Origin of the sequence: Caballeronia sp. PC1 (assembly GCF_021353155.1) — a bacterium.
Lineage (GTDB): Bacteria > Pseudomonadota > Gammaproteobacteria > Burkholderiales > Burkholderiaceae > Caballeronia > Caballeronia cordobensis.
This window is the reverse complement of the sequence record NZ_JAJUBH010000003.1, coordinates 1,316,123-1,373,793: the sequence shown is the minus strand read 5'-3', so window position 1 is coordinate 1,373,793 and position 57,671 is coordinate 1,316,123. Positions and strand designations below refer to the sequence as shown.

51 protein-coding genes (2 of these 51 running past the window's edge) are annotated in these 57,671 nt (G+C 64.5%); 24 read left to right on the top strand and 27 right to left on the bottom strand.

What is annotated here, in order from left to right:
- The 4 genes from LY284_RS30795 to LY284_RS30780 form a co-directional block, all read left to right on the top strand.
- Positions 1–382 carry the 3' portion of an SDR family NAD(P)-dependent oxidoreductase gene (locus tag LY284_RS30795; RefSeq protein WP_233389974.1) on the top strand. 368 nt of this gene lie to the left of the window's left edge, so 382 of the gene's 750 nt are visible here — the last part of the coding sequence; its start codon lies off the left edge, out of view; the stop codon is at positions 380–382.
- Between the two features lie 68 nt (positions 383–450).
- Positions 451–1,779, top strand: a complete 1,329-nt coding sequence (locus LY284_RS30790) for an MFS transporter (RefSeq protein WP_014252519.1) — start codon at positions 451–453, stop codon at positions 1,777–1,779.
- Between the two features lie 29 nt (positions 1,780–1,808).
- Complete coding sequence (locus tag LY284_RS30785; RefSeq protein ID WP_233389972.1) at positions 1,809–2,645, top strand: transketolase; 837 nt, start codon at positions 1,809–1,811, stop codon at positions 2,643–2,645.
- 2 nt (positions 2,646–2,647) lie between these two features.
- Positions 2,648–3,631, top strand: coding sequence for a transketolase family protein (locus LY284_RS30780; RefSeq protein ID WP_233389970.1), 984 nt, complete (start codon positions 2,648–2,650; stop codon positions 3,629–3,631).
- 52 nt (positions 3,632–3,683) lie between these two features.
- On the opposite strand, the gene LY284_RS30775 is transcribed toward LY284_RS30780, so the two are convergent.
- From LY284_RS30775 to LY284_RS30720, 12 genes are all read right to left on the bottom strand, one after another.
- The gene (locus LY284_RS30775) at positions 3,684–4,259 is read right to left on the bottom strand and encodes a DUF2894 domain-containing protein (RefSeq protein WP_233389968.1); all 576 of its coding nucleotides are present in this window, start codon (positions 4,257–4,259) and stop codon (positions 3,684–3,686) included.
- Positions 4,252–4,899 (bottom strand): OmpA family protein, encoded by a 648-nt coding sequence (locus LY284_RS30770; protein WP_077161016.1) that lies wholly within the window; start codon positions 4,897–4,899, stop codon positions 4,252–4,254. The genes LY284_RS30775 and LY284_RS30770 overlap by 8 nt, the downstream gene beginning before the upstream one ends.
- On the bottom strand, positions 4,896–7,109 hold the full coding sequence (locus LY284_RS30765) for a DUF802 domain-containing protein (RefSeq protein WP_233389966.1): 2,214 nt from the start codon (positions 7,107–7,109) through the stop codon (positions 4,896–4,898). The genes LY284_RS30770 and LY284_RS30765 overlap by 4 nt, the downstream gene beginning before the upstream one ends.
- A gap of 10 nt (positions 7,110–7,119) precedes the next feature.
- Positions 7,120–7,815 carry a DUF3348 domain-containing protein gene (locus LY284_RS30760; protein WP_233389964.1) on the bottom strand — a complete coding sequence of 232 codons (696 nt, stop codon included), beginning with the start codon at positions 7,813–7,815 and terminating at the stop codon, positions 7,120–7,122.
- A gap of 76 nt (positions 7,816–7,891) precedes the next feature.
- Positions 7,892–8,977: a linear amide C-N hydrolase gene (locus LY284_RS30755; protein WP_041733432.1), complete on the bottom strand. Its 1,086-nt coding sequence runs from the start codon at positions 8,975–8,977 to the stop codon at positions 7,892–7,894.
- 165 nt (positions 8,978–9,142) lie between these two features.
- A complete protein-coding gene (locus tag LY284_RS30750; RefSeq protein ID WP_233389963.1) occupies positions 9,143–10,606 on the bottom strand; it encodes an alkaline phosphatase family protein in 1,464 nt (487 codons plus the stop codon).
- 152 nt (positions 10,607–10,758) lie between these two features.
- Complete coding sequence (locus LY284_RS30745) at positions 10,759–11,130, bottom strand: GFA family protein (protein WP_014252528.1); 372 nt, start codon at positions 11,128–11,130, stop codon at positions 10,759–10,761.
- A 28-nt stretch (positions 11,131–11,158) separates the two neighbouring features.
- On the bottom strand, positions 11,159–11,551 hold the full coding sequence (locus LY284_RS30740; RefSeq protein ID WP_233389961.1) for a tautomerase family protein: 393 nt from the start codon (positions 11,549–11,551) through the stop codon (positions 11,159–11,161).
- Positions 11,552–11,664: 113 nt separating this feature from the next.
- Positions 11,665–12,831 (bottom strand): ABC transporter permease, encoded by a 1,167-nt coding sequence (locus LY284_RS30735; protein ID WP_233389959.1) that lies wholly within the window; start codon positions 12,829–12,831, stop codon positions 11,665–11,667.
- A 9-nt stretch (positions 12,832–12,840) separates the two neighbouring features.
- Positions 12,841–13,995, bottom strand: coding sequence for an FtsX-like permease family protein (locus LY284_RS30730; protein ID WP_233389957.1), 1,155 nt, complete (start codon positions 13,993–13,995; stop codon positions 12,841–12,843).
- Positions 13,996–14,001: 6 nt separating this feature from the next.
- Complete coding sequence (locus LY284_RS30725; protein ID WP_233389954.1) at positions 14,002–14,694, bottom strand: ABC transporter ATP-binding protein; 693 nt, start codon at positions 14,692–14,694, stop codon at positions 14,002–14,004.
- A 1-nt stretch (position 14,695) separates the two neighbouring features.
- A complete protein-coding gene (locus LY284_RS30720) occupies positions 14,696–15,904 on the bottom strand; it encodes an efflux RND transporter periplasmic adaptor subunit (RefSeq protein ID WP_375294318.1) in 1,209 nt (402 codons plus the stop codon).
- Between the two features lie 244 nt (positions 15,905–16,148).
- Here LY284_RS30720 and LY284_RS30715 point away from each other — a divergent pair, with 244 nt between their 5' ends.
- The 12 genes from LY284_RS30715 to LY284_RS30660 all read left to right on the top strand — a co-directional run bounded on the left by LY284_RS30715 (position 16,149) and on the right by LY284_RS30660 (position 29,619).
- Positions 16,149–17,234 carry a tartrate dehydrogenase gene (locus LY284_RS30715; RefSeq protein WP_077161024.1) on the top strand — a complete coding sequence of 362 codons (1,086 nt, stop codon included), beginning with the start codon at positions 16,149–16,151 and terminating at the stop codon, positions 17,232–17,234.
- 128 nt (positions 17,235–17,362) lie between these two features.
- Positions 17,363–18,682, top strand: coding sequence for an MFS transporter (locus tag LY284_RS30710; RefSeq protein WP_255724896.1), 1,320 nt, complete (start codon positions 17,363–17,365; stop codon positions 18,680–18,682).
- Between the two features lie 108 nt (positions 18,683–18,790).
- Positions 18,791–19,612 carry a hypothetical protein gene (locus LY284_RS30705; protein WP_233389951.1) on the top strand — a complete coding sequence of 274 codons (822 nt, stop codon included), beginning with the start codon at positions 18,791–18,793 and terminating at the stop codon, positions 19,610–19,612.
- Positions 19,613–19,753: 141 nt separating this feature from the next.
- Positions 19,754–21,334 carry a sensor domain-containing diguanylate cyclase gene (locus LY284_RS30700; protein ID WP_233389949.1) on the top strand — a complete coding sequence of 527 codons (1,581 nt, stop codon included), beginning with the start codon at positions 19,754–19,756 and terminating at the stop codon, positions 21,332–21,334.
- Positions 21,335–21,412: 78 nt separating this feature from the next.
- Positions 21,413–22,057 carry a LysE family translocator gene (locus LY284_RS30695; RefSeq protein ID WP_233389946.1) on the top strand — a complete coding sequence of 215 codons (645 nt, stop codon included), beginning with the start codon at positions 21,413–21,415 and terminating at the stop codon, positions 22,055–22,057.
- A 174-nt stretch (positions 22,058–22,231) separates the two neighbouring features.
- Positions 22,232–24,175, top strand: coding sequence for a sigma-54-dependent Fis family transcriptional regulator (locus LY284_RS30690; protein WP_233389944.1), 1,944 nt, complete (start codon positions 22,232–22,234; stop codon positions 24,173–24,175).
- A gap of 205 nt (positions 24,176–24,380) precedes the next feature.
- A complete protein-coding gene (gene pqqA / locus LY284_RS30685) occupies positions 24,381–24,455 on the top strand; it encodes a pyrroloquinoline quinone precursor peptide PqqA (protein ID WP_008347847.1) in 75 nt (24 codons plus the stop codon).
- Positions 24,456–24,524: 69 nt separating this feature from the next.
- Positions 24,525–24,806 (top strand): pyrroloquinoline quinone biosynthesis peptide chaperone PqqD, encoded by a 282-nt coding sequence (pqqD, locus tag LY284_RS30680; protein WP_233389942.1) that lies wholly within the window; start codon positions 24,525–24,527, stop codon positions 24,804–24,806.
- A 240-nt stretch (positions 24,807–25,046) separates the two neighbouring features.
- Positions 25,047–26,786, top strand: a complete 1,740-nt coding sequence (locus LY284_RS30675) for a methanol/ethanol family PQQ-dependent dehydrogenase (RefSeq protein ID WP_233389939.1) — start codon at positions 25,047–25,049, stop codon at positions 26,784–26,786.
- A 73-nt stretch (positions 26,787–26,859) separates the two neighbouring features.
- The gene (locus LY284_RS30670) at positions 26,860–28,089 is read left to right on the top strand and encodes a c-type cytochrome (protein WP_233389937.1); all 1,230 of its coding nucleotides are present in this window, start codon (positions 26,860–26,862) and stop codon (positions 28,087–28,089) included.
- Positions 28,090–28,217: 128 nt separating this feature from the next.
- The gene (locus LY284_RS30665; protein ID WP_077161029.1) at positions 28,218–28,403 is read left to right on the top strand and encodes a hypothetical protein; all 186 of its coding nucleotides are present in this window, start codon (positions 28,218–28,220) and stop codon (positions 28,401–28,403) included.
- A 166-nt stretch (positions 28,404–28,569) separates the two neighbouring features.
- The gene (locus LY284_RS30660; protein ID WP_233389935.1) at positions 28,570–29,619 is read left to right on the top strand and encodes an aromatic acid exporter family protein; all 1,050 of its coding nucleotides are present in this window, start codon (positions 28,570–28,572) and stop codon (positions 29,617–29,619) included.
- On the opposite strand, the gene LY284_RS30655 is transcribed toward LY284_RS30660, so the two are convergent.
- The 7 genes from LY284_RS30655 to LY284_RS30625 all read right to left on the bottom strand — a co-directional run bounded on the left by LY284_RS30655 (position 29,616) and on the right by LY284_RS30625 (position 39,572).
- Positions 29,616–30,764 (bottom strand): DSD1 family PLP-dependent enzyme, encoded by a 1,149-nt coding sequence (locus tag LY284_RS30655; protein WP_233389933.1) that lies wholly within the window; start codon positions 30,762–30,764, stop codon positions 29,616–29,618. The genes LY284_RS30660 and LY284_RS30655 overlap by 4 nt on opposite strands.
- Positions 30,765–30,864: 100 nt before the next feature.
- Entirely contained in the window at positions 30,865–32,097 is a 1,233-nt protein-coding gene (locus LY284_RS30650) for a CaiB/BaiF CoA-transferase family protein (protein WP_233389932.1), read from the bottom strand.
- 1 nt (position 32,098) lies between these two features.
- The gene (locus tag LY284_RS30645) at positions 32,099–32,908 is read right to left on the bottom strand and encodes an enoyl-CoA hydratase-related protein (RefSeq protein WP_255724897.1); all 810 of its coding nucleotides are present in this window, start codon (positions 32,906–32,908) and stop codon (positions 32,099–32,101) included.
- Between the two features lie 58 nt (positions 32,909–32,966).
- Complete coding sequence (locus tag LY284_RS30640; RefSeq protein ID WP_045462329.1) at positions 32,967–34,268, bottom strand: MFS transporter; 1,302 nt, start codon at positions 34,266–34,268, stop codon at positions 32,967–32,969.
- A gap of 256 nt (positions 34,269–34,524) precedes the next feature.
- Positions 34,525–37,563 carry an FAD-binding and (Fe-S)-binding domain-containing protein gene (locus LY284_RS30635; protein WP_233389928.1) on the bottom strand — a complete coding sequence of 1,013 codons (3,039 nt, stop codon included), beginning with the start codon at positions 37,561–37,563 and terminating at the stop codon, positions 34,525–34,527.
- Positions 37,564–37,590: 27 nt separating this feature from the next.
- Positions 37,591–38,355 carry a 2-keto-4-pentenoate hydratase gene (locus LY284_RS30630; protein WP_233389926.1) on the bottom strand — a complete coding sequence of 255 codons (765 nt, stop codon included), beginning with the start codon at positions 38,353–38,355 and terminating at the stop codon, positions 37,591–37,593.
- A complete protein-coding gene (locus LY284_RS30625) occupies positions 38,352–39,572 on the bottom strand; it encodes an alanine--glyoxylate aminotransferase family protein (protein WP_233389924.1) in 1,221 nt (406 codons plus the stop codon). The genes LY284_RS30630 and LY284_RS30625 overlap by 4 nt, the downstream gene beginning before the upstream one ends.
- A gap of 163 nt (positions 39,573–39,735) precedes the next feature.
- Between LY284_RS30625 and LY284_RS30620 the strand changes: the two genes are divergently transcribed.
- Both LY284_RS30620 and LY284_RS30615 read left to right on the top strand, forming a co-directional pair.
- Positions 39,736–40,497: a GntR family transcriptional regulator gene (locus tag LY284_RS30620; protein WP_233389922.1), complete on the top strand. Its 762-nt coding sequence runs from the start codon at positions 39,736–39,738 to the stop codon at positions 40,495–40,497.
- Positions 40,498–40,555: 58 nt separating this feature from the next.
- Positions 40,556–40,918, top strand: coding sequence for a hypothetical protein (locus tag LY284_RS30615; RefSeq protein WP_014252554.1), 363 nt, complete (start codon positions 40,556–40,558; stop codon positions 40,916–40,918).
- A gap of 14 nt (positions 40,919–40,932) precedes the next feature.
- Here LY284_RS30615 and LY284_RS30610 read toward each other — a convergent pair whose 3' ends face one another.
- Positions 40,933–41,100 (bottom strand): hypothetical protein, encoded by a 168-nt coding sequence (locus tag LY284_RS30610; protein WP_233389920.1) that lies wholly within the window; start codon positions 41,098–41,100, stop codon positions 40,933–40,935.
- A 147-nt stretch (positions 41,101–41,247) separates the two neighbouring features.
- Here LY284_RS30610 and LY284_RS30605 point away from each other — a divergent pair, with 147 nt between their 5' ends.
- On the top strand, positions 41,248–42,171 hold the full coding sequence (locus tag LY284_RS30605) for a DNA-3-methyladenine glycosylase (RefSeq protein ID WP_233389918.1): 924 nt from the start codon (positions 41,248–41,250) through the stop codon (positions 42,169–42,171).
- A gap of 68 nt (positions 42,172–42,239) precedes the next feature.
- Here LY284_RS30605 and LY284_RS30600 read toward each other — a convergent pair whose 3' ends face one another.
- Positions 42,240–43,388, bottom strand: a complete 1,149-nt coding sequence (locus LY284_RS30600; protein WP_233389916.1) for a peptidyl-alpha-hydroxyglycine alpha-amidating lyase family protein — start codon at positions 43,386–43,388, stop codon at positions 42,240–42,242.
- A 139-nt stretch (positions 43,389–43,527) separates the two neighbouring features.
- Between LY284_RS30600 and LY284_RS30595 the strand changes: the two genes are divergently transcribed.
- Entirely contained in the window at positions 43,528–43,944 is a 417-nt protein-coding gene (locus LY284_RS30595; protein ID WP_233389915.1) for a hypothetical protein, read from the top strand.
- 58 nt (positions 43,945–44,002) lie between these two features.
- Complete coding sequence (locus LY284_RS30590) at positions 44,003–44,542, top strand: TetR/AcrR family transcriptional regulator (RefSeq protein ID WP_233389913.1); 540 nt, start codon at positions 44,003–44,005, stop codon at positions 44,540–44,542.
- A 6-nt stretch (positions 44,543–44,548) separates the two neighbouring features.
- On the opposite strand, the gene LY284_RS30585 is transcribed toward LY284_RS30590, so the two are convergent.
- Positions 44,549–45,502, bottom strand: a complete 954-nt coding sequence (locus LY284_RS30585) for a D-2-hydroxyacid dehydrogenase family protein (RefSeq protein ID WP_233389911.1) — start codon at positions 45,500–45,502, stop codon at positions 44,549–44,551.
- Between the two features lie 248 nt (positions 45,503–45,750).
- Between LY284_RS30585 and LY284_RS30580 the strand changes: the two genes are divergently transcribed.
- The 3 genes from LY284_RS30580 (at position 45,751) to LY284_RS30570 (ending at position 49,959) form a co-directional block, all read left to right on the top strand.
- On the top strand, positions 45,751–46,860 hold the full coding sequence (locus LY284_RS30580; protein WP_375294306.1) for a hypothetical protein: 1,110 nt from the start codon (positions 45,751–45,753) through the stop codon (positions 46,858–46,860).
- A gap of 177 nt (positions 46,861–47,037) precedes the next feature.
- Complete coding sequence (locus tag LY284_RS30575) at positions 47,038–48,378, top strand: TAXI family TRAP transporter solute-binding subunit (RefSeq protein ID WP_374730236.1); 1,341 nt, start codon at positions 47,038–47,040, stop codon at positions 48,376–48,378.
- 27 nt (positions 48,379–48,405) lie between these two features.
- Positions 48,406–49,959, top strand: a complete 1,554-nt coding sequence (locus LY284_RS30570; RefSeq protein ID WP_233389909.1) for a phospholipase D family protein — start codon at positions 48,406–48,408, stop codon at positions 49,957–49,959.
- A 30-nt stretch (positions 49,960–49,989) separates the two neighbouring features.
- On the opposite strand, the gene LY284_RS30565 is transcribed toward LY284_RS30570, so the two are convergent.
- From LY284_RS30565 to LY284_RS30545, 5 genes are all read right to left on the bottom strand, one after another.
- A complete protein-coding gene (locus LY284_RS30565) occupies positions 49,990–50,967 on the bottom strand; it encodes an aldo/keto reductase (protein ID WP_014252563.1) in 978 nt (325 codons plus the stop codon).
- A 114-nt stretch (positions 50,968–51,081) separates the two neighbouring features.
- The gene (locus tag LY284_RS30560; RefSeq protein ID WP_077161043.1) at positions 51,082–51,990 is read right to left on the bottom strand and encodes a hypothetical protein; all 909 of its coding nucleotides are present in this window, start codon (positions 51,988–51,990) and stop codon (positions 51,082–51,084) included.
- Between the two features lie 93 nt (positions 51,991–52,083).
- Positions 52,084–52,980, bottom strand: a complete 897-nt coding sequence (locus tag LY284_RS30555; RefSeq protein WP_014252565.1) for a transglutaminase family protein — start codon at positions 52,978–52,980, stop codon at positions 52,084–52,086.
- Between the two features lie 10 nt (positions 52,981–52,990).
- Positions 52,991–55,615: a circularly permuted type 2 ATP-grasp protein gene (locus LY284_RS30550; RefSeq protein ID WP_233389906.1), complete on the bottom strand. Its 2,625-nt coding sequence runs from the start codon at positions 55,613–55,615 to the stop codon at positions 52,991–52,993.
- Between the two features lie 37 nt (positions 55,616–55,652).
- Positions 55,653–57,671, bottom strand: the 3' portion of a protein-coding gene (locus LY284_RS30545) for a DUF2126 domain-containing protein (protein WP_233389904.1). Its footprint extends 1,392 nt past the window's final position; only the last 2,019 of its 3,411 coding nucleotides appear in the window; the start codon falls outside the window, past its right edge; its stop codon occupies positions 55,653–55,655.

Sequence of the window (57,671 nt, the reverse complement as noted above, 5' to 3'; positions counted from 1 at the left end):
CATTCCGCAGATGAAAAAGCAGAAGCGCGGCAGCATCGTGTGCATGTCGTCGGTGTCGGCGCAGCGCGGCGGCGGGATTTTCGGCGGGCCGCATTACAGCGCGGCCAAGGCCGGCGTGCTCGGTCTCGCCAAAGCCATGGCGCGTGAATTCGGCGGCGACGGCATCCGCGTCAATTCCATCACGCCGGGCCTGATTCAAACCGATATCACCGGCGACAAGCTCACGCCCGAGATGCGCGCGGACATCATCAAGGGCATTCCGCTCGCCCGGCTCGGCGATGCCGCGGATATCGCCAATGCATGCCTCTTCCTTTCGAGCGAGCTGTCGTCGTATCTCACCGGCGTCACGCTCGACGTCAACGGCGGCATGTTGATTCACTGATCGCAGCACAGAGGCGCACTCGGAAAACCGGGGCGCCGCACCATCGACATGGCAGGAGACAAGCAACCATGAAATCCAAGTTGGCCGCATCGACGGCAACGGCCGAGTTCGCCTCGTCCGCGGAAGCTACGAGCTTCGAATCGAAGACCTATGCCAAGGTCGGACGCCGGCTCATTCCCTTTCTGATGCTGTGCTATCTCGGCGCGTATCTCGACCGCGTGAATGTCGGCTTCGCCAAGTTGCAGATGCTCAACGATCTGCGCTTCTCCGAAACCGTCTACGGCATCGGCGCGGGCATCTTCTTTCTCGGCTACTTCCTGTTCGAAGTGCCCAGCAACGTGATCCTGCATAAAGTGGGCGCGCGCAACTGGCTCGCGCGCATCATGCTCACGTGGGCCGTGATCTCGGCGAGCTTCGTGTTCGTCAAGTCGCCCACGATGTTCTATGTGCTGCGCTTTCTGCTCGGCGTCGCCGAAGCGGGCTTCGCGCCCGGCGTGATTCTCTATCTCACGTACTGGTTTCCCGCCGCGCGCCGCGCCAAAGCGCTTTCGCTCTTCTTCATGGCGATTCCGCTCGCGGGCATCGTCGGCGGGCCGCTTTCCGGCTACATCATGCATGCGTTCCAGAACGTGCACGGGCTCGCCGGATGGAAGTGGCTCTTCATGCTCGAAGCCTTGCCCTCGCTCTTTCTCGGCGTCGCGATCCTGTTCTATCTCGACAATGGCATCGCGGGTGCGAAGTGGCTCACCGATGCGGAAAAGGCGCTGCTCGCTCGCAACGTCGAGAAGGACAACGCGCAGACAGTCGAACACGTATCGATCCGTTCATTCATCGGCGATCGTCGTCTGTGGCTGATGGCCGCGATCTACTTCTGCGTCGTGCTGGGTCAATATGGCCTGACCTTCTGGCTGCCGACGATCATCCGCCGCACCGGCGTAGCGGACCCGCTGTGGGTCGGCATCCTCACGGCGATTCCGTATCTCTGCGCCATCGTGGCGCTGCCGCTGATCGGCGCAAGCGCGGACAAGCGCCGCGAACGCCGCCTGCATCTCGCGATTCCGATGCTCATCTCCGCAGCCGGCTTCGCCACCTTGCCGATGCTCGGCAGCGTGGGCGCCTCGATTGTCTGCGTGAGCGTCGCGGCGGCCGGCATTCTCGCGTCGTCGTCGCAATTCTGGTCGTTGCCTACCGCGGTGCTCGGCGGGATGTCGGCGGCGGCGGGCATCGCGGCGGTGAACTGCTTCGCCAATCTCGCGGGCTTCTTCTCGCCGGCGATCGTCGGCTGGCTCAATGACTTCACGGGCAAATCGACTGCGGGTCTGATCTTCATCTCGCTGGCCGTCGTGCTGGGTGCGGCCCTCGTGTTCTTCGTACCGGCCAAGACGGTCAATCGCTGAATCCAATCCCCTACTCAAGGAGACAACACATGAGTACTCCCGTCATCGAGGAGGTGACGCTCGCCGAGCGCGCCTACCGCATCCGCCGCAACGCGCTTCTGATGGGCGAAGTGCAAGGCCAGGGTTATATCGGCCAGGCGCTCGATATCGCCGACGTGCTGGCCGTCGCGTACTTCGGCGCGATGAACTACCGCCCCGACGATCCCGAATGGGAAGAACGCGACCGCTTCCTGCTCTCGAACGGTCACTACGCCATTGCGCTGTACGCCGCGCTCTTCGAAGCCGGCATCCTGCCGCAGGAAGAACTCGAAACCTACGGCAGCGACGACAGCCGCCTGCCGATGTCCGGCATGGCGAGCTACACGCCCGGCATGGAAATGTCCGGCGGCTCGCTGGGGCAAGGTCTCACGATCGCGGTCGGGCGCTGCCTCGGCCTCAAGCGCAAGGGTTCGAAGTCCTTCGTCTACACGCTCTTCTCCGATGGCGAGCTCGACGAAGGCGCGATCTGGGAAGGCCTCATGTCGGCGGCGCACTGGAAGCTCGATAACCTCGTCGCGATGATCGACGTGAACAATCAGCAAGCCGACGGCCCTTCCACGCAGATCATGGCGTTCGAGCCGCTCGTCGAGAAACTCGAAGCGTTCGGCTGGTACACGCAGCGCGTGAACGGCAACGATATCGACGCCGTGAAGCAGGCCTTCGACAACGCGCGCAATCTGAAGGAAGCGAAGCCGCGCATCATCGTGTGCGATACGAAGATGGGCTGCGGCGTGCCCTTCCTCGAACAACGCGAGAAAAACCATTTCATCCGCGTCGATGCCCACGAATGGCAACTGGCGCTCGAAGCACTCGAAGCAGGGAGATAAGCATGAGCACGCGCCTCAAGACATCGGCGATGATCGCATCGATCGCAAGCGAAGGACAGGTCACGCGTTCCGCGCCGTTCGGCCATGCGCTGGTCGAGCTTGCGCGCACGAAGCACAACGTCATCGGCATGACGGCCGATCTCGGCAAGTACACGGACCTGCATATCTTCGCGAAGGAATTTCCCGAGCGTTACTATCAGATGGGCATGGCCGAGCAATTGCTGATGGGCGCGGCCGCGGGCTTCGCGCATGAAGGCGCGCAACCGTTCGTCACGACCTATGCGGTGTTCGCGACGCGACGCGCGTATGACTTCATCCATCAGACGATCGCCGAAGACAATCTCGATGTGAAGATCGTCGCGGCGTTGCCGGGTCTCACGACGGGTTATGGCCCGAGCCATCAGGCTGCGGAAGACCTCGCGTTGATGCGCGCGATGCCGAACATGACGGTGATCGATCCGTGTGATGCGCTCGATATCGAGCAGATGGTGCCCGCGATTGCCGCGCATAAGGGCCCGGTGTATGCGCGTCTGTTGCGCGGCAACGTGCCCGCCGTGCTCGATGAATACGACTACCAGTTCGAACTCGGCCGGGCAAAGCTGCTGCGCGACGGCCGCGACGTGCTCATCATTTCATCCGGAATCCTGACGATGCGCGCGCTCGAAACCGCCAAGGCGCTGCAGGCCGACAACGTCGATGTCGCCGTGCTGCACGCACCGACGATCAAGCCGCTCGATACCGAGACGATTATTCGCGAGGCGAAGCGTTCGGGCCGTCTCGTCGTGGTGGCGGAAAATCATACGACGATCGGCGGGCTGGGCGAAGCCGTCGCGACCGCGCTGCTGACGGCGGGCGTCACGCCAACGTATCGTCAGATTGCATTGCCGGATGCGTTCCTCGATGCGGGCGCCCTGCCCACCTTGCACGATCGCTATGGCATTTCGACGAACGTGATGGCGAGCACGATCAAAGGCTGGCTGGCGTAATAACGCCACTGCGCCGTTGCGCCGCGCGATGGCACGCATCGCGCGGCGCGTTTTATTTCTTTCTGCGTCCGCCCTTCTTCGCGTTCGACGCCTCTTTCGATACGGTCGTGACGAGACCGTTCATCGCTTCCATCCATGAAAGCGCATCGATGTACGAGAGGAATTGCTGAAGATACGCCGGCGATAGCTCGCGCATGAGCGAGAGCGAACGATGCACGAGACTGCTCGAATTGAGCGGACCCGCATTCTTCGGCACCTGCGCGAACGAATCGCGCCACTGCTTCTCCGCGCTGACCTTCGACCACACCGCGCGAAAGTAATCGAGCAATTCCGCATGCGCTGCCGGGTTCATCGCCGATTGCTTCGCGATGTCGTCGACGAGTGCGGCAAGCGGACTGCGCGGCACATCGTCGGTCGCTATCGGCGCGTTCATCGCATCGACATCGCGCCGGTACGCATCGAGCAATTGCGCGATCCGTTCGTCGATCATGCGACGCGCTTCGCCTTCATGCGCCGCCGCGCGCCGGTCCAAGGCATCGATGAGATGAAAGCGCACGGGATTCGCGCGATCGTCGCCGTTCGCGCGCCACGCGTCGAGCATCGCGCGCGCGGATGCCGCGTTATTCATGAGCCTTCGCGACGCCGTTCGTCGGCCGCGGCACCGCCGAAATCTCGACGCGCCGGTTCTTCGCGCGCCCGTCTTCGTCCGCGTTGGAACTCACGGGCTGCTCGGAGCCGAAGGCCGCCGCGAACACCGAAGGCGACGGCACGCCCGCATCGATCAGCGCGCGCGTCACCGTCAACGCGCGTTTCGCGGAGAGTTCCCAGTTGTCCGCGAAGCGGCGATTGTTTTCGTGGACCTGCTGATCGTCCGCGAAGCCGCTCACCATGAGAATCTCTTCATGCGCGCGAAGATACGTGGACAGCGGCCCGGCCAGGCTCTTCAGCACGTCGCGGCCCTGCGGCTGCAACTGATCGGAATTGAGCGCGAAGAGCACGTTGCCGCTGATGCCGATGCGCCCGTTCACGAGCGTCACGCGTCCCGATGCAAGCGGTCCCGCAAGCGCCTGTTCGAGCGTCTGGCGGCGCTGCGTTTCTTCCTGCCGATGCTTCACTTCTTCGTCGAGCTTGGTCTCGAGCTGCAACTGCACGCCGATGACACCGACGAGGATCAGCACGAACGCGCCCAGCAGCACCGACATCAGATCGGCGAATGCGGCCCAGATCGGTGCGGCGTATTCGGTGCCGCCGTCGATGTCCTCGTTCATGCCGCCCGCGCTCCGGCCACGCGCTGACCCGCGAGATGCTGCAAGTCCTCGACGATCTGCTTCTGCGACAGCATGCTCAGATCGATGACTTCCTTCGCCTGCGCGACGTAATACGCGAGTTGCTCATCGCTGCGTGCGAGCGATTTGCCGAGCGCGCTTTCGATGCGCTCCAGATGCGCGACAAGCTTGTCGTTCGATTCGCCGAAGGCCTGCACCGCCGCGCCAAACGCATCCGACAGGCTCGCCGTTTCGACCGCGCTCGCCGTCACTTGCGCGGCCATCGCGTTGAGCTTGCCGGCTTCGGATTCAACCGTGCCAGTGAACTGCGTGCCGACACGTTCCAGCACGGTCGAGGAAGATTCGACCAGTGCGTCGATGGCGGCGCGCTGCTCGTTCGATGCGTGATTCACGGCATCGAGCAGGGTTTCGACCGTCGCCAGCAGACGACTGCGTTCTTCGAGCATCGCGGTATCGCGCACCATCGAATCGGAGAGCTTCTGACGCATTTCGGCGACGACTTCGGCCGCCGCTTTCGGCGCCTCCGACGCAGCCTGCACGAGACGCCCGATCTCCGCCATGGTCGCGCTCGCGTGCGCCTGCGATTGCGCGGACATGTCGCGCGCGGTTTGCGCGAGCGCGTCGCAGATCTCTTTCTGACGATCCGCCGTCGCCGCGCTCGCTGCCTGCCACTGCTCGCGCAGCGACGCGGCCATCGTGTCGAGCGTGCCGCTCCATGCATCGAGACGCGCTTCGCTGCGCTGATCGACCGATTGCACGAGCGATGCCCCGTGTTCTTCGAAGCTCGCCACCGCCGCCGTCAGTGCGCCTTGATTCTGCGCGGCCGCCTGCTCGCTTGCGCGCACGTGCTGGGCGAGCGCGTCGGTCCAGGCGTGCGACATGCTGCCCGTCGCCGCTTCGAGACGGGTCGACACGCCATCGATCAGGCCGGAAGAACGCGCATCGAACGTCTGCGCGAAGCGATCCAGCGACGCCTCCATGCGCACGACGAGCGCATCGTTCGATTGGCCGTGTTTCGCAACCGACGACTCCAGCCCGCTCGACACGCGTTCCATCTGCGCGGACACGCCATCGACGAGACTCGCCGCACGCTGATCGAAGGCCTGCGCGAAGCGATCGAGCGATGCGCCCATCTCGCCGGCAAGCGCCGCGTTCGACTGCGCATGCTGTGCGACCGATGCGTTCCAGATCTCCGCGACCTTCGCCGACGACGCCTCGAATCCGCTCGACAGCCCTTCGAGTTGTTGCGTGACCGCCTGTTCGACGTTGCCGTGCAATGCGCTGACTTCGCGCGCGATGCCGTCCATCGTCGTCTGCATGATGGGCTGGAGCGCGGCGCTGGCGGCGCGTGCGCTGTCCGCCACGCTCTGCTTCAGGGACAACTCGACCGAGGTCGCGAGCCGCCGGTAAGCCGTCTCCGTCTTCGCGTGGAACGCATCCTGATTCGCGAGTTGCCGCTCGTTCGCGGCAAGGCTTTGCTGCTCGATTGCGAGCGTCATCGACTGAAGGCGATCGACGAGCTTGGGCATCAGTTCCGTCTGGAGCCGAAGCATTTTGAACGTCTCTTCGCGCTGATGCGCCTGCGTGAAGACCCGCAGCGTGCCCGCGATTTTCGCGTCGAGTTGCTGCGTCGCATACAGACGGTCGCGCCGGCACAAGGTGGACAAGAGGCCGAGCATCGCGGAGCCCGCAACGCCCGCGATCGACGTGCCGAACGCGAAGCCGAGACCCGTGACCGGCGCGGCGAGCGATGCGCGGATCGCCGTGAGGTCCGATGCGCTCTGCAACGCGGTGCCCGTGCCGCGCAAGGTCGCGACCATGCCGAGCAGCGTGCCGAGCATGCCCAGCAACACCAGCAGGCCGACGAGATACGGCGCGAGCGCCGGACCGGGCAAGGCCGCGCGTTCGCCTTCGATTCGCAGGCGCACCGCATTGCGCAGGCTCGGATGCAGCGTATCGAGCCACACGGCGAGGCTGCGCGGCGCGCTCGCGAGTTGCGCGATGGCCTGCTCCAGCGTGCCGGTGATCTGCTGAAAGCGGCGCAGTTCGGCCGCGCCCGCGAGATAGCATGCGGCGATCACGACGCTGACGGCGAACGCGAGCGCATTCGAGCCGATATAAGCGATACCGATGCCGCAGATCGCGGCGAGACCAATCGAGAAGACGGCGATGTTCAATAGATTCCGGGGCATAGCGAGCCAGTTAGCGGGTGCGAAGAGCCGCGAGCAAGCCTTCGATCGGTTGAAAACGAACATCCAGTTCGGCGAGCACGACGCTTTGCAGATCCTTGCGGAACACGGCGAGCCACGCGCCGGGCGCGGATGTCTCCGCTGAAGCGTGCGCGTGCTTCAGGCGCTCGAAATGCTTGCCGAGCAGCGCGGGCACGTTCGCGAGCAGAGCACGCTCGCGCGCGCTCAGTGCCTGTTCCATCACGGCATCGACGACCGCGAGGCGCGCCATGTCCGGCGAACTCGACGCGAGCATCGATCTGAGACGCGTGCGCAGCGCACCGATATCGGTGTCCATGGCTTGCTGCAGGGACACATAGCGCTGACGGAAGTCCGCGAAATCGGCTTCAGGCTGATCCGCTGCCGGCTGCACGGCGGCGCGATGCCTGCGGCGCGCCGCCGCATCCTCGCGCGCGAGCGCGCCGGCGAGCGATGTCCGCACGCGCGCGCACTCGTCTTCCACGTTGCGCGCGGCGGATCGCGCGCCGGAGACGGCGGGCGGATCGGTTGCGAGCGCGGTCGAGAGCGCGATCGCATCGGTCCAGCCGAGCCATTGGCTCAGACGGTCCGACAGCGATTGAGCGGGTTCTTGTACGTCGAGATCGGCAAAATGTGCCAGCAGGCGAACGAGCGCCGGGCCGCTGAATGCCGTGCGCTTCGAGCCTTGCACAGGTTCCCCGGGGGCAAAAGCTCGCTATTTTACCTGCGCGGGCGAGGTCGATGCCCCGTTTCGTTTCGATAGCCCTTCAAGGCGCCTTCGCGGGCATGAACGCGAACGCGGGCGTGGCGACGAAATTGCCCGCTGTTTCGCCGGAAAAAACCTGCCCCGCGTCGATCGTGAGCTTCATCACCGGCGCGCCCGGATTCAGGTTGAGCTTCTTGAGCGACACCCAGAACGTATCGGGCCGCGTCGCCGAATCGAAGTAATAGATCATGTTCTGCTGATCCGAGACGGTGCGCCATATCGTCGATGAAAGATTCGGCTGCTCCGGCGTGCTGATGCCGAGCGGCACGCTCACCGACCGCATCACGCTCATCACGCTCGCCACGGCCTGAAACGAATACGAGCCCTGCGGCACGCCCGCCATGTAGTTCGGATCGGCCTGCTTCGGAATCGCGTCGAGCAGAAAGGACGCGCGCACGAAGCGGTCCGCCGCGCGATTCGTGCCCGGCAGAAAGCCCAGGCCGCCGACGCTTTTCCAGTACGTATCGATTGCGAGTTGCTCGTCGTAGATGGGCGAGTTCGTCATGACCTTGTACTTCTTGCCCTGATGGATGATCAGCTTGCCGTTGATGTATTCGAAGATCGCGGAATCGCCGCGCGCATCCGACAAGGAAAGATGAATGGTCAGCGGCTTGCCGTTGGGCAGCGGCGGCGCGATGATCTGGAACGGCTCGCGCGACATCACGTAGACCGCTTGCCCGACGGTCGCGAAGTTATCGAGCGCGTATTGCGCCCACAGGCTGATCGACATCGGATCGCGCTTGGGATCGGGCTTGCCGTAGTCGGTCTCCGCGAGATAAAGCGCATTGGCGACGAGCCCGCGTTCGTTCATGCCGTCTACCGTGCCGATCTCATAGCCCGATACCACGACACTGCCGTATTTCGATTTCCACTTGATCGAGCGCGGGCCCGCGTTGCCGTCGCGATCGATCCCCGCGGGCATCACCCAGAGATTCGAGCGCATGTCTTCGGACCAGTCCATCGTGCGGCCCGTGATCACGAGACCCTTGTCGCCGACGTACAGCGCGCGCGTGCAGGCGAGCGCGAGCGACGTCGAGAGCAGTGCGAGGGCGACGATGCATGCGAGCTTTCGAGCCAGGCGGGTCATGTCATGGTTCCTCATCGTGTGTCGCGACGCCTTCGTGTTTTCGTGTCTCCGGACACGAAGGCCCCCTCATCAATAGGGCAATGCCGCGGCTTTGTAAAGGCGCGCGGCGCGTCTAATGCAGGGCTTTATTTCCAATCGCCGATGTGAGAGGGAGCGCGCGCCGTGTCAGGAAGGAAAGCCCAGCACGGTCGCCTTGGCGCGCAGATCGGTGAAGCGCCCGCCCGGCGTCGGCGTTTGCGACGCGCCTTCGGCAGCCTTCGCGGTCCGCGATTTGTCGATGGCGTCGAGGCCCGTTCCGACCGACGGCGTGTTCGAGCATTCGAGACCGAACGGCCCCGGCGGCACCGTGAGCGCGGGCGCATCGGCGCGCGGCGCATCGCTCAGATCGAGCGCATAGGCCATGTTGAACGTGGTCGGATCGCTTGCCCGCACGCCCAGCGGATCGAGCCCGAAGCGCCATGCGAGCAGTTGATGGATCGAGCTCGGATCGAACGGATAGCGCGCCACGTTGTTCGCCCGCACGCGCGGGCCGAGCAGCATGCAGGGCACACGAAAGCCGAGACGCCCGTCGTTGCCGAGCTTCTGTTCCGCCGCCAAAAGCGACTTGACCGGCGGCGCGACGTGCTCGAAGAAGCCGCCCCATTCGTCGTAGACCACGATCAAGAGCGTCGTGCTCCAGTTCGGACTCGTGCGCAGCGCTTCGTAGATCTGCCCGAGCAGCGCCTGGCCGTTGCGCACGTCGGCATGCGGATGATCGTCGTTGGACGTGCCGTTCGCTTCGCCGCCAAAACTCGGATCGACCATGCAGAAGGACGGCAGATTGCCGCCGGCCGCATCGGAAAGAAAATCGGAAAAGAGCTTCGAGCGGCCCACATAACGCGTGCCGTAAAGCGCGGTGAACGGCACGTCGTGAAAGTAGTACTTCGACGAGATGTTCTTCGCATCGAGCCGGTCCCAGATCGTCGAGAGCGACGAGGTATCGATCGTGTCGCTCAGGCGGTCCGTCTCGCCGCTATGCAGATAGATGCGGTTCGGAAACGTGTCCGCGAGAATCCCGCTCATGTAGTAGTCGCAGACGGTGTATTGCGCGACCGCCTGCCGATAGAACTCGAGATCGCTGCCCGTGAAATAGCCGATAGGCAAGAGGTCGCCGCGCGTCTTGTTCGTGTCGGGTGTCAGCAGAAAGCCGTTCATCGCGCCATTCGCGAGATGCGCGCGGCCCGCGTCGTATTGATGATCGGGGTCCGCGAACTGACAGCCCTGAAAGCCGTAGGCGGCGTTGGCCGAAAGCGCGAAGGTCGGATGCGTCTCGCCGAAGGCATCGGTGTACTGCCGGCCCGTCTGTCCGCCTTCCGCGCCCCGCACCCAGCCGAGCATGTGATCGAACGAGCGGTTTTCCATCGTCACGAGCACGATGTGGTCGATGCCCGAGGTCGCCGGCGCGGGCAACGCGGGGCGCGGCAGGTTCGCGCGATCGGGCGGAATATTGCCGATGGGGCTCGTCGGCGTGACGGTGCCGGAGTCGTCGTCGCTGCCGCCGCCGCACGCGGACAGCATGGCCGTGCTGGCGAGCGCGGCGAGAAGACGCCGGCGCACCGCATCGGGTTCGTTCGAGGAATGTCGGGCCATGCCGGCGCTCCGTGTGAGTGTTGTTGTCGAACGCCGTTCGTCGGCCAACGGTTGCGCTTCGGAACGCGAAGGCGAACGGCTTGGGGGTGCCGGGACGTAGCACATCGCGTTCCCGGCCCCGCATTCCGTTTGTTTCTCACACAGCGGCGGCGCTATTCATCCGTCACGACCGAACTGCTGGCGCCATCGGCGACGGACGACGCGAGCGCATAAGCGTTCACGCCTTCGATACAGCCGAGGTTCACGCGCCACTCCTGCGGATTCGAGCGCGTCTGGTGGAACGTGTAAATTCCACAGTGCTTGCAGAAGAAATGTTTCGCCACGCGGGTGTTGAACTGATAGAGCACGAGCGCGTCCTCGCCCGACAGAATGCGCAGCCTGTCTCGCGTGAACGGCGGCGACATCACCGCGCCGCGCCGCCGGCACAAGCTGCAATTGCAGCGCTTCGCGGGTTCGGCCGGCGTATCGGCTTCGAACGTGACTGTGCCGCAATGGCACGCGCCTTTCAGGGTCGTCGGGTTCATCGTGGCTTTGTCTCCCTCCTGATTGTGTTCAGCCCGCGTCCTCCACGTACTGCGCGACGCCGCGGCCGAACGACCCGTCTTCTCGTCGATTCGGCGCCAGTGCGATCATCACGTCGTCGGGTCGCAGGCCGGGCGATGTCTCGAGCTTCGCGACCAGCGTCTTGTAGAACGCCTTCTTGGTCGCGAGGTCGCGCCAGTCGCTCGCGGTGATGTGGATGAACACGAGATCGTCGCTTCGTTCCACGCCGAGATAGGTTGGATCGTAGATGAAATCGTCGCGCTCGCGCTGTTCGATCAACTGGAAACGATCGTCGGCGGGGACTTTGAACGCTTCGACGAGCGCCTCGTGAACGCTGTTGGAAATGGCGCGGATATGATCGCGCGGCTTGCCTTTGATGAGCGAGATTCTGACGAGCGGCATGATGCGTTCCTTCCAGAATGAAGTTCAGGTCAGGCCACTTTACGCCGCGCCGCCCCTTCCGAATATTTGAAAGTTCGGCACGAACGATTCCAGAAAATCGAACCGTTGCGGCGTCAACGCGCGCGCAAGGCGTCGACGATATTCATCCGCGAAGCCCGCAGCGCCGGCAGAAAGCCGCCGACCAGGCCCATGACGAGCGAAAAGGCGAGCGTCCGTGCGATCACCGAAGGCGTCAGAATAAATCGGAACGAGAGATCCGCGAAGGTCTGAAAATTGGTCGTGGAAAACGACGCGAACTGCATGAGCGCGGCGCACCCAAGCCCCGCGACGCCGCCGACGAGGCCGAGCAGCAACGCTTCGAGCAGAAACGCCCCGAGCACGTCGAAGCGCTTGAAGCCGAGCGCCCGCAAGGTCCCGATCTCCGCGACGCGATTCGCCACCGACGCGTACATCGTGATCATCGCGCCGATCATCGCCGCGATCGAGAAGATGGTCGAGAGCGTGATGCCGAGAATATTGATGAACGAGGACAGCGCCTTCGACTGATCGCCGTAAAAGACCTGTTCGCGCTTCGCCTCGTCGACGAGACGCGGGTCCACGTCGATATCGGCGCGAAAGCGCTCGAACGCGTCGCTGCGCGCAAGGCGCACGACCATCGACGAATAACTGGTGCGCCGGAACGATTGCATCAACTGATCGACATCGCCCCAGATCTCCGAATCGAAACCGCTGCCGCCCGCGTCGAAGTGGCCCACCACGGTCCAGTCGCGCTGCGCGAAACGCAGGTGATCGCCGATGCGCGTGCCGCCGAACCCTTTCGCGATACTGCTGCCGACGATGATCTCCGACGATCCGCTCCTGAACATGCGACCCGCCGTGAGTTGCACTTGCGGACGCAATTGCACGCCCATGGGCGAGACGCCGCGTATCACCACGTTCGCGGGCGTGTTCGTGCCGAGCTTGGTGAGCGAGATCAGCACGACGGTTTCCTTCGAGGCGAGCGGCGCGCCGTCGCCGTTCATCGCGACCGATGGATGCATCTCCATCACATTGGCCTGATTGCGGTCGATGGCGCTTTGAATCTCGGTTTCCGCGCCCTTGCGGATCACGACGACGTTATCGCGCTCGCCCGTCGAAACGAGCGTTTTCTTCAGACCCGCATCGAGCATCAGCACGGTCGCGAACACGAACACGACGAGCGCGAGCCCGCCCGCCGTGAGCATCGTCGTGAGGCGGCGCGCCCAGAGGTTGCGTGCGACGTAGGAAACGGGAATCGCCATCGCGCGTCCTCAGCCGATCGCCCGCAGGCCTTCGACGATGCGCACGCGGCTCGCCTGCACCGCCGGCACGATCGCCGCCGCGAGCGCCACCACGAACGCGCATGCGGCCTGCAGCAGCATCGTCTCGTGCGACACCATGAAGACCGGGAACACGCCGCCCGTCGCGCGCTTGAAAACCTCGGCCATCGGCGGGGTGGCGAGAATGCCGATGCCGCCGCCGATCGCGCAGATCGCGAGCGATTCGCCGAACACGAGCGCGCACAGAAACGCCGGGCCGAAGCCGAGCGCCTTCAGCGTGGCGTATTCGGTGATGCGCTCGCGCGCGCTCATCGCCATCGCGTTCGCCATCACCGCCATGATGATCAGGATAACGACATAAGAGACGACGCGTATCGCCGCGATAATCTGATTCGACATCGCGACGAAGCCGAGCTGAAACGCCTGCTCCGTCTCGGTCAGCGTTTCGGCAAGCGAGTTCTTGAAGACGCCGTCGATATTGCGCGAGACCGTGGCCGCTTCGTCCGGGTCCTTGATGCCGACCACATACACGCCGACCTGATCGACATTGCGTTTCGTTGATTTGCGAATGGTCTCGTTCAGGTAATCGTAGTGAAAAATCAGTTGCCGCGTGATGGTCGATTCATCGCGACCTTCCATGATGCCGCGCACGACGAAGTCCCACGTGCCTGGGTAGATCGTGCCTTTGAGCGGAATGACGTCGCCGACCTTGAAGCCGTACTGATCCGCGAGTTGCCGCCCGATCAGGCAGCCTTTCCGGTCGCGCTGATAATCGGAACGCGCCTTTTCCGAAACGATGAACTCGGGATACAGATCGAGATAGTTGTCCGACACGGCGAACTGCGCGAAGAAGTTTTTCGGATCGCGATAGACGCCGCCGAACCAGTTCGAGCGTGCGACGAGCGTCACGCCCTCGACGCCGCGTATGCGGTTTTCGTAGGCGAGCGGCAAGGGAAACACGAGCGAGATCGCATTGCGCGTGACGAGCCGCGCGTTCGACGCCGCCGCCGCGCCCGCGTACCACGCATCCACGACCGTATGCAGCAGGCCGTAGGCGAGCACGGCGACGGTGAGACCGAACACCGTCAGGGTGGTGCGCAGCTTGTGACGCAGCGCGTTGCGCAGGATCAGCTTGAGCACGGTCATAGTGGCTTAGCGCGGCGTTCCATCGATCAGTTCGCCCTTCTCCAGATGCACGAGCGCCTTCGCCGCGCCCGCCGCGTGCGCGTCGTGCGTAACCATGATGATGGTCTTGCCGAGCTTGTCGTTCAGGCGCTGCAGCATCGCGAGGACATCGGCGGCGGAGTTGCGGTCGAGGTCGCCCGTGGGTTCGTCGGCGACGATCAGCGTCGGGTCCGTGATGAGCGCCCGCGCGATCGCGACGCGTTGCTGCTGCCCGCCCGACAGCTCCGACGGAAAGTGGCTCATACGATCGGCCATGTTGACCATGTCGAGCACCATCGCGACACGTTCCTTGCGCTCGTGGCGCGTGAGGCGCGTGAGCATCAGCGGCAGCTCGACGTTCTCGAACGCGGACAGCACCGGCATCAGGTTATAGAACTGGAAGATGAAGCCGACGTGCGCCGCGCGCCAGTCCGCGAGCGCCGCTTCGGGCAGGCGCGTGATATCCAGCCCGCCGACGCGCAACTCGCCGCTGTCGGGCCGGTCGATGCCCGCGATCAGGTTCAGCAGCGTGCTCTTGCCGGAACCGGACGGGCCCATCAGCGCGACAAAATCGCCTTGCGCGATGGACAACGTGATGTCGGTCAGCACCGGCACCGTCTGCACCCCGCGCCGATACGACTTCGCCACGTGGCTGATCTGAACGAGAGGCGGCGTGCTCACGCTATTTCTTCGCCACGGTGACGCTGGCGCCGTCCTTGATCTTGTCGCCGGGCGACAGCACCAGAATGTCGCCGGGTTTCACGCCCTGCACCGCGAGCAGATCGCCGATGCGCTCGCCCGTCGTCACGGGCGTTTCGCGCGCGGTGTCGTGATCGATGACATAGACCACTTTCCTGCCGCCGCGCGTGACGACCGCCGAAGGCTGCACGGCCACGACCGCCTTTTTCTCCTCGGGCGGCACGGGCTTCGAGAGGAAGGCGACTTTCGCGGACATGTCGGGCAGCACGCGCGCGTCGCGATCGACGAAGCGCACTTTCACGAGCACGGTGGCTTTCGAGCGATCGACCGTCGGCACGATGCGCGACACGCGGCCCGCGAAGCGCGCGTCGGGCAGCGCGTCGAGCTGAATCTCGCACGGCTGGTCCACGGCGATGCGCGAGATGTTCGACTCGGCGACATCGGCTTCGACTTCGAGCGTTTTCATGTCGGCGATCGTGACGACCGCGCCCTTGCTGTCCGATGCCGACGAGAACGGCGTGATGTTGTCGCCCACGTTCGCGTGCTTCACGAGCACGACGCCGTCGAAAGGCGCGCGGATCACGGTCTGATCGACGGCCACTTGCGCGGCCTGCGCGTTGGCTTGCGCGGAGGCGATCGCGGCTTCGTCGCTGTTGATGGAAGCCTTGGCCTTGTCGAAGCGGGCGAGCGCCGCGTCGAACTGCGTCGCCGGGATCGCGCCCTGCGGAGCCAGGATTCTGAACCGCTTGAGATCGACTTCCGCGTTCTTCAGCTCGGCGCGCTGCAGTTCGAGATTCGCCCGCGCGACCTTCACCTGCGCTCGCGCCTGCGCGAGCGAGGCGGCGACGTCGTCGCTCTCGAGCCGCGCGATGATCTGCCCTTCCTTCACCACCGAGCCTTCCAGCACGCCGAGCCATTCGACCCGCCCCTGTCCTTTCGACGCCACCGCCGCCTTGCGCTGCGGCACGACGTAGCCGGTCGCGTTCAGGAGCGTATAGCTTTGCGACGGATAGACGGACGTGACGGTCGCCGTTTCCACCGCCTGCGGGCCGGTCATGCGCAACGCCACGGCGAGGAGCGCGAGCAGGATCGCCACGATGACGGCGTAGCGAAGCCAGTTTCGCCGGCGCCTCGGCATGGCGGCGGACGGTCCCCGGTCGATTTTGAGTTTGTCCAGATCGTGTTCAGCCAATTTTTGGGCTTGCGCCGCGGGACGTTCCGCGATTCGGGTAGGGGTGAAAGGATCGTCAGTATAGCGCCGGAGTTTGAACGGAATCATGTGTCCGAATGCAGCGGCCGATGACCCGGCGTGAAGCGCTCACTTTTGAATCAAAGTTAAAGATGCTTTGAGTTCAGCGCCGGTCACAGCGCCGCCAGTTGGGTACAGTGGGATCACACCGCGGCACACCCCAAACATCGAACACGGAGACGCCCCCATGAAGACGTATCGCATCGCAACCATTCCCGGCGACGGCATCGGCAAGGAAGTCGTGCCCGCTGGCCAGCAAGTCCTCGAAGCGATTGCACGCAGCACGCAAAATTTTGAATTCCAATTCGAGAACTTCGACTGGGGCGCGGACTATTACCGCCAGCACGGCGTGATGATGCCCGCCGATGGCCTCGATGCGATCCGCGACAAGGACGCGATTCTCTTCGGCTCGGCCGGCGACCCGGACGTTCCCGATCACATCACGCTGTGGGGACTGCGCCTGAAGATCTGCCAGGGCCTCGACCAGTACGCGAACGTGCGCCCGACGCGCATCCTGCCGGGCATCGACGCGCCGCTCAAGCGCTGCAAGCCGGAAGACCTGAACTGGGTGATCGTGCGCGAGAACTCGGAAGGCGAATACTCCGGCGTCGGCGGGCGCGTGCATCAGGGCCATCCGATCGAAGCCGCGACCGACGTGTCGATCATGACGCGCGCCGGTGTCGAACGCATTATGCGTTTTGCATTCAAACTCGCGCAGTCGCGTCCGCGCAAGCTGCTGACGGTCATCACGAAGAGCAACGCGCAGCGTCACGCGATGGTCATGTGGGACGAAGTCGCGCTGGCGATCTCGAAGGAATTTCCGGACGTGAAGTGGGACAAGGAACTCGTCGATGCCGCCACCGCGCGCATGGTCAACCGCCCCGCCACGCTCGACACCATCGTCGCGACGAACCTGCACGCCGATATCCTCAGCGATCTGGCCGCCGCGCTCGCGGGCAGTCTCGGCATCGCGCCGACGGGCAACATCGATCCCGAGCGCCGCTATCCATCGATGTTCGAGCCGATCCACGGCTCCGCGTTCGACATCATGGGCAAAGGGCTCGCGAATCCGATCGGCACCTTCTGGTCGGTCGTGATGCTGCTCGAACATCTCGGCGAGTTCGACGCCGCGAAGCGCGTCATGGCCGCGGTCGAAGCGGTCACTGCCGATCCCGCGCTGCATACCGGCGATCTCGGCGGCAAGGCGACGACCGCGCAAGTGACGGCCGCCGTGTGCGCCTACGTCGAGCGCGTGGAAGCCGCCGCGGCTTAAAGACCGATCGAGTTTCATCCGAGTTAAACGCGCCTGACCCGCGACGCCATGCACGTCGCGGGCGGCGGGGACGCCTGCGCGTCCTTTCAATCGAGAGCGCAACGCTCTGCCTCCCAAGGAGGAGACACATGCAATCCAGCATCGAATCCAGTGTCGAAGCGCGCGTCTCGCGCAAGCTCGCATGGCGCATCATTCCGTTCGTGATGCTGCTCTACTTCATCAGCTTTCTCGACCGCGTCAACGTGGGCTTCGCCGCGATGACGATGAACAAGGCCATCGGGCTTTCGCCCACCGCGTTCGGGCTTGGCGGCGGGTTGTTCTTCATCGGCTATTTTCTGTTCGAGGTGCCGTCGAACCTGATCCTGCACAAAGTGGGCGCGCGCATCTGGATCGCGCGCGTGATGGTGACGTGGGGCATCGTGTCGGTGGCGTCCGCGTTCGTCACGGGGCCGACGAGCTTCTACGTGCTGCGCTTTCTCCTCGGTGTCGCCGAAGCGGGCTTCTTCCCCGGCGTGATCCTGTATCTCAGCCTGTGGTTTCCCGCGAAGCAACGTGCGGTGGCGGCCGCGTGGTTCATGGCCGCCGCGCCGATCTCGACCGCGATCGGCTCGCCGCTCTCCGGCGCGATCATGCAACTGCCGCCGATGTTCGGTCTCGCCGACTGGCAGATTCTCTACGTCATCGAGGCGCTGCCCGCGATCGTGCTCGGCTTCGTCGTGCTCAAGTTCCTCACCGATACGCCTTCAAAAGCGCACTGGCTCGCCAGCGATGAACGCGAATGGCTCATCGCGAAGCTGAAGAGCGAAGCCGATGCAAAGCAGTCTCACGCGGGCCACACAGCGGGTGCATGGAACGCGCTGCGCGATCCGCGCGTGCTCGCCCTCGCACTGATCTACTTCGGCACGTCGGCGGGTCTCTACACGCTGGGCTTGTGGGCGCCGCTCATCATTCGCCAGTTCGGCTTCAGCGCGCTGGAGACGGGTCTCATCACCGGCATTCCGAGCGTGGTCGCCGTCGTCGCGATGATTCTCTGGGCGAAGCATTCGGACCGCACGCAGGAACGCACGTGGCATGTCGTGATTCCCTGCGCGCTGGCTTGCGTCGGCTTCATCTTCGCGGGTCAGGCGAGCACGGCGCTCTTCGTGATCCTCGCGCTCGTGGTGGTGAACGTGGGCATCAGCGCGGCGAAGGCGCCGCTCTGGGCGATGCCGAGCATGTTTCTCTCGGGCGCGGGCGCGGCGGCGGGCATCGCGATGATCAACTCGATCGGCAACCTCGGCGGCTTCGTGGGCCCGTTCGCAATCGGCTGGCTCAAGAACAGCACCGGCAGCTATGCGGCAGGCCTGTATGTGGTCGGCGCGACGCTCGCGATGTCCGCGGTCATCACGCTTCTCTTGAGCCGCAAGACCAGGAACGAGGAGGCGCATGCGGTGACGGCAAAGACGTAATGGCCATCGAGATTGAATTCATCATCACGCATGCAATATGCCAATTTGCCCGCTTCGTTTTAAGATAGCCGCTTCATCGTGACCCCGCTCGACGCGCGAGGAGTGGCAGTGTTCTTATTGAAACGTGGGCATGGCGCGGTACTGTGCGTGGCCTTTGCCTTGTCATGCGGCAGCGTGTCCGCTCTGGCCGCCACGGCATCCGCGGGCGATGCAACGAGCGGCGCATCGGTGCCGAGCATCCTTTCAGCCGTTTCGCTTGCGCCGAACTTCATGGGCGACGATCCCGAGCATGTCCGCGACGCGCTCGCGGGTCATCCGTCGCCCGGACAGCCGTCGTCGATCACGAGCCGCGTGCGGGCGTTTCTGTCGCATCCGTTCCGCAAGACGCCGCAAGGCGCATCCGGCGCCGCGGGCGCGAGCCAGGCCCGCGCGCAAGCGGAGCGCACCTTCGCGTTCGTCATTCCGGTTTCATACGGCGTGCGCTATCTGTCGAAGAAGAAGGTGCTCACGGTGAACGTGTCGCTGGCCGCGCCGGACCATCCGGACGCCATCCTGCTCAAGCAGACGGTGCAGGGACAAAGCGGCCGCAAGCTCGTCGTCGCGCCCGAGGCGAAGGAGAAGGGATTCGTCCAGACCTTCGATGTCATTCAGTTGCAGCCGCAAAGCGGCATCAAGACGACGGTGCGCGGCCGCATGACGCTGCCCACTTTTGACCGCGAGCGTGGCACTGGCGACTTCGCCATCGTGCTGATCTGCACGCTCGCGCCGCCCTATCTGATGGATGACATCGAGCACAGCGCGCCCACCGACGAAGAGCCGACCGACATCACGCGCCGGGTTTCGACGCTCAATGGCAACGTCGATGCCGCGTGGCTCATCGACCGCAAGGACGGCTCCATCATCACGAAGCGGCTGCACCTCGTCAAATGACGAGCGCCGATGCGGGTAGACAACTCCGTCTACTTCGGGCGCGGCGGGCCGACGCCGCTCGCCGATTCGCGGACGGGCGTGCTAAATCGACGCAACGCGACGGACTACAATCCTAGACAAATGGCGCCGCGGAGAACCTGAATGCCCGCCAGATTGAATGCCGTTCGCAAGACCGGACGCGTGGTCAGTCGGCGGCTGTTGCGACGCAACAGCACCGCTGCGATGCGGTTCGCCGAGTCCTTCTCGCGGTTTCCGGTGCTCGCCGGACTCATCGGCACGGCAATCGCCATTTCCATGGCCACGCTGTCATTCGCCGCGCTTTGGCAAGGACGCGCGCAAGCCCTGCAAAACGCGCATCAGGCATCGGCCAATCTGGTCGCCACGCTGAGCGCCGACATTGCACGCAATATCGAAGCGAGCGACCTGTCGTTGCGCACCATCGTAAGCGGCGTGGAGAATCCCGCCGTGATGGCGCTCCCGCCCGACCTTCGCAAGCTCGTCCTGTTCGATGGCGCGACCGGCATGAACTACGTCGGCGGCGCGTTCGTGATGAATCGCGAAGGACGGATCATTCTCGAACGCGATGCTTCGCAGCACGCCGACCTCGTCTTCAGCGATCGCGATTACTTCAAGGTTCACGCCGAACACCCGGGCGCGGGCCTGTTCATTTCCGGTCCCTACGCGTCGCGGCTGCGCGATGGCACCACCTCGCTGGCGGTGAGCCGGCGCATCGACGGGCCGGACGGCGCGTTCGCGGGCGTCGCTGTCATCGCACTGAACGTCGATTACTTCGATAGCCTGCTTTCACGCGTGAGCGTCGGTGCTCGCGGCTCGGTGTTCATCGTGCAGCAGGACGGTGTGATGATCGCGCGCAAGCCCGCGTTGCGGCGCGACGAAGCGGGATATGTCGCGAAGTCGCCGAGCTTCGCCGCGATGAGGGACGCAACCTCGGGTTCGTACATCTCCCGCTCGCCGATCGACGGCGTGCGGCGGCTCTATACCTTCCAGCGCGTGCCGGGCACGCATCTGATCGCGGCGGTCGCGCCCGCGGAAAACGACGTGCTCGCGGCATGGCGTCAGCGCAGCCTCCTGATAGGCGGCCTGACGCTGATGTTCGGCGGCGGCTTCATCATCATCTCGTGGCTGCTTGCGATCTCGCTGCGTTCGCGCGGGATCGCGCAGGAAAAGCTGCAGCGGCTCGCGGGCACCGATGCGCTCACCGGCCTGTGCAATCGGCGCGCGCTCGATCGCAGGCTCGACGAGGAATGGCGGCGTGCGCGCCGCGCCGATCAGCCGCTCTCCGCGCTATTCGTCGATGTCGATTACTTCAAGCTCTATAACGACACGTACGGTCACGCGATGGGCGACGATGCGCTCACCGCGGTAGCCGATTGCCTGCAGTCTTCGACGAAGCGTCCTGGCGATATCGTGGCGCGCTACGGAGGCGAGGAATTCGTGGTCGTGCTGCCGGGCACCGCCGCGACCGGCGCGGTCACGTTCGCGGAACGCCTGCGCGGCAGCGTGGAAGGGCTCGCCATTGCGAACAGCGCCGCACCCAGGGGCGTACTGACCATCAGCATCGGCTGCGCCACCGCCTCGCCGCGTCTGAGCGACAATGCGCTCAAGCTGCTCGACAGCGCCGACACCGCGCTCTATCTCGCCAAACGCGCCGGGCGCAATCGCGCGATTCACGAAAACAGCGTCGCAAGCGGCGGCGCGTAGCGCGCGGCATCATGCATTCTGCATGCAATCGCACCTTTTGCATGCCACATACAAAACAGGTTCGACGGAGACAAGCCGATGACCGCATCCAACGCCGTGCTCGCCATTCTTTTCTCGCTGCTGCTGGGCGCGATGATCCCCGGTCCGAGCTTCGTGATCGTGGCGCGCAACGCCATCGGCATCTCGCGCGCCGATGGTCTCGCGACCGCGCTCGGCATGGGTGTGGGCGGCATCGTCTTCGGCGGCGTCGCGCTCGCGGGGCTCTATACCCTGCTCGTCGCGGTCGAATGGCTTTACATCGGGCTGAAGGTTGCCGGCGGCCTGTATCTGATCTATATCGCGTCGAAGATCTGGCGCGGCGCCGCGCAGCCGATGTCCATGCCGGCCCGCGACGACGCTCCCGTGCCCGCGCGCAGCGCGCGCAAATCGTTCTGGCTCGGTCTCACGACGCAACTGAGCAATCCGAAGACCGCCATCTGGTACGGCAGCATTTTCGCCGCGCTCTTGCCGCACCATCCGCCGCTGTGGTGCTACGTCGTCTTGCCGCCGATGGTCTTCGCCATCGAGACCGGCTGGTACACCATCGTCGCGCTGGGGTTCTCCAGCGAGCGCCCGCGCGAGATGTATCTGCGCGCGAAGAAGTGGATCGACCGGATCGCCGCAAGCGTGATCGCCGCGCTCGGCCTGCGCCTCGTGCTCACGGCGGGCAAAACCGGTTTGTGATCCGGCATGCAAAAGGCATAACGCCATTTGGTATCTCGCATGCAAAGAACCAGCGACGCGGCCTTCCTTTCGTTTCGCTGACGCACTGCGCGCACGCCTCCTCCTTGGCGCAGGACTTGCTTTTGTCCGCGCAGCATCCGGCGATACGACCGGCACTTGCACAAGGAGGAGACGATGCAAGACGATATCCGCGAGATCACGGCTTCCCACGACGACCGGCACAATGCCTGGCTCATTCCGTCGATCCGCAAGGCGCATGAACGCTCGGAGACGTTCGGTCTGAACGCCACGACGCGGCCCGACTACGATGTGCTGACCGAAGGCGAACTCCTGCTCAAGCTCGAACAGAATCGCGTGCTGTGCGCGCACGCGACGCCGGTGATGGAAACGCTGCGCGAACAGATCGTCAACACGCAAAGCATGATCGTGCTGACCGACGCGCAAGGACTCATCCTGCATTCGACGGGCGACGACGACTTCCTCGCGCGCGCTGAAAAGGTCGCGCTGCGGGCCGGCGCAAACTGGGCCGAGGAGCGCCAAGGCACCAACGCGATCGGCACGGCGATCGCGGAACGTTCCGCGACCGTCGTGCATGGCGACCAGCACTATCTCGCCGCGAACCGCTTCCTCACGTGTTCGAGCGTGCCGATCCTCGATCCCTACGGCGACCTCATCGGCGTGCTCGACGTAACGGGCGATCATCGCAGCTACCATCGCCACACGATGGCGCTCGCGCGCATGTCCGTGCAGATGATCGAAAACCACCTGTTTTCCAGCACGTTTCAGGGCATGCTGCAGATTGCGTTTCATGGCCGCGCCGAATTTCTCGGCACGCTGATGGAAGGCATCATGGCCTTCACCTGCGACGGGCGCTTTCTTTCGGCCAATCGCAGCGCGCAGTTTCAGTTCGGCCTGCCGCTCTCCGCGCTGCGCGCGCATACGCTCTCGTCGCTGTTCGGGCTGACGAGCGCGCAACTGATCGACCGTTCGCACGCGAGCCGCGCGCCGCATATCACGCTCGACCTGAACAACGGAACCGTCGTATGTGCGCGGGTGCGCCTCAATCGCACGCCGATCGCCGAGATGAACTCCGCTCCGGCAACGGTCCGGCCCGCGCCGCGCGCCTCGGCTCCGGTCGATGCATCGTCGCGGCTCGCGTCGCTCGACACGGGCGATCCGAAAGTGGCCGCCGTCATCGGCAAGGTGCGCAAGGTCATCGGCAAGGACATCACAGTGCTCATCACCGGCGAAACGGGCACGGGCAAGGAACTGCTCGCGCAGGCGATCCATAGCGATTCGCCGCGCCGCGCGGGGCCGTTCGTGGCCGTGAATTGCGCATCGATTCCCGAGAACCTGATCGAGTCCGAGCTCTTCGGTTACGAGGAAGGCGCGTTCACGGGCGCACGGCGCAAGGGCGCGGCCGGCAAGCTGTTGCAGGCGAACGGCGGCACGCTCTTTCTCGACGAAATCGGCGACATGCCCTATCCGCTGCAAGTGCGCCTCCTGCGCGTCCTGCAGGAACGCGTCGTCGATCCGCTCGGTTCGAGCAAATCGATACCGGTCGATGTCGCCATCATTTGCGCGACGCATCGCAACTTGCGCGACATGATCGAGCAGAACCGCTTTCGCGAAGACCTGTATTACCGGCTGAACGGACTCGTCGTGAAGCTGCCGCCGTTGCGCGAGCGCACCGATCTCGCGGCCGTCATCACGAAGATGCTGCACGCCGTGAGCGCCGACGAAGCGTGCGGCATGCGCCTGTCCATCGACGACGAAGTGATGGCGCTTTTCGAGCGCTATGCGTGGCCCGGCAACTTCCGGCAACTGTGCAATCTGCTGCGCACCGCCGCCGCAATGGTGGACGGCGACGGCTGCATTCGCCGCGAACATCTTCCCGAAGATTTCTTCGACGAGCCTCGCATCAGCGCGCACATCGTGTCCGAAGCATGCGCTTCATCGGCGCCCGGATCGGGACGTCTGGAGGAGGTCACGGCATCGGTGATCGCGGCCGCGCTCGCGCGTCATCGCGGCAATGTCTCCGCCGCCGCGCGCGCATTGGGGATTTCCCGCAACACGATCTATCGAAAGATGCCGGCCTGTTCAGCAATGGAGCAATGAGTTGTTCCATGCGGTGTTCCACTTCGATACACCCTCGTTCCGAAGAGACACAGTGCCGTTATATCGGCTCGACACCATCGAAAAGGAACTGAAAGCGATTAGCGTGTGCACGCGCGGCACCTTCATGGAAGGCATGGAGTTTGCATTTTCGACGTCCGATTGCGAAACGGTTCGCGATCTCGCTCGATCATCAAAGGAGATGAACATGCAATGGACGACGCCCGCCTTCACCGATCTGCGCTTCGGCTTCGAGATCACGATGTATATCGCCACACGATGATGCATTGATGAAGGCAAGCCCGGATGCTTCGCGGCGTCCGGGCTTGCGCCCTTTCCTTCCCTCTCGCCCATGAACGCCACGACCCCGCATGCGGGCGCACCCTCGCGCCCGCGTTTGCGCGCGCCATTGAAGCTGCACTGGCACGCGGACATGCGCTCGTGCGAGATCGTGCATCCGCGCGGCAGCGTCGAGCTCAACCGCAGCGCGGGCGAAATACTCGCGCGCTGTGACGGCACGCGCGAACTCGACGGCATCATCGGCGAAATCGAAGCGCGCTTTTGCATGTCGGGTCTTGCCGCCGATGTGTATCGCTTCATCGACGAAGCGCGGCGTCTCGGCTGGCTCGACTGATCCCGTCGCTGTCACATCGGGCAACACGCCCAACGTTCCATTGCTCCACGATGCAACACACACGCCTGTGCGCCACAGGCCGCGCGCATGCGTCGCTTCGCGCGTGAGATCCGCATGCAGCAAGGCGCGCCCGAGCGTGAAGCGTCAATGGCACATGACTTGCCTCGATGAGGCCGCAACTGTTTCGCATCGCTATCGATATTCGAATGACGTCATACCGACAATACCCAGGAGACAACGATGAAGACTCGCTTCAGTCCGGCCATGCGCATCGCGGCACTCGCAGCAGGCGCCGTCGCGGCGTTCGGCGTGGCGCAGCATCAGGCCATCGCGGCGGGCGGCACGCCGGCGCAGTATCCGGATGTCAGCTATGAACGCCTCACGAGCGCGCAAGACGATCCGGGCTGGCTCACGTACTACCGCACGTATAACGGTCACGCGCATTCGCCGCTCAAGCAGATCGACACGAGCAACGTGAAGGGCTTGAAGCAGGTCTGGAGCTACAAGTTTCCGAAGGAACTTCAGCAAGGCTTCGAAGCGACGCCTATCGTCAACGGACGCTATCTCTTCGTGACCACACCCAAGGACAACGTCTACGCATTCGATGCCGCAACGGGCAAGCAGCTCTGGAAATACGAGCCGAATCTCGATGCGCGATCGTTCAAGACCGCCTGTTGCGACGTGATCAATCGCGGTGTCGCCTTATACGGCAAGAACGTCTATGTCGCCATGCTGAACGGTGAAGTGGCCGCGCTGGATGCGCAAACAGGCGCGCTCGTATGGAAGAAAGCGATGTTCGATCCGGGCGTGGGCTATGCGTTCTCGCTTGCGCCGCTCGCGCTCGACGGCGCGCTCGTCGTCGGCAGTTCGGGCGGCGAGTATGGCGCGCGCGGTTTCATCGCGGCACTCGATCCCAATGACGGCAAGGTGCTGTGGAAACGCTATACCGTGCCCGGCGCAAAGGAACCCGGCGGCAACACCTGGCCCGATGGCATGCAGGAGCATGGCGGCGCGCCCGCATGGCTTACCGGCACCTACGACGCCAAGAGCAGGACGCTCTACTGGGGCGTCGGCAATCCAGGGCCGTGGCTCGCCGATCTGCGGCCCGGCGACAATCTCTATTCCGACTCGCTGCTCGCGCTCGATCCGAAAACGGGCGACCTCAAGTGGCACTATCAATACACGACGCACGACACGTGGGACTATGACGGCGTCAATACGCCGGTTCTCGCGAACATCAAGTATCAGGGCAAGGATTACGACGCGATCATTCATGCGGACCGCAACGGCTTCTTTCATGCGATCGATCGCAGCAACGGCAAGCTGATCTACGCGCGCCCCTTCGTCACGGCGACATCCGTCACGGGCTATACCGACGATGGCAAGCCGATTCAGGACCCCGCCAAGTATCCGAAGACGGGCACCACCATCGAGACATGCCCGAGCTTCCTCGGCGGCAAGAACTGGTGGTCGGTTTCGTACGATCCGGAGACGCATCTCGCGATCGTGCCGGCCTTGCATGCGTGCATGTCGCTGTCGGGCAAATCGGTGACGTACATGGAAGGCCTGCCCTATCTCGGCGAAGGCTTCGAGATCAAGCCCGAGCCCAATAGCAAGGGCTATGGCGAACTGCAGGCGATCGATGTCGATACGGGCAAGAAGGTCTGGAGCCACTGGACCAAACTGCCCTGGAACGGCGGCGTCGCGACGACGGCGGGCGGCCTCGCCTTCAGCGGCTCGCTCGACGGCCATCTCTACGCGTTCGATGAAAAGACCGGCAAGGTCTTGTGGCAAAGCCCGAAGCTCGCGAGCGGCATCATCGCGCAGCCTTCGGTCTACGAGATCGACGGCAAGGAATATGTCGCGATTCTCGCGGGCTACGGCGGCGCCAACCCGATCTGGGGCGGACCCATGGCGAAGGCCGCGGACAAGGTGCCGCGCGGCGGCACGCTCTATGTGTTCGCGCTCAATCGCGCCTGACCCATTCGATCGAACCGCGAGCGCGTTGCAGCGCGCGTTCGCGGCGTTCACACATCTCCTCGGACGTATCGATATGAATCATCCATTTCACTCCATTCGCGCAGCGGGCATGCTGGCCGCATGCATCGCGCTCGCGCCCTCGCCCTCCGAAGCCGCGGTGAAAATCTGCACGTTTCCCGGCAGTCCTTCGGCGGCGCTGGATCGCGGTGTCGCGCAAGCCGTCTTCGCACGCGCCCGGATTGCGGCGACGTTCGTTGCGGACGGCATCGGCGAAGGCGACGACGACGGCGTATCGCTCAAGGAACTCGACAGAACGCTCGCACGCAACTGCGATGTGATCGCGGGCTTTCCGCGCTCCGCCGTCGCCGATGCGGCCGACAGCAGGATGCGCTTCTCGCGCGGCTATCTGCGCGCGGGCTATGTGAGCATCGAGGCGCCCGGCGCCGAACTGAAAGAGGCCGCGAAGCGCACCATCGCCGCGACGTATGCGAGCCCGGCGCAATTGATCGCCGTGCAACAGCAGGACGTGACGCTCGATCTCGAGAACACCTCGGCGGCGACGGTCGAAGCCGTGGCGAACGGACGCGCGCAACGCGCGATCGTCTGGTATCCCGCGGTCGTCGCTTATCGCAACGCGCATCCGGAACGCAGCTTCGCCGTGGCCCCCGCCGATTCGCCGTACGCGGACTGGCAACTGACCTTCGCGTTCGGCGACAAGACGGCGGCCTTGCGCTCGCGCATCGACGATGCGCTCACGTCCCTGAGCAACGAGGGCCGCCTGCAGGCATTGACGAAGCCATGGAGCTTGCCGGCGCAAACGGCATCGGCGGCGCGCTATCTCGACGCGCCTGCGACCTCATCGTTCAGGCATGCGTCCAGGCATGCCGGCATCGTCCTCGCGGACATGAACGGCTCGCAAGCGGGCCGCGTCGTGAAGATCGCGAACGAAGGGAGCATCGCGCCGCCATCGTTCGAGCAGGCGCAAACGACGCACGGCAAGACGCTCTATTCGAGCGCGTGCGCGAAGTGCCACGGCGCGCAGCTTCAGGGCGTGACGGCGCCGGCGTTGCAAGGCCCGTCGTTCGCACCGGCATCGAATTCTCATCTCACGGTGGGCGGCATCTTCAACTACATGGCGACCAACATGCCGGCGGATCGTCCGGGCAAGATGAAGGATCAGGATTACGCCGACATCATGGCCTTCCTGCTGCTATCGAACGGCTACAAGCCCGGCGCATCGAAAATGACCGCCGATAGTGCGCGCGCGTCGGCCTTGCCGCTGAATGCCGGGCCGGGCCGCTAAGTGCGTCATGCTTGAATACATCACAACGTGATATATACTGAAAGTGTCGCGCGGGCGGACCGACACGTGCCGCAGCGCGGCGCAATGTGCGAGTCAGCCGGTTTTCGTGCCGGCGGGAGGCCAGCGTCGTGCTTATCAATAACGAGTTTGAAATCGGCTATCTGGTGGTGGTTTTCGCTTTGCTCGGCGTCATCCTGATCGGCGCGCTGCTCACGGCGCTGCATCTGGATCGCTGGCATCCGAAGCTCATCAGCGCGACGCTCGGGGCGTTACTCGGGCTTGCGCTGATCGAAGCGGTGCCGATGCTCACCTGACGACACACCCTGACGTTTCGTCGAAAGCTTCGGTTCGTTGCGATACCAGGGCGGCAGCATGCTCCGCAAGCGGGGGCATGTGAGCCGCCTTGTCTCTTGTTGCCTCGCCGGCCCTTCCGCGGTTCTTCTTCCGTTTCGCCGCGCGCTGCATTGGCATAATGCAGGCATGGCAGCGATATACCCTTCCTCATTCAGCCTGCAGGCCTTCTTCGGCGCGCCCGAAGCAAGACGGCTGCTGCGCACCCTCATGAGTTGCGCGATCAGTTACGGCGCCGCGCGGCTCGCCGCGCTGCCCGAAGGCTACTGGGCGCTCATCACGACGCTCGTCGTGGTGACGCAGCCAAGCCTCATGCAAGCGGTCAATACGGCGCGCGACCAGATCATCGGCGCATTCATCGGTGCGGTCGCGGGCGTGCTCGGCATCGTCGCGATGCAGCGCGGCGCGCCGCCGCTTGCCGTCTTCAGCGTCGCGCTGCTGCCGCTCGCCGCGTTGAGCGCCAAGCAGCCCGCGTTCAGGCTCGCCTGCGTGACGCTCGTGATCGTCGTGCTGATTCCTGCGGGACCGGGCTCGCCATTCGAGCGGCCGATGCATCGCGTGCTGGAGATCCTGATCGGCGCGGCGTCGTCGTTCGTCGTGGCGGCGTTGTGGCCGAATCGCGCGCTCGACGCTGCGCATCGCAGCGTCGCGGATACCTTGAGCAGTCTCGGTCGTCTGATCGGGCTGTATCTGTCGGGAGAACCGGACGACGCCCGCGCGCAGCACCTCGAAACGCAAAGCACCGACGCACAACAAGCGCTCGACGACGCGTTGAAGGAAGCCGCGCGCGAACACATCATCGTGCTCGTGCAGAATCGCCGCTCGGACGCCATCGACAAAGCTGCGCCCTTTCTGCGGCGGCTACATAGCGATGCACTCTTTCTTGCGAAGGCGGTATCGCGTTCGGATCGCGAGGCCTGCGCCGCGCGTCTCGGCGCAACGGGCCGCGAATTGCAGGCCGCGTTCGAGGCGCTTGCGGGCGTGCTGGCGTCGACGCGTCAGGACGATGAGAACCTTGCGCGCGTGCGTGCTTCGGTGAGCGGGCTCAAGCACATGCTCGCCACGCAGGAACCGACGCACGGTGCGCAGGAAGTGGCGCAGTTCGTCGTCGGTCTGATCGTCGCGGATCTCGATGCGCTGATCGCGACGATCTATCCGCCCAAGGAACGCGCGGCCTAGCGCGAGAGACCGCGCGCATCGATCGGCCAGATGTCCGTCACGCGCTCGCCTCGGTAACACACGTACTCGTCGTAGAGATTCACGGTCGGATCGCAATGTCCGGGCGGCAACAGCAGACGCTGGCCGACGAGCGGCGCGAAGTCGTCGCCGGGCGCATGCTGCGCTTGCAACATGCCGTGCTCGTCATTCGCGCTGCAGTAGGTCAGCGCGGCCTCGATGGTCGCATCGAGCCATCGCATGCTGCGCGGCAGGCCTGAATCGACCGCGAGACCTTTCAGGCCGACGTCGCACACGGCCATGCCGGGCCGCGTCGCGCTCATGATCGTCGACAGCACGAAAAGGCTGTGACGCCAGCGCAACTCCCCGCCCCAGCCGATGCCGCCGTAGTCGCCGTCCATGAACAGATACGAGCCAGGCTGCAGTTCGGTGAAGACGCCGCTCGCCGCATCGAATTCGACCGTGCCGGTGCCGCCGCCCGTCACGATGCCGCATTGCACGCCGCGTGCATCGAGCGCGCGCAGATAGCGTGCGGCAATGTCCGCGGCGCGCTGCGCTTCGAGCTTGCGCGCGCTCCAGTCGGCGACGTGCTGGATGCCGCCGTGATACGCCTGAATGCCCGCGAAGCGCAACGCGCTGTGCGCGGCGATGCCGTCGACGAGCGTAAGCAGCGCATCCTCGTTCGTCACGCCGCAGCGATGCTGACCGGCATCGATCTCGGGCAGCACGTCGATCGTCACACCGGCGCGCGCGGCCGCCTCGCCGAGCGCGGGCACTTGCGGCAACGCATCCACGCACACCGAAAGACGCACGTGCGATGCGAGTTCGACCGCCATCGCGAGCTTGTCCGCGCCGACGAACTCGTTGCTCACATGAATACTCGCGATGCCCGCCGCCGCGAACGGATACGCCTCCGACAACTTCTGGCAGCACACGCCGACCGCGCCCGCCGCGATCTGACGCTTCGCGATCTCGCTGGACTTGTGCGCCTTCGCGTGCGGCCGTAAGGCGACGCCATGCCGTGCGGCGAATCGGGACATCGCGGCGAGATTGGCGTCGAACGCATCGAGATCGAGCGTCAGGGAAGGCGTGGCGACGGAAGCAAGGGCGTCGCCCACGCGGGCGGCGGAAGGAGGTGCGAGCGTCATGGCGAGTCGTGGCGTTGAAGTGGGATCAGGCATCGATCATAGCGCCGCTGCATTCTGCATGATGAATGATGCATGCATAAAACCATCCGCTCGCACGGCGTCATGCCGGAATCCCGGTTTCGAGAATTGCGCCTTCGTCCTTGAGCGCCTGGATGCGCGCCTCGTCGAAGCCGTATTCGCCGAGCACCTCGCCCGTGTGCTGTCCGAGAAGCGGCGCGGGACGCGACGCTTTCGTGCATCCCTCGGAAAAATGAATCGGCAAGCCGATGCCCCGCATCGGGCCCGCGAGCGGATGCGCCGTCTCGACGATCATCCCGCGCGCGATAGCCTGCTCGTGCGACGACGCCTCGGGCACGCCGAGCACCGCGCCGCTCGGCAGGCCGATTTCGTCGAAGCTCGCGAGCCACTCGCCGATCGTGCGTTCGGCGAGTCGCGCGCTCAGGATCTCGACCAGCGCCTCGCGATGCTTGAGCCGCCCTGCGTTGGTCTGAAAGCGCGCATCGTCGGCGAGGCCGGGAATCTTCAGCACATCGACGAGACGCTCGTAGTTGCTCTGATTCGCCGCGCCGATATTCACCCAGCCGTCGCGGGTGCGGAACGCCTGATACGGCGCACTCGTCGGATTCGCGGAACCCGCTTTCGGCAGCACGGTGCCATCGGCGAAGTAGTTCGCGAAGGCCCAGTACATCTGCTGCAGGCCCGCCTCGAAGAGCGACGTATCGACCATCTGGCCGAGACCTGTCGCCTGCTTTCGCGCATAGGCCGCACTGATGCCGAGCGCCGCCAGAATGCCCGCGTTGATATCGGTGACAGGCGAGCCCGCCTTGATCGGCGCCTGACCCGGCTCGCCGGTCATGCTCATGAGGCCGCTGAGCCCTTGCGCGATGAGATCGAAGCCGCCCTTGTCGGCCATCGGCCCGCTGCGGCCATAGCCCGATATCGCGCAATAGATGAGGCCGGGGTTCATCGCCCTGAGCGTGTCGTAGCCCATGCCGAGCTTTTCCATCGTGCCGCGCCGATAGTTTTCAGTCACGACATCCGCGCTCGCGAGCATCTTCCTCAGCACTTCCTTGCCGCCTTCCGTTTTCAGATTCAGCGCGATGCCCCGCTTGTTGCGGTTGACGATCATGAACGATGCCGACTCGCCGCTCGCGAGAATCGGCGCGAAACGCCTGCAATCGTCGCCATTCGGAATCTTTTCGACCTTGATGACATCCGCGCCCATGTCCGCGAGCATCATCCCGCAGATCGGCCCCGACATGATGTGCGCGAGCTCGATCACCCGCATGCCCGCGAGCGGCCCCGCGCCCGCCGCCAGTTTCGTGTCCGCCATGTCATCGCCCCTTGAATTGCGGTTGGGTCTTGTCGAGAAACGCCTGATAGCCCGTGCGGAAATCCTCGGTGCCGAAACAGGCGAAACCTTCGTCGCGCTCCGCTTCGGTGAGCGGCGCCGCGTCCATCACGCGGCGCACGAACTGCTTGTGCCAGCGCGCGACGAGCGGCGCGCCGTCCGCGATGCGCCGCGCGGTTTCGTAAGCATGCGCGGTGACGTCCGCGTCCGCGACGATGCGCGTGACAAGCCCTTTCGCAAGCGCTTCCCTGGCGTCGAAGATGCGGCCTTCGAGAAGAATCTCGAGCGCGGCGGCCGGTCCCGCGAGACGCACGATCCCCTCCATTTCCGCATGCGCCATCACGAGACCGAGATTCTTGATGGGCACGCCGAAACGGCTCGATTCGCCGCAGATGCGCAGATCGCACATCGCCGCGATTTCGAGGCCGCCGCCCACACAGATGCCGTGAATCATGGCGACGATCGGATGCCGGCATTCGCGTAATGCATGCAAAGTGCGATGCATGATCGCCCCATAGCTGCGCGCCTGCTCGACATTGGCGCGATCCGTGCGGAATTCGCCGATGTCGTTGCCCGGCGAGAACGCCTTTTCGCCCGCGCCGCGCAGCACGATGCAGCGCAGCGCATCGTCGCCGGACAGCGTCTCGATGGTTTCGCCCAGCGAGCGCCAGAGATGCTTGGTCATTGCGTTGAGCTTCTCGGGCCGGTCGATGACGACCGTCGCGATATCGCCGTCGCGCTCGATCAGGATGGATGGTTCCGCCACATCGCCTCCTTGGATTGAATGCTGCATGCGTTATTCGATGCGGTTCATTGCATGCAGAATGCATTGAACCGCTCCGCCTGCACGGTCACACGAACTTGCGCCCGTGCGCCGGGTCGTCCTTTTCCTTGTCCTTTTCTTCCTCCACCTCGAGCGTGCGATCCGGCCGCATCGTGAACGAGAGGACGATGCCCACGGCCATGAGAATCATCGACACCGTGAAGGGCAGGTTCCAGTTGCCGGTGCGATCGATGAGCCAGCCGCCCAGAACCGGACTGATGATCGCCGCGAGCGCCGAGCCGGAATTCATGATGCCGGCCGCCGTGCCCGCATGCTTCGGCGCGATGTCCATCGGCACGGACCACATCGGACCGATCGTCATCTCGTTGAAGAAGAAGCCCGCGGACAGGCAGACCGCAGCGAGCGTGATCGAGATATTGGAGACCAGCATGATCGGCGCGAGCGACAGCAGCGTCAGCGCCATGCATACGCCCACCATCACGTTGCGCGCGAGGCGCACGTTGCCGCTCTTTCTCAGGATGCGGTCCGTTACCGAGCCGCCGAGCCAGTCGCCGAGCACGCCCGCAAAGAACACGCCGGACGCGAACAGCGCCGACTTGCCAAGCTGCATGTGATAGCTGTGCAGGAAGTACTGCGGAATCCAGCCGAGAAAGAGCCACAGCACCCAGCCGTAGCAAAAGTACACGGCGGTGACGGGCGCCATCCGGCCGAGCAGCGTGCGCCACGGCACCGGCGCGCGTTGCTTCACGCCCGAATAGCTCGCAAGCGTCGCGCATTCCGATTCCGTAATACGCGGATGATCGCGCGGATTGTCGCGGAAGTAGAACACCCACGCCACCGCCCACAGGAAGCTGATGATGCCGGTGATGATGAACGCGCCACGCCAGCTCGTCGCGACCATGAGCCAGACGATGAGCGGCGGCGCCACCGCATTGCCGATCCGCGATGCCGCATGCGTAATGCCCTGCGCAAAGCCGCGCTGGTCGGCGGGCATCCAGTTGGACATCGCGCGCGTCGCGGTCGGAAAGGTCGCGCCTTCGCCGAGGCCGAGCAGCACGCGCGCGACGATCAGCGAAAAGAAGCCGCCCGCGAGACCGGTCAGCACGGTGGCGCCTGCCCAGATGATCGCGCACAGCGTGAGCGTGCGGCGTGGCCCGAAGCGGTCGCCCACCCATCCGCCGATGATCTGAAACACGAGATACGGATAGGCGAATGCGGAAAACACGAAACCGACCTGCGTGTGCGAAAGACCGAGTTCGGCGCCGAACTGGCTGGCCGCCGTGCTGACATTGACCCGGTCGATATAGGTGATGAAATACATCGCGCATAGCAGCAGCAAAACGCGCGTGGTGGCTCGACGGAACATCATCGTCTCCTGGTGTAGCCGCGTGCGTGCGCCGGACGCCTTCGTCATGCAAAGGCGCCGGGTGACGGCATGCGGAACTTCGCGTGGGGTACGTCGGATGAGCGTTGCTCGAACTGCGTGCTATTTGCTACTGCGTGCGGCGGCGCAATTTGCGGATGCGTGGTTTGCGCGGTGAAGTCATCGGCTTGTCTCCTGGTCGCGGCTCGTGTGTCCGCTTTAGTGCTTCGGTGAATGAAGGAACGCTGGTTTTCGCTTGTCGTCAATCCTTTGCATCGAGCGCCATGTCGAGCACGCGTGCAACGTGCAGCGCTTCTCTTTGCGCGCCGTCCGCGATCTGATGACGGCAACTCGTGCCGTCCGCGACGATCAGTGCATCGCGCGCCGCCCGCACGGCCGGCAGCAGTGACATCTCCGCCATCGCCTGCGATGCGTCGTAATGCTCCGCTTCGTAGCCGAAGCTACCGGCCATGCCGCAGCACGACGATTCGATCGTCTTCACGTCGAGGCCGGGAATCCAGCCGAGCACTGTCTCGACGGGACGCACGGCATCGAATGCTTTCTGATGGCAGTGTCCGTGCAACATCGCCGTGGGCCGGTCGAGCGCTTTGAGTTCGAGGCGCAAACGCCCCGCCGCTTCTTCGCGCACGAGAAATTCCTCGAACAGGAACGAGGCTTCCGATAACTTCCGGGCGGCGTCGCCATAGCCATATCCGAGAAACTCGTCCCGCAGGGAAAGCAGGCACGACGGCTCCAGTCCGACGATCGACACGCCGCGTTCGACATACGGCAGCAGCGCATCGAGCGCGCGGCGCGCTTCGGCCTTCGCTTCATCGACGAGACCGGCCGAGAGAAACGTGCGTCCGCAGCAGAGCGGCCGCTCGCCCGTCTTCACGTTGAGATGAACCGTATAGCCCCCGGCTTCGAGCACGCGTTGGGCCGCGCGCGCATTGTCGGGCTCCATGTAGTTATTGAAGGTATCGACGAAGAGCAGCACTTCCTTGCTGGCCGATACCGCTCGCGTGCGCTGCGCGCTCTGCAGAAAAGGCTTCGTGAAGCGCGGAAAGGCGCGCTGCGGCGCGAGGCCGATCTTCGTCTTCAGCCAGCGCGCAACGCCCGGCATGCTTTCTTCGACGACGTGCGCGAGCGCCGGCATGCGGCTCGCATACGGCGCATAGCGCGGGAGGAATGCAACCAGCCGGTCGCGCAGGCGCACACCGTGACGCGCCGTCCATGCGGCCCGCGCCTCGATCTTCATGCGGGCCATATCGACGCCAGTGGGACAGTCGCGCTTGCAGCCCTTGCACGACACGCACAGATCGAGCACGTCTTTCACGTCGCGGCTCGCCAGGCCGTCATCGCCCAACTGTCCCGACAGTGCCAGCCGCAAGGTATTCGCGCGGCCGCGCGTGAGATGCTGCTCGTCCTTCGTGATGCGATAGCTCGGACACATCGTGCCCGCGTCGAACTTGCGGCAATGGCCGTTGTTGTTGCACATCTCGACCGCTTTCGCGAGCCCGCCGGACAGATCGCCGCCGGAGTTGACCGGGCCTTCTTCGCCCGTCAGCGGATCGCGTGTGACGTTCCATGCGGACCAGTCGAGATGCGGCGTCAATGCGCGTTCGCGATACGAAGGCGGAAAGCGAAAGTTGGTCGTATCGTCCATCTTCGGCGGCGCGACGATACGGTCCGGGCTCAGGCGGTTCTCGGGATCGAAGAGTTGCTTGATGTCGCGGAACGCCTCGTTGATGCGCGGGCCGTATTGCCACGCCACCCACTCGCCGCGGCACAGGCCGTCGCCGTGCTCGCCCGAGAACGCGCCCTTGTATTCGCGCACCATCGCCGCCGCCTCTTCGGCGATCGCGCGCATCTTGCCGGCCCCGTCGCGGCGCATGTCGAGAATCGGCCGCACGTGCAGCGTGCCCACGCTCGCATGCGCGTACCACGTGCCTTCCGTTCCGTGCTTCCTGAAGACTTCGGTGAGACGGCTCGTGTATTCGGCGAGATGTTCGAGCGGCACCGCGCAGTCTTCGATGAAGGACACCGGCTTGCCATCGCCCTTCATGCTCATCATGATGTTCAGGCCCGCCTTGCGCACTTCCCACAGGGCCTTTTGCGGACCGGCATCGGACATCTGCACGACCGCGCCGGGCAGGCCGAGATCGCTCATCAGTTCCACGAGCTGCGCGAGCTTCGCGATCTGCATGTCGCGATCCGCGCCCGCGAATTCGACGAGCAACACCGCTTGCGGCCGGCCGACCAGCGCTTTCTCGATGACGGGCCTGAACGCCGGATTCGACATCGCCAGATCGATCATCGTGCGATCGACCAGCTCGACCGCGACGGGCCCGAGCTTCACGATGTGCTGCGTCATGTCCATCGCATCGTAGAAGCTCGGGAAGTTCACCACGCCCAGCGTCTTGTACGTCGGCAAGGGCGCGAGCTTCAATGTCAGTTGACGGCTGAATGCGAGCGTGCCTTCCGATCCGACGAGCAGGTTGGCGAGGTTCGGTTCGCCGTCTGCGCTGAAAGGCAGCGGGCTCTGACAATCGAAGAGATCGAGGTTATAGCCGGCCACGCGCCGCAGCACCTTCGGAATGCGCTCGCGCATCTCCTGTTGCTCGCGCATGGCGATGTTGCGAACGCCATCGAAGAGATCGCGCACGCGGGCATCCGCCGTCATGGACGAGAGCGTGCCGAAAGCGGCTTCGTGACCGTCGGCGAGGATCGCGTCGATGGCGTCGACGTTGTGCACCATGATCCCGTATTCCATCGAGCGCGAACCGCACGAGTTGTTGCCCGCCATCCCGCCGATGGTGCATTGCGCGCTCGTCGAGACATCCACCGGAAACCACAGGCCGTGCGGCTTGAGCCACGCGTTCAGATGATCCAGCACGACGCCCGGCTCGACCGTCACCGTGCGCGCGTCCTTGTCGAAGCGAACGATGTTGTTGAGCCACTTGGTCGTGTCGATGACGAGCGCCTCGCCCGTCGTCTGCCCGCATTGGCTCGTGCCCGCGCCGCGCGCCAGCACGCTCGCATGGCTGTCGCGCGCGATCTGCAGCGCGACGCGCAAGTCGTCCTGATCCTTCGGCACGACGACGCCCGCCGGCATGATCTGATAGATCGACGCATCGGTGGCGTAGCGTCCGCGCGATGCGCGGTCGAACAGCACATCGCCCTTCAGTTCGCGCTGCAAGCGCGCCTGCAGCGGCGTCGGCGTGGAGGCGAGCCGCGCACGCGCGGAAGCGGGCATCAGATGGATCGGCTTGACGAGACGGTCGGTGGGGGAATTGAGCATCGTCGCTTGTGTGGCCTTATGAATGCGTTATGCGAAATGCAATTCGACGGCGGGCAAGCCTTCGATGACGCCAGTCGCCGTGCCGGGCCTGCCAGGAAACGCGAGGCCGGTGTACGAACCCGCCGTGATCACGGTGCCGCGTTCCACGGCGAGGCCGCGCGACACGCTGTGATTCACCGTCCACGCGAGCAGGCGGCGCGGATCGCCCGCCGGGTTCGCGGGTGCGCCCTGAAAGAGCGGCGCGCCGTCGAACGTGAAGGTCATCGCGGGCGACACGAACGGGAACGCGGCGTCATAGGGCACGCCCTCGCCCACGATCAGCGCGCCGTGGTTCTGCAAGTCCGCGAGCTGCCAGGGCTTCTCGACATCCGGCCACGCGGCGAAACGGCTCGCGACGACTTCGATCGACGCATGCACCGATTCGATCGCGGCCAGCACGTCTTCATCCCGATACGGTCCTCTGCCGGGCTCGAAACGCCGCCCGAGCCTGAACGCCACTTCGAGTTCGAGACCCGGCTTGCCGAACGCATCCAGCGCGAGACGCGCGCCGGTTTTATGCATGCCATCGGCGGGGAGCGGCGCGCCCTGAATCGGCCCATCGGACGACTTCGCGCCGACTTTCCATCCGCCGATGTCCGCGCGCAGGAATCGCACGGTCGCTTCCTGCGCGGCATAGGCTTCGTCGGCGCTGGCCGGGCGCGCGCCTTCCGGCAGCGTATCGAGCGTTGTGCGATGCGCGCGCGCCTCGACGAACAGCTTCGCGAGCGCGTCGGCGTCGAAGGCCGCGCTCATGCCGCCGCCTTCAGCGCGGGCTTCGCGACATGGCTCGTCAGATAATCCATCGCCGCCGCGACACCGCTGCCCTTCAGTTCGACGCCCGCGAGCTTCAGGCCCATCTCGCAACCAGCGAGCGCGGCCATCAGCGTGAGATCGTTGCAATCGCCCAGATGGCCGATGCGGAACATGCGGCCCTTCGCCTTGCCAAGCCCCGTGCCGAGCGACATGTCGAAGTGTTCGTAGATGAGCTTGCGCACCGCGTCGGCATCGACGCCCTCGGGCATCATCACGCCCGTGAGCACCGGCGAATAGACGGACGGGTCCGCGCATTGAATCTCGAGTCCCCATGCGTTGACCGCCGCCCGGCACGCCGCCGCAAGCCGCTGATGGCGCGCGAACACGTTGTCGAGCCCTTCGCTCAGGATCATGTCGAGCGCTTCGGAAAGGCCGTAAAGCAGGTTGGTATTGGGCGTATAAGGCCAGTAACCCTGCCTGTTCATCTCGATGATGTCGGCCCAGTCCCAGAACGCGCGCGGCAGCTTTGCCAGTTTCGACGCCTCGCGCGCCTTCTCCGAGACCGCGTTGAAGCTGATCCCCGGCGGCAGCATCAGGCCCTTCTGCGAACCGGAGACGGTCACATCCACGCCCCATTCGTCATGGCGATAGTCGGCCGAGGCGAGACCGGAGATGGTATCGACCAGCAGCAGCGCGGGATGCTTCGCGGCATCGATGGCGCGCCGCACCGCGGCGATATCGGACGTCACGCCCGTCGACGTTTCGTTATGCACGACGCAAACGGCCTTGATCGCGTGCTGCGTGTCGTCGCGAAGGCGCTTCTCGATCATGTCGGCCTGCACGCCGCGCCGCCAGCCTTCGATGCCCGGCAAACCCAGAAACTCCGGCTTCAGGCCGAGGTTCTCCGCCATCTTCTTCCACAGCGTCGCGAAGTGGCCGGTCTCGTACATCAGCACCGTGTCGCCGGGGCTCAAGGTATTGCACAGCGCCGCCTCCCATGCCCCCGTGCCCGATGCCGGATAGATGACCACCGGCTGATTCGTCTTGAAGATTTTCTTGATCCCGTCGAGCACCTTCAGGCCCAGCACGCCGAACTCGGGGCCGCGATGATCGATCGTCGGATAACTCATTGCCCGCAGGATGCGATCGGGCACGGGGCTGGGCCCCGGAATCTGCAGAAAGTGACGGCCGGCAGGATGAGAGTCGAGCTTCAGCATAGGTCCGCGTCCTTTAAAATGTAATTTTGCATGCAAAATACAATAACGCAGCAAGCCGGGCACGTAAAGGAATACATAGACCGAATGGCCTAGGGATAACCCGCTGGCGGTTTTTTCCGCTTACGCTGGGCTAAAATTGCCGAAAACGAGTTCGAGGTATTGAATGCAAAATCCCGATTTGCCAGAAACGCATATGTCGTCGGCGCTGCCGAAGGTGGAGCGGCTGCGCCTGCACGACACCGTCGTCGATCACTTGCGCGGCTTTATCGTCGAAGGTCTGCTCGCGCCTGGCGTGAAGCTCAACGAGCGCAAGCTGTGCGAGACGCTCGGCATATCGCGCACCCCGCTGCGCGAAGCGCTGAAGGTGCTGGCCGCCGAAGGGCTGATCGAGATTTCGCCGAACCGCGGCGCGTCGGTATCGCAGATGAGCGAGTTCGACATTCGCGAGATGTTCGAATTGATGAGCGGGCTCGAAGCCTTCTCCGGCGAACTGGCGTGCGAGCGCATCACGCCGCTCGAAATTGCGGAGATCAAGGCGCTGCACTACGCGATGCTCGCGTGCCGCGCGCAGAACGACCTGTCCGGCTACTACAGCCGCAATCAGGCCATTCACGACAAGATCAACGAGGCCGCGCGCAATACGGCCTTGCGTCAGACTTACGTGTCGATCAACCGGCGCCTGATGGCGCTGCGCTTTCGCTCGAACTTTCAGACGCCGAAGTGGGACAGCGCCATTCGCGACCACGAAGAGATGATCGAAGCGCTCGAGACGCGCGATGGACGGCGCATGGCCGACATTTTGCGCAAGCACCTGCTCTCCAAGCGCGATGCGGTGCTCGCCGAGCGCACGCTGTCGACGGTCAAGCCCGAAGCGCCCAGAAAGCGCGCGGCGAACAAGCGCCACGGCGTGAGCGATAGCGAATAGAACGCTCGCCCGTTTCCCCTGAAAGTAAGGCTGTCAGAGCCTTCGATCGGGGGAGACAGTGAACAAGATCCGAAGTGCATGCCTCGTGCTCGGCGCGGCCCTCGTCGTCACGGGCTTTTCTTTCTATCACTCGCCGGACTTCGACACGGCGCAGGCCGCCATGGACCGCGCGACCGTCGATTGCCTCACCCGCGGACTCACGCACGGCGAGAAGGTCCGCATCGCCCGGATCACCGAGATGTCGGACAGCGAGATCCTCGATCCCGTCTACGCCGATTTGCTCGCGCGCTGCGTCGTGCGCTCCGACCAATGGGACCGCAGCCCGCAACTCGTGACGAGCGCGCGCCAGATGCTTTCGCACGATCCGGAATTCAGGCAGTTGCTGAACGCGCGCACGATGGAAGTGGCGCAACGCCCCTGACCCGCGCGCGGTGTTCAGGCCGCGAGCCCGCTGCCCGCCGCGGGCTGAATCTGGCTGCGCGCGCTCGCGGCATGCGCGCTCAACACCGCGAACTCGTGTTGCGTATAGCGCGTGACCGGCGCGACGGCGGCCAGCGCGGCGACGATGACAATGGCGAAGAGGCTGATCGAGAAGGCATTCATGTCCGGCTCCTGACTGGTTGGCGGTGAAGTTTTGCTGGTTCGTTGCTGCCGATGTGAAGCATTCTGGCCGCCGAGACTTAGCCGGGAATGAGCGCCTGCCGGAGTAAGATCGCATGCAATCGACCACCGCAGTAATCGGCATTCAAAATGCATTCGACATTCGACACCTCGACCGCCACGCTGGAGCTTCCGTTCAAGCGGCCTTTCGACTGGACGCGCATGCTGAAATTCATCGGCGGGCGCGCGTCGGCGGGCGTCGAGTCGGTCGAGGACGGCGTGTACCGGCGCGCGATCGCCTGGCGCGGCGACGACGGCGCTGTCGAAGTGCGGCCGCATGCGCGCAGGCAGCGGCTTGTCGTGAGCGTCGAAGGCGCGGCGGCGCGCCATGCGGAAGAACTCGCCGCGCCGATCGCGCGCATGTTCGACCTGCATGCCGATCCGCGCGAGATCGCCCGATGCCTCGGCGGCGATCCGCTGCTCGCGCCGCTCGTGGCGGCCGCGCCCGGTTTGCGCGTGCCGGGCGCGTGGTCCGGTTTCGAACTCGTGGTGCGGACCATCGTCGGGCAACAGGTGAGCGTGAAAGGCGCATCGACGATCATGAACCGCATCGTGCAGCGCGCGGGGCGACGGATCGAAGGTCATCCGCACGAAGCCACCGCATGGCGCTTTCCAACGCCCGCCGAGCTCGCCGCCGCCGATCTCGACAAAATCGGCATGCCGACGAAGCGCATCGAGACCGTGCAGCGCTTCGCGCAGGCGGTCGCGACAGGCGCGCTGCCGCTCGATGAACCGGGCGCCGATCCGGACATCCTGAAACGCGACATGCTCGCGATGCCTGGCATCGGACCGTGGACGGTCGGCTATGTCGCGATGCGCGCGCTGCGCGATCCCGACGCGTGGCCCGACGCCGATCTCGTTCTCATGCAGTCCATCGCGCGACACGATCCATCGCTTGGCAAGCCCGCGCAGCAGCGCGCCCACATCGAACGCTGGCGGCCGTGGCGCGCCTATGCGGCGATGCATCTGTGGAACGGTGTCGCGATGGAAACCGGGCTTGCACGCGGCGGTTGATATGGCGATTGCATGCAGCATCACGCATGCAAAATGCCATCTGCTCGTGGCGAACGGTTAATGCAAACTCACGCGTGCAGGACGAGTTTCTGCACGCGCCAGTTCAGCAACTCGGCAACGTACAAGGTGTTCTCGGATGGACACGCCATTTCATGAATCCATCCGAACTGCTTAGGCTGCTTGCCGGATCGTCCGAGCACGCCGAGCAATTTTCCATCGAGCGATAACTTGTAGATGCGCCCGGGAAACGCATCGGCGGAATACAACGCCGGGTTCGGTCCCGGCGATATGCAAATGGCCCACGGCGAACCCGGCGCGAACGTGCCCGCCGCGATCGCCGCTTCATCGGGCATGTTGCCGATTGCCGGCCGCGCATCGGGCGGCACGGGCACGTCGATCGTGAACTGGCGCTGGAAATTGCCTTCGCCGTCGAACACCTGAATGCGGCGATTGCTGCGATCGGCGACATAGACCATGCCGTTCGCATCGACGGCAATGCTATGCGGCGTATGAAACTGCCCCGGCCCCTTGCCGCGCTCGCCCCAGGACTTCAGCCAGTTGCCGTCGCGATCGACCTTCGCGACGCGCGAGTTGATATAGCCATCGCTGATATAGGTGTTGCCCGCCGCATCCCACGCGACATCGGTCACTTGGCGGAAGCGGCCGGGCTCGGAAGGCAACGGCGGATTCGGATGCTTGAGCGGCGCGGTCTCTTCGTCCGAGGCTTCCTGCTTGCGGCCGAACACCATCGCCACGCGCCCCTCGGGCGTGAACTTGATGATCATGTCCGAGCCTTTGTCCGTGACCCAGACGTTGTCCTGCCGGTCCACCTTGACCGTATGCGCGAACGACCACGCATACAGGTTATGCCCGATCTCGCGCACGAAGCGGCCATTGCGGTCGAATTCGAGCAACTGGGCTGCGGCCGCGCCATAGGCCGGCCCCGTGCTATTGCCGCGCGACAGCACGAAAATATGACCGGCCGAATTCAGCGCGACGCCGGAGCATTCGCCGAAGTACACATCGCGCGGCAGGCGCACCGGATCGGGAACGGAATCGTAGGCAATGGACGGCACGTCGCCATCGGCGTGCGCGAAGCGGGGAAACAGCGCGAGCGCGGCGGCGCTCTGGCCCGCGAGCGCGAGAAAAGCGCGGCGGCTTGCGCTGCCCGGCGCGGTATCGCAACATGCGCAATACATCGAATGCCGAAGACTCATCGTTACCCTCCGCTTGTTCGTCGCCCGCAATGATGAACGTCGATGGCCGGACTGCTTCGCGATGCGAGAGGAAGTGTAGTGCATGAATCGCCCGATTCGCAGGCGCGCGTTCAATCGCTTTCAACGCTGAAAGGACATCATGACCGACTCGTGGCAATACCAGGTTCGAATCCGGCTCGCGCCCGAGCATGCGGCACTCGCGCGCCATGATCCCGCCCACGAAAAGCTCGCGCCGATCAATGCGCTGCTCATCAGGCACGATGCGCAGATGAAATGTCAGTACGACGCCTTCGCCGATTACGTGGCGCAAGCGGAGCGCGATGGCGTCGAGCACTATCCGCTGTATCGGTGGACACGCGAAACCATCGAAAATCCCGCGAAAAAAGCGAAATATCTCGAAGCGTTCACGCTCTACGTGAATGGCGATGAGGTCTATGACAAGGCGCTCGCCGACGCGCTCGAAGCCGATCTTCGCGCGCTTGCCAGCGACGCGATCGTGGATATCCGCAAGTACGACACGAACCCCGCGCATAACCCGCAGCCGCCTTCGGGTTGACGACGTGCATCGCTCAGGCTAAGGTTGGTAAATCAACCAAATTTGCGGATCACGTCCCGTGCAGGATCGCCGACAAAGCATACTCGACGCCGCGCTCGCCACATTGCGCGAAGAAGGCTATTCGGGCTTCACGCAACCGCGCGTAGCGGCGCGCGCGGGCATGCGTCAAAGCCATCTGACCTACTATTTCCCGACGCGTCTTGCCTTGATCGAAGCCGTCGCGCGCGCCGCGATCGACGGCCAGCTTGCCGCCGTCGATGCCTTCGCGGGCGAAACGTCGCCGAGAATCACGGCCGCATCGATCGCCAACGTCGCGATGCGCCACGAGAACACCCGCGTGCTGATGGCGCTCGCGCAAGCCGCCGACGAGGAGCCGACCATCCGCAATCTCTTTCGCGAACTGGCCGAAGGCGTCGCGGTGCGCATCACGCGCATGCTCGAAGCAATGGGCCTTGCCGTCACGAAAGAGCATGTGTCGATGGTGCACGCGCTCGTCGTGGGGCTCGCGGTCATGGATCTCGCGCTGGGGCGCCCGGACGGCAAGCGCCGCGCAAGCACGTCCATCGAGACGCTCTTTTCGCTGCTGCCGCCTGCCTGATTTGACTCAGGCTTTGCGCGCGTCCAGCCATTCGACGATATTGCGCACCGTATCGCCATAAAACGTGCGATACAGCTCCTCCGACACATAACCGATATGCGGCGTGGCGAGCACGTTGGGCAACGAGCGCAGCGCATCGCCGGCGGCGAGCGGTTCTTCGTCATACACGTCGATGGCCGCGCCCGCGAGCGTGCCCGAGCGCAACGCGCCGACGAGCGCCGCGCTATCGACGATAGGCCCGCGCGAAGTATTCACGAGACGGCTCGTGGGTTTCATCTGCGCGAGCTCGCTTGCGCCGACGAGATGATGCGTGCGCTCGCTCAGACGCACGTGAACCGAAAGCACGTCGGAGGTCGCGAAGAGCGTGTCCTTATCCACGAGTTGCACGCCCTTTTCTTCCGCGCGCTCGCGCGTGAGGTTCTGGCTCCACGCGATCACGTTCATGCGAAACGCGCGGCCGATCGCGCCGACCGCCGAGCCCACGCGCCCGAGACCGAGCAGTCCGAGCGTCTTGCCCGCCAGCTCCGTGCCGACCATGGTCTGCCAGCCGCCGTCCTTGAGCGAGCGGTTTTCGGCGGGCACGTGGCGCATCATCCCGAGAATCAGCGCCCATGTGAACTCGATCGTCGGCGTGGACGCATAGCCCGTGTGGCGCACGTCCACGCCGTGTTCGGCCGCCGCATCCAGATCGATCGATGCATTCGCCGCGCCCGTCGACGCGATCAGCCTGAGGTTCGGCAGACTCTCGATGATGTCTCGCGGGAACGGCGTGCGCTCGCGCATCGCGCAGACGATCTCGAACGGACGCAGGCGTTCGAGCAGCGCGTCGCGCCCGGAAACGTGATCGTTGAACACGGTGATGTCGGCGCGCCCGGCGAGCGGCGACCAGTCGGCCATGGAAAGCGCGACGTTCTGATAGTCGTCGAGGACGGCGACCTTGACCGGAGTGGACGTTGGCATGGTGATGTCGTTTGTTGTGAAGAATGGGGCGATGTGCAGCCATGAGTGTGACGCAATGCGCCGATTCATGTCGCGACGGTCCGCGGGCGCTCGCGTCGAAATCCCGCAGCGCCTTGTCCGGCAAGGCGAAGCGCGCGTGACATGACTTGAAATAAGTTACGGCGGGACTTCGCGGGGGGCTTTATTTATAGTCACTTCCGTCGCCACTCGAAACGCAACGTGGCCTAAGGAACCGAGAAGGACATCCCGTGAAAAACGAATCGACTTTCGCTTCAAACGTCCGCGTTGCGTCTTCCTCCGGCGCGAATTCCGGCAAGCGCCGCACGCGTCATCTGCTCGTGATCGCCGCGGCCGCCGCCCTCACGCTGTGCAGCAGTTCCGCGTTCGCCGGCTGGGCGCGCGGCGGCACGGCCTACACGGGCCGCGGCGAATATCAGGGCGCGCACTTCGGCTCCTGTGGCGGCAGCAGCTGCTCGCATGCGGGCGGCGTCGAAAATCCGTGGGGCCGCGTGGCAACGAATTCGGGCACTGTCACGCGCACCGCGCCGGGCCAGTTCTCCAACTCCGGCACGGCCTACGGCCCGAATGGCCGCTCCGTGCAGCACGCGGGCGACACGAGCTGCGCCAATGGCAGCTGCGCGCACACCGGCAGCGCGACCGGCCCGAACGGAAAGACCGCGACCGGCAGCGATACCGTGACGCGCACCGCGCCCGGCCAATACTCATCGTCGGGCTCGGTGACGGGGCCGAACGGCAACACGTCGACGCACTCGGCGGCGACGAACTGCGGGGGCTACACCTGCAACCGCTCCGGCACGGTGAACACGGCGAACGGCGGCAGCATGACGCATTCGGGCAGCGCAACCAGCGTCGCACCGGGCGTTGTGACGACGTCCGGCACCGCGACGGTCACGAACGGCTCGCATAGCACGACAGTCGTCGGCGGCGGCACGGTGACATCGAGCACGACGGTTGCGGTCGCGACGGCACCGGTCGTCACGGGCACCACGGTGATCGCCGCGCCCGTGATCGTGCCGCCGCCCCCGCCGCCTTCGACGACCGTGGTGGTGACGCCGCCGCCGGCTTCGTCGACGGTCGTGGTGACGCCGCCTCCGCCGCCGCCCGCGAAGACCGTGTATGTCGCGCCGCCCCCGCCGCCGGTCAAGACCGTGTACGTTGCGCCGCCTCCGCCGCCGGTCAAGACGGTGTACGTCGCGCCGCCCCCGCCGCCGGTCAAGACCGTGTACGTCGCCCCGCCTCCGCCGCCGGTCAAGACGGTCTACATCGTGCCGCGTCGCGCGATCTGGATTCCGGGCCATTTCGTCGGCGCGGTATGGGTCCCCGCGCACTGGGCTTGAACAAACCTCATCGGAACAGCTAGGCCGGCCGCACGCGCGCCGGCCTTGTCGTTTCATCGGCAGACGGCGTTACACTGCGAGTCAACGCGGCTTCCGACACAGGCACGACATGCTCCCTGTCTTTCGCGACGCACAAGCACAAGCAGTGAAAACCGTTCGCTCATGACGAGGCACCGCATGAAGCGCCCGCATCTGCCTCGCGATCATGCCAAGGGTGTCCTGCACGACATCACCTGGACCGCCGGTCCTGTCGTGCTGGTCATTGCGCTAGTCGTCGCGCTCGTCTACTGGCTCGTCGATCCCGCGCCGCCCAAGACCATCACGATGAGCGCGGGTCAGACCGACAGCTCGTTCTATGTCGTCGCGCAGGAATACGCGAAGATCCTCGCGCGCAACGGCATCACGGTGAAGGTGCTGCCTTCGGACGGCTCGGTGCAGAATCTCGAACGCCTGCTCGACCCGAAGCAACACGTCGATCTGGCGCTCGTGCAAGGCGGCATCGCGACCAAAGAGCAGGCGTCTGAGTTGATGTCGCTCGGCAGCGTGTCGTATGTGCCGCTCGTGGTGTTCTATCGCGGCAAGGGGCTGACGCTGCTGTCGCAACTCGAAGGCAAGCGCATCGCGATCGGCCGCGAAGGCAGCGGCACGCGCATGCTGTCGCTCAAGCTGCTGGCGGCGAACGGCATCTATCCCGGCGATGCGACGCAGCTTCTGCCGACCGATGGCCTGCAAGCCGCGACACAGCTCGTCAGCGACGAAGCCGACGCCGTGTTTCTTTCCGGCGATTCGGCCACACGCGGACTCATGCTGCGCCTCTTGCGCGTGCCCGGCATTTCGGTGATGGACTTCAAGGAAGCGCGCGCCTACACGCGCCTTTTCCCCTATCTCGACGAGATCGAGTTGCCGCCCGGCGTGCTCGATCTCGGCCGGCGCATCCCACCCGAGACCGTGCATCTGATCAGCCCGACGGTCGAGCTCGTTGCGCGGCAGAGCCTGCATCCCGCGCTATCCGACCTGCTTATCGAAGCCGCGCAGGAAGTGCATGGCTCGGCCGGCCTGCTGCAGCGCGCGGGGCAATTTCCGAGCCCCGTCGCGCATGAATTTCCGATCAGCGAGGACGCGAGCCGCTATTACCGCTCCGGCAAGAGCTTTCTGTATCGCATGCTGCCGTTCTGGCTCGCGAACATCGCGGACCGCGCGCTCTTGCTGTTGCTGCCTGTCGCGGTGCTGGTCTTTCCGGCGCTGCGTGTCGTGCCCGCGATGTATCGATGGCGCGTGCGTTCGCGCATCTATCGCTATTACGGCGCGCTGATCGCGGTGGAGCGCAGCGCCATGCGCATCAAGAACGAGGAGGAGCGGCGTGCGCTGCTCGTCGAGCTCGATTACATCGAGGAATCGCTCGACACGCTGAAGCTGCCGCTCGCCCATGCCGATGCGCTCTATGTCCTGCGCGAGCATGTCAGTTTCGTGCGGGCGCGTCTCGCCGACCCATCGAGGCGCGAACATGGCGTGGCCTGAGTTCGATCCGCCGCGCGGAGACCCACGATGAAACTTCGTAGCTGGCTCATTGCGTTGACGCTGCTGATGACGGCCTGCGCGAGCCTTCCGCCGCAAACCGCGCGCGTGCAGACTCACGCATTAACCGACACGGCGAACACGCGCCTCGGCGCCGCGTTCGCATCGAGCGAAGCCGCGCATCCCGGCGACAACGCGTTCCACTTGCTCATCGACGGCATGGATGCGCTCATCGCGCGCGTGATCCTGAGCGAGCGCGCGGAGCGCACGCTCGATCTCCAGTACTACATCTGGCATGACGATCTGACGGGCCGCGAGATGGCCGCATCCATCATGCGCGCAGCGGATCGCGGCGTGCGCGTGCGCCTTCTGCTCGACGATCTCGGCACCAATGCCGACGATCAGTTCCTGCTCGCCCTCGCCTCGCATCCGAACGTGCAGGTGCGCCTGTTCAATCCGGTCGCGAACCGCACCTTCAAGCGGCTCGGCTCCGCGGTCGAGTTCTTTCGCGTGAACCGGCGCATGCACAACAAGGCGCTCATCGCGGATAACCAGGCGGCGATTCTCGGCGGACGCAATATCGGCGACGAATACTTCGGCGCGTCGAGCACCGTCTCGTTCGGCGATCTCGATGTGCTCGTGCACGGGCCTGTGGTGCGCGAGGTATCGAGCGCCTTCGACCTGTACTGGAACTCGGACGCGGCCTATCCCATCGAGAATCTGATGGGACGCGAGGCCGATCCCGATGCCCTCGCGGGTTATCGCGAGAAGCTCGATGCGTATCTGCTGTCGGAGCAGCATTCGCCTTATGTCGCGCAAGTGCGCGAGCGTCTCGCCACGGTGATTCAGGCGCACGACACCGCCTTCTCGTGGGGCAAGGCAACACTGCTCTACGACGATCCCGCGAAGATCACGCGCGCGCCCGGCGACACGGAAGGGCATCTGATGTCGCAATTCAAGGCCCTCAATCTCGAACCCGATACGGAACTGCTGATCGTGTCGCCTTACTTCGTGCCGCGCAAGGAAGGCGTGCGATGGCTGCGCTCGATGACATCGCGCGGCGTGCGCGTGACGGTGCTCACGAATTCGCTTGCCGCCACCGATGTCGCCGCCGTGCATGCGGGCTATCAGCGCTATCGCAAGGCGATGCTCGAAGCGGGCGTCACACTGTATGAGCTGAAACCCGCCGCATCCGCGAAAGACGATAAAGCCGCGAAGAAGTCCACGTTCGGATCGTCGAAGGCGTCGCTGCATGCGAAGACGTATGTCTTCGATCGCAAGCGCATTTTCATCGGCTCGATGAATCTCGATCCGCGCTCGGTGGAATTGAATACGGAGATCGGCGTGTATTGTGAGAGCGAGGCCGCCGCGAGCCAGGTGGCGGACGCTATCGGAAGCAATATCGATCGCATCGCGTGGCGTGTCGAATTGCGCGACGACGGCAATGGCGGCACGCGCATGGTGTGGATCGACACCAATGCGCAAGGCGACACGACCGTGCTCGATAAAGAGCCGGACGTGTCCGGGTTGAAGCGCGCGGGAATCTGGATGCTCGGGCTATTGCCGATCGAGTCGCAGTTATGACCCGCGCGCTTGAGTACCGCTATCGACGTATCACTTGAATCCCGCGACCGCGTGCGGCACGTACGGCGCTTCGAGCTGCGCGATCTCCTCCGCCGTGAGATTCAGCGAAAGCGCCGCGACCGCATCGCTCAGATGATTCGGCTTCGATGCGCCAATGATCGGCGCGGTGACAGGCGTCTTCTGCGCGACCCACGCGAGCGCGACCTGCGCACGCGGCACGCCGCGCGCTTGCGCGACTGCGGCCACGGCTTCGACCACGGCGCGATCCGCGTCGTCGGTGCGATACAGCGTGCTGCCGAAGGCGTCGGACTCCTGCCGTGCGCTCGTCGCGTCCCAGTCACGCGTAAGACGGCCTCGCGCGAGCGGACTCCACGGCAGCATGCCGATGCCCTGATCCTTGCACAGCGGCGCCATCTCGCGCTCTTCCTCGCGATACAGCAGATTCAAGTGGTTCTGCATGGTCTTGAACTCGGTCCAGCCATGCGCGCGCGATGTGTACAGCGCCTTGCTGAATTGCCACGCATACATCGACGATGCGCCGATATACCGCGCCTTGCCCGCCTTCACGACATCGTGCAGCGCTTCGAGCGTTTCCTCGATCGGCGTCGTGTAGTCCCACCGGTGAATCTGGTAAAGATCGACGTAATCGGTCCCGAGGCGCTTCAGGCTGTTATCGATTTCATTGAAGATCGCCTTGCGCGATAGTCCCGCGCCGTTCGGGCCGGGACGCATGCGATTGAATACCTTGGTCGCGATCACGATATCGTCGCGCTTCGTGAGCTCGCGCAACGCGCGTCCGACGATCTCCTCCGAGGTGCCATCGGAATAGGTATTGGCGGTGTCGAAGAAATTGATGCCCGCTTCGAGTGCCTGCCGGATGAGCGGGCGGCTCTTTTCTTCGTCGAGCGTCCACGGATGCGTGCCGCGATCCGGCGCGCCAAAGGTCATGCAGCCAAGACACAAACGCGATACATCGAGACCGGTCGAACCGAGTTTCACGTATTCCATCGTGCGAATCTCCTTGCAGAATGAAAGGGCATGCGCTCGCGCATGAGCGACGAAACCCTGAACATTACCGCAGGTTCCCGCGGCGTGCATGACGCTCATGCGTGCAACCGGGCGTCAGTGCGGATAACCGGCGCGGCGCTTCACTTCGTCAACGGACACGGCGGCGAGCCAATGGCAGTATTGATTGATGAAGCTCGGATCGAGCGCATCGACGTCGGCGCTGTCATACGCGCCTTTTCGATACTCGCTCTTGGAGAAGAAGTCGTCCGTGTGCACGGCATGGATATGGAACACCAGGTTATCGATTTTCTCCTGGCAAAAGCTCTCGACATCGAGAATGCGCTCGCGGCCTAACCAGATGAAGTCGTTACCCGCCTCCTGTGCGGCGATTTCCGCTGCATACATGCTCGACACGCCGCGAAACCAGCCCGGCCACGTTCCCCAGTTCGCCGGGTCATGGCCGAATTCGCGCAGCAGCACCTCGCACCAGTGGATCTGCCGGCGCAGCAAGTGCACGACCAGATGCGCTCGCGCAAGCAGCGAATGCCCGCATCCGAAATGATTGTGATGCGGCACGCCATGCCGCCGGCAGAAATCCACCATCGTCTCGCGGAAATCCGCGCTATGGTGATAGTGCCCGCGCCCGTGCACGGGATAGCTCGGGCGAAAATCCACGAGATGCTTCGTGAGAAAAACATCCGCGTCGGTGCGCAAAAGATAGGGATAGCGCAACGCGATCTCATCGATATGCGGCCCCGAGAGGCAGCCGATGGAGTTCATGAAGTGATAGCCTTCGAACGCGCTTCCAGGCGTCGCGAACGGAAGGCACGGCACGCCGACGATGCCCTCTTCATGCAATGGAAGCGCATGCGCGATGGCGGGATGGTGCACAACGATCAGGTCCGACGTGGTCCAGTTCCCGCTGTGAATCCAGCTCTTGTAGATCCACTCGAACTCTTGCAGCATGTTCGGATGATTATCGACATAGATCATCACGCCCAGCGTTTTACTGCTTACCGGCATTGGAGAAACCTCGAATAGAATGGGCCACGGTGCCTGCGGCTCATTCTATTCGTGCGGTCATGCCGATCTTTTGCTTTGTGTCATAGCCTGCGCTCAGAGCGTCAGCACATTCACCGCCACATCGACATGATGCGCGCCGCCGCCGAGAATCATCCCGCGCAGCAATGACACATCGCTGTAATCGCGCCCCGTCGCGAGCGTGACATGATCGAGGTCCGCGAGCACGTCGTTGGTCGGATCGAGATCGATCCATCCGCTTTGCGGGCAATGCACCGACACCCACGCATGCGAGGCATCCGCGCCGATCAGACGCGCATGGCCCGGCGGCGGATCGTTGCGCAAATAGCCGCTCACATAGCGTGCCGGCAATCCGAGCGCGCGCAGGCAACCGATCATCACCTGCGAGAAATCCTGGCACACGCCATGACGCAGATCGAACGCGCGCGATGCGGGCGTATCGAACGCGGTGGCCGATGGCCGGTATTCAAAATCCGCGTGAATGCGATGCATCAGATCGATCGCGCCCGCAACGAGCGGCGTGCCCGCGTCGAAGCTCGGCAGCGCGTAATCGCGCAGTTCATGATCGAGCGACACATTGGGCGAGGCATAACAAAACTCGCTTTCCGGATGGAACGATCCGCCCGCGCAATAGCGCAACCGTTGCGCGACGTCTTCCCACGGCGGCGTGGCATCGGCGTCGAGCGAATGCCAGCGCGGCGTCAGACGCACCGTGGTTTCGCTCGTCATCGAAAGGCGTTCGTGCGGTGCATCGAGCGAAAAGTACAGCACGTCGTTGCCGAATGCATCGACACGGCTATGCACGTACGACGGCACCGGCTCGATGCGTTCCGTGTGCGAGATGACCTGCTGCCACGGGCAGTGCAGCGGGCGAATGGTCGCGAGATGCTGCGCGATCTCGACCGGCGTCGAATAGCGATAGGTCGTGCGATGCGTGACCGCGAGCACGGTGGCGTTCGCGCCAGGATTCATGACCTCGTCCTCATGGCGTCACCTGTGCGGCCAGTGTATTCGCATGGCTGAAATAGCGCGCGCTGACTTCGTTCGATGCCGCGCTCGCCGATGCAACCAGTCTGTCGCATAGCGCGACCAACGCGTCGTGGCGGCCGTCTTCGCGCACGTCGCAAAGGGCGGCGAGGTCCGGCAATGCATCGGCTTGAACGAGCAGGTCCGCGAAACGCATCGCCTGTGCGCGGCGCGCGCCCCCCGCCGCCGCCGCGATCTCGTCGAGTTTCGTGCGCAGGCGCGCGTACACGCCATACAGCCCGCGCGGGTTGGTTTCGTCGACGACGATCAGATCGATGAGCGCCGGCACTTCGAGCCGGCCGGGATAAAGCGATCGATACGTGAGCGTGCTGTCGAAGAGCTGCAACAGCAGATCGAACGCAGCGGGCGAAGCGAGCGTGCCGCGCTCGGCGACGACGCGCAGGAACGTGGCCATCGTCGAGACGCGTTCGATATGCCGCCCGATGAAAATCAGCCGCCATGCTTCGTCGCGCGTCATGCGATCGCCCTGCGCGCCGCTGATCGCACACAGTTGCGTCGCGAGATGTTCGAGCGCGCTTGCAAGCATCAGGCGATCGTAATCGCGGCCGATTCGGACCACGCCTTCCGCTTCGGCATCGGCGAATGCGACGCGCGCGAGCGCATCGCGGAAGTCGTTGCGCGACGCGAGGATCGTGCGCCAGTGATCGGTCGAGAGCCTGTCGCGTATCTCGCCGCTGGCACGCGCCTGATCCGCGAGATTGCTGCCGATGCTCGTCGCCCGGCTCGTTTCCGGCAGCCCCGCGACGAGCGCGCGCTCGAACGCTTGCGGCGTGGCGTGGGCGAGCTTGTCGTCCGGGACGATCAGTCCGCATTGCGACGCGAGTTCGGTGAGCGTGGGAAAGAGCGCTTCGGCGTCGCTGCCGTCGAGCATGCCGAGCAACAGACGGCACAAGCGCACGTTGTTTTCCGCGCGTTCGCTATAACGTCCTGCCCAGAAGAGATTTTCCGCGGCGCGGCTCGATACGGTCCGATGCTTGCGCAAATCGCCAGGCTTCATCGGCGCGGGCCGCAGCGATACGCTGCCGCCGGGCTGGCTCGACATGACCCATGTATCGACGCTGCTGCCGCCGAACTGCATCGACACCGTCGCGCGCTTGTCGGCGGCGAGGCGAGTGAAGCCGCCGGGCATCACGCTCCAGCTTCCATCGATATTGGCGATCGCATACGCGCGCAGCACGCAGGGCCGCGCGCCGAGCGCGTCGTCATGAAAGCGCGGCGTCGTGGAGAACGGCAGATTCTCTTGCACCGTGAACACGTCCGGCGCGCGTTCGATGCGCGCTTTCCATGCCGCGAGCCGCTGCACGCCCGCATCGATGCCCGGCGCCTGATCGGCTTGCGCGCCCGGCCATGTCGGCGCAAGGAGCGCGCTGTCGAGACGCTCGAATGCTTCGCTGCGCGCGGCTTCCTCGCCGCACCACCATGTCGGCACGGTCGGCAATTCGAGCGTTTCATCGAGCAATGCTTTCGCGATGCCCGGCAAGAACGCATTGAGCGCCGGCGATTCGGTGAAGCCCGCGCCCGGCACGTTCGAGACCATCACGTTGCCCGCCCGCATCACCTGCAAAAGACCCGGCACGCCGATGGTCGAATCCGCGCGCAATTCGACGGGATCGCAAAAGGCGTCGTCGAGACGCCGCAAAACCGCATGCACGCGCGACAGACCCGCCAGCGTCTTCAGATACAGCTTGTCGTGACGCACCGTGAGATCCTTGCCTTCGACGAGCGTCACGCCGAGATAGCGCGCGAGAAACACATGCTCGAACCACGTTTCGCTGAACGGCCCGGGACTCAGCAACGCGATATGCGGCGCGTCGTTCGATGCATCGTCCCGGCCGCCTTCGTCTTCGCGCATCGTCGCGCGCGCGCCTTGCGCGATGGTGGCGATGAGTTGCGAATAGATCGGCGCGAGACGGCTCACGCGCATCGCGCGAAACGGATCGGCGAAGAGGCTCGCGACGATCAGCCGGTTTTCGAGCACATAGCCAAGGCCGGAAGGCACTTCCGTGCGATGCGCGATGACCGTCCACTCACCCGATGGCGAACGCGCGAGATCCACCGCGACGATCTGCAGGAAGCTGCCCGTGGAAGGCATGAAGCCCTTCATCGCGCGCAGATAGCCGGGATGCCCGAACACGAGTGCGCTCGGCAGGAGACCGCGATGCAACAGGGTCTGCGGACCGTAGACGTCGGCGACGATGGCTTCCATCAGCCGCGCGCGCTGCGCGACGCCGCGCTCGATCGCCGCCCACTCGTGCTCGTCGATGATGAGCGGCAGCAGATCGAGCGACCACGCGCGCGGCTTGCCGTTATCGGCATAGACGTTATACGTGATGTCGTTGTCGCGAATCTGCTGCGCGACGGCGGCCACGCCATCGCCGAGGCGCGCAATGCCCTGCTCGCCGAGCAGCTCGAAGAAGTGCCGCCAGGGCTCGCGCAACTGGCCCGATGGATCGCGCAGTTCGTCCCAGTGCCCTTCGCGCGCCGGCAGCGTGCGCAGCAACGCGAGCGCATCGATGCGCGCCGCGGCGATGTCGAAGGGCAAGCTCGATTGATAAGCCAAAGTCGTCCCGGTTCTTTATTCGAATGATGATTGCACGTCAACGATAGCGCAGGTCGAGCGTGAACGGAAATTCGAGGCTGCGTTCGCGCGTGGCCGCGTGCATCGTGCCGGGCGTATGACCCGTGGCGAAGAAACGCGCGCGTCTGCGGCTTTCGGCTTCATAGGCGTTGACCGGGAACGTCTGATAGTTGCGGCCGCCCGGATGCGCGACGTGATACTGGCATCCGCCGATCGCGCGGCCCGTCCAGGTATCGACGATATCGAATGTGAGCGGCGCATGCACGTCGATGGTCGGATGCAGCGATGCCGCCTGCGACCACGCGCGAAAGCGCACGCCCGCGACGTATTCGCTCGCGCGTCCCGTCGGCTGCAACGGCAGCGCCTCGCCGTTCACGGTCACGACATGGCGATTGCCGTTCAGGCCGAGCACGCGCACTTCCAGACGTTCGACCGACGAATCGACATAACGCACAGTGCCGCCGGTCGAGCCCTCTTCGCCCATCACATGCCACGGCTCCAGCGCATTGCGGATCGTGAGCGCGATACCGTTCGTGTCGTATGCGCCGACGAGCGGAAAGCGGAACTGGAAATGCGGCGCGAACCAGCTTCGCTCGAACGCGAAGCCCGCGTCGCTCAACTCGGCGAGCACGTCGTCGAAGTCCATCTGCACGAAGGTGCCGAGCATGAAGCGGTCGTGCAGTTCCGTGCCCCAGCGCGTGAGACGCGCGGTGTAGGGCGTCTCCCAGAAACGCGCAACGAGTGCGCGCAACAGCAGTTGTTGCGCGAGACTCATGCGCGCGTGCGGCGGCATCTCGAAGCCGCGCAGTTCGAGCAGGCCGAGGCGGCCTGTCGGGCCATCGGGCGAATACAGCTTGTCGATGCAGAATTCCGCGCGATGCGTGTTGCCCGTCACATCGATCAGGATGTTGCGCAGAATGCGGTCGATGAGCCACGGCGGCACGCTCGCACTGTCGCGTCCGCCGAGCCGGTCCAGCTGGTGCTGCAATTCGGCGAAGGCGATCTCGAGTTCGTAGACCTGGTCGTTGCGCGCTTCGTCGACGCGCGGCGCCTGACTCGTCGGGCCGATGAAAAGCCCCGAAAACAGCATCGACAACGACGGATGGTTATGCCAGTACGCGATCAGGCTCGCGAGCAGATCGGGCCGGCGCAGGAACGGGCTGTCGGCGGGCGTCGCGCCGCCGAGCACGAAGTGATTGCCGCCGCCCGTGCCGGTATGGCGGCCGTCGAGCATGAACTTCTCCGGGCTCAGATACGTCTCGTGCGCCGCGCCGTAGAGAAACTCGGTATGGTCGACGAGTTCGTTCCAGTTCGCCGCCGGATGAATGTTCACCTCGATCACGCCGGGGTCGGGCGTGACCTGCAGCATCTTCAAGCGCGCATCGCGAGGCGGCGGATACCCTTCGACGATCACGGGAATGCCGAGATCGGCCGCGGTCGCTTCCACGGCGGCCAGCAGATCGAGATAGTCGTCGAGCGCGGCGAGCGGCGGCATGAATACGTGCATGAGCTTGTTGCCGTTGCCGAGCCGCTCCAGTGCGTCGGCTTCCGCTTTCGGGCCGGCCGCGCGCGCCGGGTCGCGCGCTTCCACGCACACCGCCGTGCGCAGGGTTTCGGCAGCCGATTCGCCCCGTCGCGGCCTGCGCTTGCGCGATTCGCCGGACGCGTCGGCATTTTGCATGCGTGATTCGATATCCAGATCCGCATATTGCATGCGTAATTCAGTCGCGGTGCGCAATGGCGCCGGCGGCCCGAATGGATCGTGGGCGTACTGCCACGGATAATCGGCCTCCGAGACCCACGGCAGCGAGTCGAGCGGCAGGCGATAACCCATCGGCGAATCGCCCGGAATCAGATACATGCGCTCGTCGCGGAAGAACCACGGCCCGCTCACCCAGCGGCCCGGCTGCGTCGCGTCATCATCCTCGCGCGCGACCGGCAGCGCGTAACCCGTGACGGACGGCAGGCCTGCATCGAACACGCGGTGCAGGCGCGCCCGTTCGAGTTCGTCGTCGAGACGCGAATCGAACGGATCGAC

Bases quoted from the DNA above. Each gene is read 5' to 3' on its own strand.
- LY284_RS30790 (WP_014252519.1), top strand. From the start codon at position 451: ATGAAATCCAAGTTGGCCGCATCGACGGCAACGGCCGAGTTCGCCTCG.
- LY284_RS30785 (WP_233389972.1), top strand. From the start codon at position 1,809: ATGAGTACTCCCGTCATCGAGGAGGTGACGCTCGCCGAGCGCGCCTAC.
- LY284_RS30780 (WP_233389970.1), top strand. From the start codon at position 2,648: ATGAGCACGCGCCTCAAGACATCGGCGATGATCGCATCGATCGCAAGC.
- LY284_RS30775 (WP_233389968.1), bottom strand. From the start codon at position 4,259: ATGAATAACGCGGCATCCGCGCGCGCGATGCTCGACGCGTGGCGCGCG.
- LY284_RS30770 (WP_077161016.1), bottom strand. From the start codon at position 4,899: ATGAACGAGGACATCGACGGCGGCACCGAATACGCCGCACCGATCTGG.
- LY284_RS30765 (WP_233389966.1), bottom strand. From the start codon at position 7,109: ATGCCCCGGAATCTATTGAACATCGCCGTCTTCTCGATTGGTCTCGCC.
- LY284_RS30755 (WP_041733432.1), bottom strand. From the start codon at position 8,977: ATGACCCGCCTGGCTCGAAAGCTCGCATGCATCGTCGCCCTCGCACTG.
- LY284_RS30750 (WP_233389963.1), bottom strand. From the start codon at position 10,606: ATGGCCCGACATTCCTCGAACGAACCCGATGCGGTGCGCCGGCGTCTT.
- LY284_RS30745 (WP_014252528.1), bottom strand. From the start codon at position 11,130: ATGAACCCGACGACCCTGAAAGGCGCGTGCCATTGCGGCACAGTCACG.
- LY284_RS30740 (WP_233389961.1), bottom strand. From the start codon at position 11,551: ATGCCGCTCGTCAGAATCTCGCTCATCAAAGGCAAGCCGCGCGATCAT.
- LY284_RS30735 (WP_233389959.1), bottom strand. From the start codon at position 12,831: ATGGCGATTCCCGTTTCCTACGTCGCACGCAACCTCTGGGCGCGCCGC.
- LY284_RS30730 (WP_233389957.1), bottom strand. From the start codon at position 13,995: ATGACCGTGCTCAAGCTGATCCTGCGCAACGCGCTGCGTCACAAGCTG.
- LY284_RS30715 (WP_077161024.1), top strand. From the start codon at position 16,149: ATGAAGACGTATCGCATCGCAACCATTCCCGGCGACGGCATCGGCAAG.
- LY284_RS30710 (WP_255724896.1), top strand. From the start codon at position 17,363: ATGCAATCCAGCATCGAATCCAGTGTCGAAGCGCGCGTCTCGCGCAAG.
- LY284_RS30700 (WP_233389949.1), top strand. From the start codon at position 19,754: ATGCCCGCCAGATTGAATGCCGTTCGCAAGACCGGACGCGTGGTCAGT.
- LY284_RS30695 (WP_233389946.1), top strand. From the start codon at position 21,413: ATGACCGCATCCAACGCCGTGCTCGCCATTCTTTTCTCGCTGCTGCTG.
- LY284_RS30690 (WP_233389944.1), top strand. From the start codon at position 22,232: ATGCAAGACGATATCCGCGAGATCACGGCTTCCCACGACGACCGGCAC.
- pqqD (WP_233389942.1), top strand. From the start codon at position 24,525: ATGAACGCCACGACCCCGCATGCGGGCGCACCCTCGCGCCCGCGTTTG.
- LY284_RS30675 (WP_233389939.1), top strand. From the start codon at position 25,047: ATGAAGACTCGCTTCAGTCCGGCCATGCGCATCGCGGCACTCGCAGCA.
- LY284_RS30670 (WP_233389937.1), top strand. From the start codon at position 26,860: ATGAATCATCCATTTCACTCCATTCGCGCAGCGGGCATGCTGGCCGCA.
- LY284_RS30660 (WP_233389935.1), top strand. From the start codon at position 28,570: ATGGCAGCGATATACCCTTCCTCATTCAGCCTGCAGGCCTTCTTCGGC.
- LY284_RS30655 (WP_233389933.1), bottom strand. From the start codon at position 30,764: ATGACGCTCGCACCTCCTTCCGCCGCCCGCGTGGGCGACGCCCTTGCT.
- LY284_RS30650 (WP_233389932.1), bottom strand. From the start codon at position 32,097: ATGGCGGACACGAAACTGGCGGCGGGCGCGGGGCCGCTCGCGGGCATG.
- LY284_RS30645 (WP_255724897.1), bottom strand. From the start codon at position 32,908: ATGCAGCATTCAATCCAAGGAGGCGATGTGGCGGAACCATCCATCCTG.
- LY284_RS30640 (WP_045462329.1), bottom strand. From the start codon at position 34,268: ATGATGTTCCGTCGAGCCACCACGCGCGTTTTGCTGCTGCTATGCGCG.
- LY284_RS30635 (WP_233389928.1), bottom strand. From the start codon at position 37,563: ATGCTCAATTCCCCCACCGACCGTCTCGTCAAGCCGATCCATCTGATG.
- LY284_RS30630 (WP_233389926.1), bottom strand. From the start codon at position 38,355: ATGAGCGCGGCCTTCGACGCCGACGCGCTCGCGAAGCTGTTCGTCGAG.
- LY284_RS30625 (WP_233389924.1), bottom strand. From the start codon at position 39,572: ATGCTGAAGCTCGACTCTCATCCTGCCGGCCGTCACTTTCTGCAGATT.
- LY284_RS30620 (WP_233389922.1), top strand. From the start codon at position 39,736: ATGCAAAATCCCGATTTGCCAGAAACGCATATGTCGTCGGCGCTGCCG.
- LY284_RS30610 (WP_233389920.1), bottom strand. From the start codon at position 41,100: ATGAATGCCTTCTCGATCAGCCTCTTCGCCATTGTCATCGTCGCCGCG.
- LY284_RS30605 (WP_233389918.1), top strand. From the start codon at position 41,248: ATGCATTCGACATTCGACACCTCGACCGCCACGCTGGAGCTTCCGTTC.
- LY284_RS30600 (WP_233389916.1), bottom strand. From the start codon at position 43,388: ATGAGTCTTCGGCATTCGATGTATTGCGCATGTTGCGATACCGCGCCG.
- LY284_RS30595 (WP_233389915.1), top strand. From the start codon at position 43,528: ATGACCGACTCGTGGCAATACCAGGTTCGAATCCGGCTCGCGCCCGAG.
- LY284_RS30585 (WP_233389911.1), bottom strand. From the start codon at position 45,502: ATGCCAACGTCCACTCCGGTCAAGGTCGCCGTCCTCGACGACTATCAG.
- LY284_RS30575 (WP_374730236.1), top strand. From the start codon at position 47,038: ATGAAGCGCCCGCATCTGCCTCGCGATCATGCCAAGGGTGTCCTGCAC.
- LY284_RS30570 (WP_233389909.1), top strand. From the start codon at position 48,406: ATGAAACTTCGTAGCTGGCTCATTGCGTTGACGCTGCTGATGACGGCC.
- LY284_RS30565 (WP_014252563.1), bottom strand. From the start codon at position 50,967: ATGGAATACGTGAAACTCGGTTCGACCGGTCTCGATGTATCGCGTTTG.
- LY284_RS30560 (WP_077161043.1), bottom strand. From the start codon at position 51,990: ATGCCGGTAAGCAGTAAAACGCTGGGCGTGATGATCTATGTCGATAAT.
- LY284_RS30555 (WP_014252565.1), bottom strand. From the start codon at position 52,980: ATGAATCCTGGCGCGAACGCCACCGTGCTCGCGGTCACGCATCGCACG.